Annotated in this window: 50 protein-coding genes (2 of these 50 running past the window's edge); 40 read left to right on the top strand and 10 right to left on the bottom strand. The window is 63.2% G+C overall.

Features of this window, described 5'->3' with window-relative positions; genetic code table 11:
• From V3C40_RS20070 to V3C40_RS20045, 6 genes are all read left to right on the top strand, one after another.
• Positions 1-591 carry the 3' portion of a ligase-associated DNA damage response exonuclease gene (locus V3C40_RS20070; protein WP_331778343.1) on the top strand. Its footprint begins 450 nt before the window's first position, so 591 of the gene's 1,041 nt are visible here — the last part of the coding sequence; the start codon falls outside the window, past its left edge; the stop codon is at positions 589-591.
• Positions 584-2,215 carry an ATP-dependent DNA ligase gene (locus V3C40_RS20065; protein ID WP_331778342.1) on the top strand — a complete coding sequence of 544 codons (1,632 nt, stop codon included), beginning with the start codon at positions 584-586 and terminating at the stop codon, positions 2,213-2,215. The genes V3C40_RS20070 and V3C40_RS20065 overlap by 8 nt, the downstream gene beginning before the upstream one ends.
• A 7-nt stretch (positions 2,216-2,222) precedes the next feature.
• Positions 2,223-4,688, top strand: a complete 2,466-nt coding sequence (locus tag V3C40_RS20060) for a ligase-associated DNA damage response DEXH box helicase (RefSeq protein WP_331778341.1) — start codon at positions 2,223-2,225, stop codon at positions 4,686-4,688.
• Positions 4,685-5,374: a ligase-associated DNA damage response endonuclease PdeM gene (gene pdeM, locus V3C40_RS20055; protein ID WP_331778340.1), complete on the top strand. Its 690-nt coding sequence runs from the start codon at positions 4,685-4,687 to the stop codon at positions 5,372-5,374. Before V3C40_RS20060 ends, pdeM begins: the two co-directional genes overlap by 4 nt.
• 205 nt (positions 5,375-5,579) lie before the next feature.
• The gene (locus V3C40_RS20050) at positions 5,580-5,942 is read left to right on the top strand and encodes a KGG domain-containing protein (protein WP_331778339.1); all 363 of its coding nucleotides are present in this window, start codon (positions 5,580-5,582) and stop codon (positions 5,940-5,942) included.
• A gap of 233 nt (positions 5,943-6,175) precedes the next feature.
• Positions 6,176-6,439: a hypothetical protein gene (locus tag V3C40_RS20045; RefSeq protein ID WP_175560434.1), complete on the top strand. Its 264-nt coding sequence runs from the start codon at positions 6,176-6,178 to the stop codon at positions 6,437-6,439.
• A 15-nt stretch (positions 6,440-6,454) separates the two neighbouring features.
• On the opposite strand, the gene V3C40_RS20040 is transcribed toward V3C40_RS20045, so the two are convergent.
• Both V3C40_RS20040 and V3C40_RS20035 read right to left on the bottom strand, forming a co-directional pair.
• On the bottom strand, positions 6,455-7,048 hold the full coding sequence (locus tag V3C40_RS20040) for a DUF2239 family protein (protein ID WP_331778338.1): 594 nt from the start codon (positions 7,046-7,048) through the stop codon (positions 6,455-6,457).
• An 83-nt stretch (positions 7,049-7,131) separates the two neighbouring features.
• Positions 7,132-7,629, bottom strand: a complete 498-nt coding sequence (locus tag V3C40_RS20035) for a pyridoxamine 5'-phosphate oxidase family protein (RefSeq protein ID WP_331778337.1) — start codon at positions 7,627-7,629, stop codon at positions 7,132-7,134.
• 262 nt (positions 7,630-7,891) lie between these two features.
• On the opposite strand from V3C40_RS20035, the gene V3C40_RS20030 reads away from it, so the two are divergent.
• The 5 genes from V3C40_RS20030 to V3C40_RS20010 are packed head-to-tail and all read left to right on the top strand — an operon-like array spanning position 7,892 to position 12,365.
• A complete protein-coding gene (locus tag V3C40_RS20030) occupies positions 7,892-8,545 on the top strand; it encodes a PepSY-associated TM helix domain-containing protein (RefSeq protein ID WP_331778336.1) in 654 nt (217 codons plus the stop codon).
• Positions 8,546-8,571: 26 nt separating this feature from the next.
• On the top strand, positions 8,572-9,087 hold the full coding sequence (locus tag V3C40_RS20025; RefSeq protein WP_070303571.1) for a DUF2271 domain-containing protein: 516 nt from the start codon (positions 8,572-8,574) through the stop codon (positions 9,085-9,087).
• A 10-nt stretch (positions 9,088-9,097) separates the two neighbouring features.
• Complete coding sequence (locus V3C40_RS20020) at positions 9,098-9,922, top strand: DUF4198 domain-containing protein (protein WP_331778335.1); 825 nt, start codon at positions 9,098-9,100, stop codon at positions 9,920-9,922.
• Positions 9,923-9,948: 26 nt separating this feature from the next.
• Entirely contained in the window at positions 9,949-10,989 is a 1,041-nt protein-coding gene (locus V3C40_RS20015; protein WP_331778334.1) for an FAD:protein FMN transferase, read from the top strand.
• A gap of 11 nt (positions 10,990-11,000) precedes the next feature.
• Positions 11,001-12,365 (top strand): sulfite reductase subunit alpha, encoded by a 1,365-nt coding sequence (locus V3C40_RS20010; protein ID WP_331778333.1) that lies wholly within the window; start codon positions 11,001-11,003, stop codon positions 12,363-12,365.
• A gap of 15 nt (positions 12,366-12,380) precedes the next feature.
• Here V3C40_RS20010 and V3C40_RS20005 read toward each other — a convergent pair whose 3' ends face one another.
• The 6 genes from V3C40_RS20005 to V3C40_RS19980 all read right to left on the bottom strand — a co-directional run bounded on the left by V3C40_RS20005 (position 12,381) and on the right by V3C40_RS19980 (position 16,921).
• Complete coding sequence (locus tag V3C40_RS20005) at positions 12,381-13,610, bottom strand: DUF2325 domain-containing protein (protein ID WP_128142319.1); 1,230 nt, start codon at positions 13,608-13,610, stop codon at positions 12,381-12,383.
• 38 nt (positions 13,611-13,648) lie between these two features.
• Positions 13,649-13,975, bottom strand: coding sequence for a hypothetical protein (locus V3C40_RS20000; RefSeq protein WP_034750562.1), 327 nt, complete (start codon positions 13,973-13,975; stop codon positions 13,649-13,651).
• Between the two features lie 85 nt (positions 13,976-14,060).
• Positions 14,061-14,258, bottom strand: a complete 198-nt coding sequence (hemP, locus tag V3C40_RS19995) for a hemin uptake protein HemP (protein WP_034750559.1) — start codon at positions 14,256-14,258, stop codon at positions 14,061-14,063.
• Positions 14,259-14,509: 251 nt separating this feature from the next.
• The gene (locus tag V3C40_RS19990; RefSeq protein WP_034750901.1) at positions 14,510-15,316 is read right to left on the bottom strand and encodes a Crp/Fnr family transcriptional regulator; all 807 of its coding nucleotides are present in this window, start codon (positions 15,314-15,316) and stop codon (positions 14,510-14,512) included.
• Positions 15,317-15,653: 337 nt separating this feature from the next.
• Positions 15,654-16,298, bottom strand: a complete 645-nt coding sequence (locus V3C40_RS19985) for a response regulator (RefSeq protein WP_034750556.1) — start codon at positions 16,296-16,298, stop codon at positions 15,654-15,656.
• A 155-nt stretch (positions 16,299-16,453) separates the two neighbouring features.
• Positions 16,454-16,921, bottom strand: coding sequence for a universal stress protein (locus tag V3C40_RS19980; RefSeq protein ID WP_034750554.1), 468 nt, complete (start codon positions 16,919-16,921; stop codon positions 16,454-16,456).
• Between the two features lie 467 nt (positions 16,922-17,388).
• Here V3C40_RS19980 and V3C40_RS19975 point away from each other — a divergent pair, with 467 nt between their 5' ends.
• From V3C40_RS19975 to V3C40_RS19890, 18 genes are all read left to right on the top strand, one after another.
• Positions 17,389-18,246, top strand: a complete 858-nt coding sequence (locus tag V3C40_RS19975; protein WP_034750552.1) for a protein phosphatase CheZ — start codon at positions 17,389-17,391, stop codon at positions 18,244-18,246.
• Positions 18,246-20,135, top strand: a complete 1,890-nt coding sequence (locus V3C40_RS19970; protein ID WP_331778332.1) for a chemotaxis protein CheA — start codon at positions 18,246-18,248, stop codon at positions 20,133-20,135. Before V3C40_RS19975 ends, V3C40_RS19970 begins: the two co-directional genes overlap by 1 nt.
• Before the next feature lie 277 nt (positions 20,136-20,412).
• The gene (leuC, locus tag V3C40_RS19965) at positions 20,413-21,816 is read left to right on the top strand and encodes a 3-isopropylmalate dehydratase large subunit (RefSeq protein ID WP_331778331.1); all 1,404 of its coding nucleotides are present in this window, start codon (positions 20,413-20,415) and stop codon (positions 21,814-21,816) included.
• A 122-nt stretch (positions 21,817-21,938) separates the two neighbouring features.
• Positions 21,939-22,061 carry a lipoprotein gene (locus V3C40_RS19960; protein WP_331778330.1) on the top strand — a complete coding sequence of 41 codons (123 nt, stop codon included), beginning with the start codon at positions 21,939-21,941 and terminating at the stop codon, positions 22,059-22,061.
• A 51-nt stretch (positions 22,062-22,112) separates the two neighbouring features.
• Positions 22,113-22,760 carry a 3-isopropylmalate dehydratase small subunit gene (leuD, locus tag V3C40_RS19955; RefSeq protein WP_058049067.1) on the top strand — a complete coding sequence of 216 codons (648 nt, stop codon included), beginning with the start codon at positions 22,113-22,115 and terminating at the stop codon, positions 22,758-22,760.
• Positions 22,761-22,771: 11 nt separating this feature from the next.
• The gene (gene leuB / locus V3C40_RS19950; RefSeq protein WP_034750539.1) at positions 22,772-23,842 is read left to right on the top strand and encodes a 3-isopropylmalate dehydrogenase; all 1,071 of its coding nucleotides are present in this window, start codon (positions 22,772-22,774) and stop codon (positions 23,840-23,842) included.
• Between the two features lie 45 nt (positions 23,843-23,887).
• Positions 23,888-25,015, top strand: coding sequence for an aspartate-semialdehyde dehydrogenase (gene asd / locus V3C40_RS19945; protein WP_072452459.1), 1,128 nt, complete (start codon positions 23,888-23,890; stop codon positions 25,013-25,015).
• A 244-nt stretch (positions 25,016-25,259) separates the two neighbouring features.
• Positions 25,260-27,722, top strand: a complete 2,463-nt coding sequence (locus V3C40_RS19940; RefSeq protein WP_331778329.1) for a FimV/HubP family polar landmark protein — start codon at positions 25,260-25,262, stop codon at positions 27,720-27,722.
• Positions 27,723-27,796: 74 nt separating this feature from the next.
• On the top strand, positions 27,797-28,600 hold the full coding sequence (gene truA, locus V3C40_RS19935) for a tRNA pseudouridine(38-40) synthase TruA (RefSeq protein WP_034750899.1): 804 nt from the start codon (positions 27,797-27,799) through the stop codon (positions 28,598-28,600).
• A gap of 35 nt (positions 28,601-28,635) precedes the next feature.
• Complete coding sequence (locus V3C40_RS19930; RefSeq protein ID WP_331778328.1) at positions 28,636-29,319, top strand: phosphoribosylanthranilate isomerase; 684 nt, start codon at positions 28,636-28,638, stop codon at positions 29,317-29,319.
• Positions 29,312-30,562 (top strand): tryptophan synthase subunit beta, encoded by a 1,251-nt coding sequence (gene trpB, locus V3C40_RS19925; RefSeq protein ID WP_034750528.1) that lies wholly within the window; start codon positions 29,312-29,314, stop codon positions 30,560-30,562. Before V3C40_RS19930 ends, trpB begins: the two co-directional genes overlap by 8 nt.
• Positions 30,563-30,647: 85 nt before the next feature.
• Complete coding sequence (gene trpA, locus V3C40_RS19920; protein ID WP_034750524.1) at positions 30,648-31,445, top strand: tryptophan synthase subunit alpha; 798 nt, start codon at positions 30,648-30,650, stop codon at positions 31,443-31,445.
• A gap of 198 nt (positions 31,446-31,643) precedes the next feature.
• Positions 31,644-32,516 carry an acetyl-CoA carboxylase, carboxyltransferase subunit beta gene (gene accD / locus V3C40_RS19915; RefSeq protein ID WP_010400390.1) on the top strand — a complete coding sequence of 291 codons (873 nt, stop codon included), beginning with the start codon at positions 31,644-31,646 and terminating at the stop codon, positions 32,514-32,516.
• A 101-nt stretch (positions 32,517-32,617) separates the two neighbouring features.
• A complete protein-coding gene (gene folC / locus V3C40_RS19910) occupies positions 32,618-33,916 on the top strand; it encodes a bifunctional tetrahydrofolate synthase/dihydrofolate synthase (protein ID WP_034750518.1) in 1,299 nt (432 codons plus the stop codon).
• Positions 33,917-33,940: 24 nt separating this feature from the next.
• A complete protein-coding gene (locus V3C40_RS19905) occupies positions 33,941-34,930 on the top strand; it encodes an SPOR domain-containing protein (RefSeq protein ID WP_331778327.1) in 990 nt (329 codons plus the stop codon).
• 20 nt (positions 34,931-34,950) lie between these two features.
• Positions 34,951-35,439: a CvpA family protein gene (locus tag V3C40_RS19900; RefSeq protein ID WP_034750511.1), complete on the top strand. Its 489-nt coding sequence runs from the start codon at positions 34,951-34,953 to the stop codon at positions 35,437-35,439.
• Between the two features lie 38 nt (positions 35,440-35,477).
• Positions 35,478-37,001, top strand: a complete 1,524-nt coding sequence (gene purF / locus V3C40_RS19895) for an amidophosphoribosyltransferase (RefSeq protein ID WP_034750508.1) — start codon at positions 35,478-35,480, stop codon at positions 36,999-37,001.
• A gap of 106 nt (positions 37,002-37,107) precedes the next feature.
• A complete protein-coding gene (locus tag V3C40_RS19890; RefSeq protein ID WP_331778326.1) occupies positions 37,108-38,349 on the top strand; it encodes a cystathionine gamma-synthase family protein in 1,242 nt (413 codons plus the stop codon).
• A gap of 70 nt (positions 38,350-38,419) precedes the next feature.
• On the opposite strand, the gene lexA is transcribed toward V3C40_RS19890, so the two are convergent.
• Positions 38,420-39,055 carry a transcriptional repressor LexA gene (gene lexA / locus V3C40_RS19885; protein WP_034750502.1) on the bottom strand — a complete coding sequence of 212 codons (636 nt, stop codon included), beginning with the start codon at positions 39,053-39,055 and terminating at the stop codon, positions 38,420-38,422.
• Between the two features lie 275 nt (positions 39,056-39,330).
• Here lexA and rpsF point away from each other — a divergent pair, with 275 nt between their 5' ends.
• From rpsF to V3C40_RS19850, 7 genes are all read left to right on the top strand, one after another.
• Positions 39,331-39,720 carry a 30S ribosomal protein S6 gene (gene rpsF / locus V3C40_RS19880; RefSeq protein WP_034750499.1) on the top strand — a complete coding sequence of 130 codons (390 nt, stop codon included), beginning with the start codon at positions 39,331-39,333 and terminating at the stop codon, positions 39,718-39,720.
• A 20-nt stretch (positions 39,721-39,740) separates the two neighbouring features.
• Positions 39,741-40,049: a primosomal replication protein N gene (gene priB / locus V3C40_RS19875; RefSeq protein WP_071322552.1), complete on the top strand. Its 309-nt coding sequence runs from the start codon at positions 39,741-39,743 to the stop codon at positions 40,047-40,049.
• 15 nt (positions 40,050-40,064) lie between these two features.
• A complete protein-coding gene (gene rpsR / locus V3C40_RS19870) occupies positions 40,065-40,355 on the top strand; it encodes a 30S ribosomal protein S18 (protein ID WP_010400024.1) in 291 nt (96 codons plus the stop codon).
• Between the two features lie 27 nt (positions 40,356-40,382).
• Complete coding sequence (gene rplI, locus V3C40_RS19865; protein ID WP_034783456.1) at positions 40,383-40,838, top strand: 50S ribosomal protein L9; 456 nt, start codon at positions 40,383-40,385, stop codon at positions 40,836-40,838.
• Between the two features lie 135 nt (positions 40,839-40,973).
• Positions 40,974-42,359 (top strand): replicative DNA helicase, encoded by a 1,386-nt coding sequence (locus tag V3C40_RS19860; RefSeq protein WP_034750488.1) that lies wholly within the window; start codon positions 40,974-40,976, stop codon positions 42,357-42,359.
• Positions 42,360-42,451: 92 nt separating this feature from the next.
• The gene (locus tag V3C40_RS19855) at positions 42,452-43,078 is read left to right on the top strand and encodes a DUF47 domain-containing protein (protein WP_010400015.1); all 627 of its coding nucleotides are present in this window, start codon (positions 42,452-42,454) and stop codon (positions 43,076-43,078) included.
• Positions 43,079-43,117: 39 nt separating this feature from the next.
• Entirely contained in the window at positions 43,118-44,131 is a 1,014-nt protein-coding gene (locus tag V3C40_RS19850; protein ID WP_034750483.1) for an inorganic phosphate transporter, read from the top strand.
• A 46-nt stretch (positions 44,132-44,177) separates the two neighbouring features.
• Here the strand turns inward: V3C40_RS19850 and V3C40_RS19845 are convergent, their stop codons facing one another.
• Positions 44,178-45,074, bottom strand: coding sequence for an MBL fold metallo-hydrolase (locus tag V3C40_RS19845; protein ID WP_331778325.1), 897 nt, complete (start codon positions 45,072-45,074; stop codon positions 44,178-44,180).
• Positions 45,075-45,272: 198 nt separating this feature from the next.
• On the opposite strand from V3C40_RS19845, the gene V3C40_RS19840 reads away from it, so the two are divergent.
• From V3C40_RS19840 to V3C40_RS19825, 4 genes are all read left to right on the top strand, one after another.
• On the top strand, positions 45,273-46,895 hold the full coding sequence (locus V3C40_RS19840) for a GAF and HD-GYP domain-containing protein (RefSeq protein WP_331778324.1): 1,623 nt from the start codon (positions 45,273-45,275) through the stop codon (positions 46,893-46,895).
• Positions 46,892-49,147, top strand: a complete 2,256-nt coding sequence (locus V3C40_RS19835) for a CHASE2 domain-containing protein (RefSeq protein ID WP_331778323.1) — start codon at positions 46,892-46,894, stop codon at positions 49,145-49,147. Before V3C40_RS19840 ends, V3C40_RS19835 begins: the two co-directional genes overlap by 4 nt.
• Before the next feature lie 188 nt (positions 49,148-49,335).
• Positions 49,336-50,946, top strand: coding sequence for a ShlB/FhaC/HecB family hemolysin secretion/activation protein (locus V3C40_RS19830; RefSeq protein ID WP_331778322.1), 1,611 nt, complete (start codon positions 49,336-49,338; stop codon positions 50,944-50,946).
• A gap of 16 nt (positions 50,947-50,962) precedes the next feature.
• A protein-coding gene (locus V3C40_RS19825) for a YDG domain-containing protein (RefSeq protein ID WP_331778321.1) crosses the window boundary here: on the top strand, positions 50,963-57,671 show its 5' portion. It continues 1,139 nt past the right edge of the window; only the first 6,709 of its 7,848 coding nucleotides appear in the window; it begins with the start codon at positions 50,963-50,965; its stop codon lies beyond the right edge, outside the window.

The raw sequence follows: 57,671 nt of genomic DNA, 5'->3' as shown, positions 1-57,671 counted from the left end.
GACGACATCAACCAATGGTGGCGCAGGAATGCGGCTGAAGGGCGCACCAGCGTGCTGTTCTGCTATGCCTTCGGCAAGGCGCAGCGCATCCTGGCCGGGCTCGATCCTTCCATCGGCCCCATCCTCTGCCATGGCGCGGCGCAGGCCTTGACGCAGGTTTACCGCGAATCGGGCGTGGCCTTGCCCGCCACCGTGATGGTGAGCGACGTGACGGACAAGGCGGCCCTGAAGACGGCGATGGTGATCGCGCCGCCGTCGGCCGCCGGCTCGCCGTGGATGAAGCGTTTCGGAGACTACAGCGATGCGTTCGCCAGCGGCTGGATGCTGCTGCGCGGCGCGCGCCGGCGGCGCGGCGTGGACCGGGGTTTCGTCCTGTCCGACCATGCCGACTGGCCCGGCCTGATGCAAGCGATCACGGCCACGCAGGCCGAACGCATCATCGTCACGCACGGCTCGATTCCCGTGATGGTGCGCTGGCTGCAGCAGAACGGCTGGCAGGCGGGCGGCTTCGAGACGGAGTATGGCGACGACGAGGCCGATGAGGGTGCGCCCGGTGCGTCCACGGCAGCGGAGGACGTCGCTCATGCGTGATTTTGCCCGGCTGTACGCGGAACTCGACGAGACGACCTCCACCAGCCGCAAGCTGGCGGCGCTGCAAGCGTATTTTCGCGGCGCCTCGCCGGAAAACGCGGCCTGGGCCGTGTACTTCCTGGCCGGCGGCAAGCCGCGCCAGGCCGTGCCCACCAAGTTGCTGCGCGAGTATGCGACCGAGCGGGCGGGCCTCGATGCCTGGCTGTTCGACGAGGCCTATCACGCCGTGGGCGACCTGGCCGAAACCATCGCCCTGATCCTGCCCGCGCCCGCCAAACGCAGCGACGTCGGCCTGGCCGAGTGGGTCGAGCAGCGCATCGCACCGTTGCGCGGCGCGCCGCCCGAGACCATCCGCGCCGACTTGCTGGCCTACTGGGACGAACTGGAAACGCGCGAACGTTTTTTGTTGATCAAACTGATCGGCGGCGGCTTTCGCGTGGGCGTATCCAAACTGCTGGTGACGCGCGCGCTGGCGTCCATCGCCGCCGTCGACAGCAAGCTGATCGCCCAGCGCCTGATGGGCTGGACCGATGGCAAGGTCAGCCCCACGGGCGCGGGCTTTCTCAAGCTGATCGCCGCGCAGTCGGATGGCGAACATGCGCTGCGCGGCGGCCAGCCGTACCCGTTCTTCCTCGCCCATCCCTTGCAGGCGGAGCCGCAGAGTCTCGGCAACATCGGCGACTGGCTGGCCGAATGGAAATACGACGGCATGCGCGCCCAGCTGCTGCGCCGCGAGGGCGTGAACTGGCTGTGGTCGCGCGGCGAGGAATTGATCACGGAGCGCTTTCCCGAACTGGCGCAGTTGGCCTTGCCCGAGGGCACCGTGCTCGATGGCGAAATCCTCATCTGGCAGCCGGGCGACGTTCCGGGGCCGTTTGCCGATCTGCAACAACGCATGGGCCGCAAGAGCGTGTCACCCAAGCTGCTGGCCGAGCTGCCGGCCGTACTCGTGGCCTATGATGTGCTGGAACTCGATGGCGTGGACGTGCGCCAGCTGCCCCAGCTCGAGCGCCGCGCGCTGCTGGAAGCGGTAGTGGCCGGCGTGGCTTCTCCCGCGCTGCGTTTGTCGCCGCGCATAGTGGCGGCAAGCTGGGAGGCGCTGGCGGCCATCCGCGCTGAATCGCGGGCGCGCGGCGTGGAGGGCATGATGCTCAAAGCCAAGTCTGCCGCGTATGGTGTGGGTCGCACGAAAGATGTGGGCACCTGGTGGAAGTGGAAGATCGACCCGTATTCCATCGACGCCGTGCTGATCTACGCCCAGGCGGGTCACGGGCGGCGCGCGTCGCTGTACACGGATTACACGTTTGCCGTGTGGGATGACGTTGAGGAAGGCGAGCGCAAGCTGGTGCCGTTCGCCAAGGCGTATTCGGGCTTGACGGATGCGGAGATCGGCCAAGTCGACGCCGCCATCCGCAAGACGACGATAGAAAAATTCGGCCCCGTGCGCAGCGTCAAGCCGACGATGGTGTTCGAGATCGGCTTCGAAGGCATCGCCGCGTCCAGCCGCCACAAGGCGGGCATCGCCGTGCGCTTTCCCCGCATCTTGCGCCGGCGTGACGACAAGGCCATCGCCGATGCGGACACGCTGGCCACGCTGAAGGCCATGCTGGTCCAGGCCACATGAGCAAGCGATGAGCAAAAGCGCGCTGGCGCAGCGCATCGATGCATGGTTTGACGCGCGCAGCTGGGCGGTGTTCCCGTTCCAGCGCGCCGTCTGGCGCGCGGCCGCACAGGGGCAATCGGGTTTGCTGCATGCGAGCACGGGCTCCGGCAAGACCTACGCCGTCTGGTTCGGCGCCTTGCTGCGCGCCGAGCGGCTGGCGCGCAAGGGACGAAAGCAGGGCTTGCGCGTGCTGTGGATCACGCCCATGCGGGCGCTGGCGGCCGACACGGTGCGCGCGCTGCAAGCCTCGGGCGCGGAGCTTGCACCGGGCTGGCGCATCGAGGCGCGTACGGGCGACACGAGCGCGGCGCAGCGTGCACGGCAGGCGAAAGCCTGGCCCGAGGTGCTCGTCACGACGCCGGAAAGCCTGTCATTGATGCTGAGCCAGGCGGATGCCCGCGAACGTTTCAGCTTGCTGGAAACCGTGATCGTCGATGAGTGGCATGAATTGATGGGCAGCAAGCGTGGCGTGCAGGTGCAGCTGGCGCTGGCCCGCTTGCGCCGCTGGAATGACGCATTGATGACGTGGGGCCTGTCGGCCACCCTGGGTAATTTGCAGCAGGCGCAGGACGTCTTGCTGGGCGAGGAAAGCACCGGCGTGCTGGTCGAAGGCAAAGTCAAAAAGCGCATCCTCGTCGACAGCCTGATTCCCGTCAATCCCACGCGCTTTCCCTGGGGCGGACACCTGGGCATCCAGATGCTGCAGCCGTTGATCGCCGAGATCGAGGGCAGCGCCACCACCCTGGTGTTTACCAACACGCGTTCGCAAGCCGAGCTGTGGTACCAGCACCTGCTCGATGCGCGGCCCGACTGGGCGGGACTGATCGCCCTGCACCACGGTTCGCTGGACCGCGAAGTGCGCGAGTGGGTCGAGCAGCACCTGAAAACGGGCGAGCTGAAAGCCGTCGTCTGCACGTCCAGCCTGGACCTGGGCGTCGATTTCCTGCCCGTCGAGCGGGTGCTGCAGGTGGGCAGCGCGAAAGGCATCGCGCGCCTGGTGCAGCGGGCCGGGCGCAGCGGCCACGCGCCGGGCCGCATTTCGCGCGTCACCCTCGTGCCCACGAACAGCCTGGAATTGCTGGAAGCGGCCGCTGCCCGCACTGCCCTGGCGCAAGGCCACCTGGAAGCGCGGCCCGTGCCGGACAAGCCGCTCGACGTGCTGGTGCAGCACCTGGTGACGATCGCGCTGGGCGGCGGTTTCCAGTCTGCCGAGCTGTACGCGGAAGTGCGCGCGGCCTGGTCCTACCGCCACCTGACCCTGGACGAGTGGCAATGGGCGCTCGATTTCGTCGCGCGCGGCGGGCAGAGCCTGACCGTGTATCCGGAATACCGCAGAGTGCTGCCGGACGAGGAGGGCGTGTACCGCGTGCCGGACGTGGCGCTGGCGCGGCGCCACCGCATGAGCATCGGCACCATCGTCTCGGAGGCTGCGATCCAGGTCAAGTTCCTCGGTGGCGGGCGCATCGGCAGCATCGAGGAATCATTCATCGCGCGCCTGAAGCCGGGCGACCATTTTTTGTTTGGCGGGCGCATCCTGGAATTCGTGCGCGTGCACGAAATGACGGCCTACGTGCGGCGCGCCACGGGCAGCCGCGGCGCCGTGCCGCGCTGGCAGGGCGGCAAGATGCCGCTGTCGTCGGAACTCGCGCATGCCGTGCTCGACCAGTTGCAACTGGCGCAGGAAGGCAAGGCCAGCGGGCCGGAAATGCGCGCGCTGGCGCCGCTGCTGGCCATCCAGCAGGCATGGTCGAGCCTGCCCACGCGCGCGGCCCTGTTGGTGGAGACCTTGTCCAGCCGCGAAGGCCACCACCTGTTCGTGTATCCGTTTGCGGGACGCTCCGTGCACCTGGGCCTGGCGTCCCTGCTGGCCTACCGCATCGCGCGCGTGCAGCCGGCGACCTTGTCGATCGCCGTCAACGATTACGGCTTTGAATTGCTGGGCGCGGACGACATCGATTTTGCGCCGCTGTTGTCGGGGGCCAGCGGCGCCGACCTTGCCCTGTTCAGCACGGACAATCTGCTCGAGGACGTGCTGGCCAGCCTGAATGCGACGGAGCTGTCGCAGCGGCGCTTCCGCGAAATCGCCCGCATCGCCGGCCTCGTGTTTCAGGGCTATCCGGGCCAGCCAAAAAGCGCGCGCCAGTTGCAGGCCTCGTCCTCGCTGTTTTTTGAAGTATTTCGCAAGCACGATGCGGCCAATCTGCTGCTCACGCAGGCGCAGCGCGAAGTGCTGGAACAGGAACTGGAATTGACGCGCCTGCGCGCCACCTTGCGCGAGCTGCATGGACGGCGCATTTCCCTGCAAGCGCTGGAGCGGGCCTCGCCATTTGCCTTCGGCCTGATGGTCGAGCGCTTCCGCGAACAGCTGACGACGGAAAAGCTGTCGGACCGGGTGGCGCGCCTGGTCAGCGCGCTGGAAAAGGCGGCCGCATGAGCGGGCAGCAGCAAGCGCACTGCGTGGTGGAACTGGCCGGCGAGATAGTCTGGCTGTTGGCGCACAAGGCCATCTATTGGCCGGCGCGCAAGGTGCTGGTCATCGCCGACATCCATTTCGGCAAGGCGGCCGCGTTCCGTGCGCTGGGCGTGCCCGTGCCGCGCGGTACCACGACGCAAAACCTGCTGGCGCTCGACGCCTTGCTGGCCAGTTACGCTTGCGAGGAAATCGTCTTTCTCGGCGACTTTCTGCACGCGCGCGCCGCCCATGCGCCCGCCACCGTCGCGGCCATGCTGGCCTGGCGTGCGCGCCATCGGGACGTGCGCTTGACGGTAGTGCGCGGCAACCACGATGCGCATGCGGGCGATCCGGCCGCCACGCTGCGGATACGCATGGTCGACGAACCGCACCAAGTGGGCAAGCTGTCGTTTTGCCATCATCCGGATACGGTGGCGCCCGGCTACGTGCTGGCTGGCCACGTGCATCCCGTGTTCCACTTGCGCGCAGCAGGGACGGGACGACATGGGGGTGGCTTGCGCCTGCCGTGTTTCCTGCTGGGGCAGGAGCGTGCCATCTTGCCCTCGTTTGGCGCTTTCACGGGTGGCCATGCGGTGCGGCCAGGAGCTGGCGAGCGCGTCTACGTGACGGCGGACGCGGCGATTTTCGCCCTACCCGCTAACTGCTGAGTGTCTGGTACTTTTGGTGGAAAACTGAAAGTAACTACGCTACCGTAGGCGGGACTCATCCTACATGCGCTCTTGCCATCCTCCTATTTCTTGTGGCCCATGCGCGCACTAAGATGACGGTTCCCTTGCCATGCGAGGGGGAAGATTTGCATGGTTTGCATTGTTTTTTGCATTGTTTCTGATTCCATCGATCAAGGAGATCATCATGGCCACATCGAGCGACAATAAACAGCAAGGTAATAAAACCAGTAGCAGCAGTAGCAGCGGCGGCAACAAGCAAAGCGATACCAGCAAACGGGGTTTCGCTTCCATGGACCCCGCCCAGCAGCGTGAAATCGCCAGTGAAGGCGGACGTGCCGCGCATGAAAAGGGCACGGCCCATGAATTCACGTCCGAAGAGGCCCGCCGCGCAGGCAGCCAAAGCCACAAGAACGATGCCAACCGGCAAAGCGCCTCCAGCTCCAGCGGCTCGCGCGACAATGCCAGCATGAACCAGGATGGCGGCCGCGACAGTGGCAACAAGCAAAGCGGCGGCTCGGGCTCCAGCTCGGGGTCGCGCAACAAGTAGTGACTGGCAAGCAGTAGCACGTTGCAAGTAGCAATGGGCCTTGGCCGGCGGGAGGCAGGCACGCCGCTGGCCAGGGCCGCGCTTGTTTGGCTACCGCTGGCTAGCGAAAATTTTGATGCATTGCAGCAGGCATGGACTATGATGAAATAGCTGCGCCGGCCACGGCCCACGCGCAGTCAATGCAGTGAACGCAGTCAATCCGCACTCACGTACTCACGATCAGGGAGAAGATGATGGGCAACTCCACTACGCCGCAGCCCGGCAATAGCCAGGGCGGTGCGCCGTCCATGGCAGGCAGCAAGCAAAGTACGGCCGAGTCGGGCGAAAACTTTGTGCTGGTCGATAGCGAGCAAGGCCTCGATATCGGCGACGATCTGTTTTCCATTGGCGAAGTGCGGCGCGCCGACCGCTTGCCCCATCACCAGGCCGGTTCCGCCGGGCAGAGCCGGCAGAGCGCCGACGATGCGCCCGATACCACGGGCAGCACCGGCGTCTGATCTTTCCACCGTCGCTTAACCTTCGGACCATCCCCGCTGTGCCAGCTGCGAGACGTGTTCGCGCACGTCGGCTGGCCAGTCCTGCACGCATGCGAGGAACGCCGGCTGCTTGCCGGCGAACAGGGCGCGGCTCGCTTCCTCGAAGCCGGGCGCGTCGCCGGCCAGCGCATTCATGACTTTATAGGCCGCTTCGCGTGCCTGGCGCTGCTCATCGTGCGCCTTGTTGCCGCGCTGCGCGTGTTCCACCAGTTTGCGCAAGGCCACGGAAGCACCACCCGGCTGCGTTGCCAGCCATTCCCAGTGACGGGGCAGCAGGGTGATTTCGCGTGCCACCACGCCCAGCTTCGGCCGGCCTGCCGTGCGCGCGGGAATCTCTTCCTGCGGCGCCGGCGTGGCTGCCCGTGGCAGGCGCTGCAGCACATCGGCCAGGCTGCCATGCAGGTTCAGGTCGACCTGGCTGCCGCTGGCGTCGTCGAAGATCAGGATCTGCGCATCGGGTTCGCGCGTCACCAGTTCTTTCAACGATTGCGCGACCGCGTGCAAAGTGCCGGCGGCCACTTTGCGTTTGCCGGCGAAAGCGGTGAGCTCGGGTGTTACGAGGGTATGCATGTTTGCCTCCATGGGGAATGCAGGCAATTTTACCCGGGTTAAATTGAAAGTCAATAACACCCGGGTAAAATAGGGTGAATCTGCTACAGATCGACCCGGCCGTGTTCGCCCAGATCTTTCGGCGGCTCGCCCGTGATGGCGGCCTTGGCCATTTCATAGAACTGCATCATCTTGCTGGCGCTGCTATCCCAATATTCTGCCGATTGTATCGTCACCTTGATCAGCGACAGCTTCGGATCGTCGAGTCCGCCCGGGAACCAGGCTTTCACCAGCGGGCTCCACAATTCCTCCGCCTTGGCGCGGTCCTTCAGCAGCTGCGCGTGGCCGCAGACGGACACATACAGGCTGTCGCCCGTGTCGACAAAGCTGACGTTGACTTGCGGATTGTTCAGCAAATCGCGCGTGTAGGCGGCATCGTCCGAGACAAAAAACCAGATTTGCCCTTCGCTGTCGACCTGCTGCTGCGTCAGCGGCCGGCTGGTGAGCGTGCGCATGTCGTCGCTGGTGGTCAGCATGCCGAATTTGACGTCCTTGATCTTGGCCGCGATGCTGGCCAGTTGTTCGCTGGAATACTGTTGCATGGTTGCTCCCTTGATGGTTGTCCTGAACAACAGCATAGGCGGGCGCGGCACGCGGTTCTGTACGGCAGCTTACGTAGCAGACCAGCTTTGTTTCAAAGCTGTTACAAAACGCTGGCCCGGCGGGGCGCCCCATGTATTGACTTAATAAATGATAATCATTATCATTTGTTTGAAAATATGAGCATGCACTTTGATTGAAGGATGGGAATGAAGCACACTGACTTGTCGCGCCACCTGGCCCGCTCCTTGCCGGGAGCGATTGATGGGTAATGCGGGCGCCGCAGACAAGGCCAGGAACAACGCCAGCCGCGCCGTCTGGCTGAAGAATTTGCATCAATGGCACTGGATCAGCTCGGCGCTTTGCCTGCTGGGCATGTTTCTGTTCGCCATTACCGGCATCACCCTGAACCACGCCGGCCAGATCGAAGCGAAGCCGGCGATCACGCGCCAGAAGGCCGAGCTGCCGGCGCCCCTCGTCACGGAACTGGCCGCCTATGCCGCCAAGCACGATGGTGCCAACGCACCGATGCCGGCCGCCGCCGAAGCCTGGCTCAAGCAGCAATGGTCGCTCAATGCGGGCGGGCGTCCCGCCGAATGGGCGATCGACGAAGTGTATCTGCCGCTGCCCAAGGCGGGCGGCGACGCCTGGGTGCGCATCGGCCTCGAAGACGGGGCCGCCGAATATGAATTGACGGACCGGGGCTGGGTGTCCTGGCTCAATGATGTCCACAAGGGCCGCAACACGGGCGTAGCCTGGAGCTGGTTCATCGACATCTTTGCCGGTGCCTGCATCGTGTTTTGCCTGACGGGATTATTGATTTTGAAGTTCCACGCGGCCAACCGGCCATTTACCTGGCCGATGGTGGGCCTCGGTATTTTGATACCTTGCGCGATCGCCTTGCTGTTTATCCACTGATGTTTTTTCCTTTTTACAGGCACACCATGAAATTACGCTACTCCCTGGCGCTTGGCCTTCCCCTGATCGGTACGTCGGCGATGGCTGCCGACCTGTCCCTCAAGATTGAACTGCCGCAACTGAACGTGGCGGAATACCACCGTCCCTACGTGGCGGCGTGGCTGGAAACGGCGGACCAGAAGGTCGTTGGCAATCTGGCTGTGCTGTATGACGTGAAAAAGAAGGACAAGGCCGGCGAAAAATGGCTGAAGGACATGCGTCAATGGTGGCGCAAGAGCGGCCGCGACCTGGCCATGCCCGTTGACGGCGTCAGCGGCGCCACGCGCGCCCCCGGCGAACATACCTTGACGTTCCCCGGCGCCAAAGCCTTGCTCGACAAGCTGCCGGCCGGCGAATACCAGGTGGTCGTGGAAGCGGCGCGCGAAGCGGGCGGACGCGAACTGGTGCGCGTGCCGTTCCAGTGGCCGCTGAAATCGGCCCAGTCCGTGCCTGCCAAAGGCAAGGAAGAACTCGGCAATGTCGTCGTCCAACTCAAACCATAAGGCGCACATCATGTTCAAGCAATTCAACAAAACCCTGATCGCCGTGGCCCTGGCCGGCCTGGCCATGAACGCCCACGCCCACCGCGGCTGGATGGTGCCATCGAGCACGATGGTGGAAAGCAAGGACGCCTGGGTGACGGTGGACGCGGCCGTTTCCGACGGCCTGTTCGAGATCGACCACCAGCCGCTGCGCCTGGATGCGCTGCAAGTGACCGGTCCGGATGGTGCGAAAGTCACGCCGGCGAACACGGTCACGGGCCGTTTGCGCAGCGTCTTCGACGTGAAAATGGAAAAGCCGGGCACGTACAAGGCGGCCATCGTGTCGCAAAATGTGATGGGCAGCTACAAGCTCAATGGCGAGCAGAAGCGTTTCCGCGGCAATGAAGAGACGTTCAAGAAGGAAGTGCCGGCCGACGCGCAAGAGCTGAAAATCACGCGCACGGCAGCGCGCCTGGAAACTTTCTTCAGCAATGGCGAAACCAGCACGGAAGTGTTCAAGCCGACCGGCGTGGGCCTGGAATTCGTGCCCGTGACGCACCCGAACGACTTGCGTGCGGGCGAGAAAGCCACGTGGCGCTTCCTCGTCGATGGCAAGCCGGCGGCGAACCAGGCCTTCAGCCTGGTGCCAGGCGGCGTGCGCTACCGTGGCGTGCTCGGTGAAATCCGCCAGAGCACCGATGCCAAGGGCGAGATCACGTTTACGGTGCCAGCAGCCGGCATGTATTACCTGAGCAGCACCTGGCCAGCGGCCGCACCGGCCGTGGCCGGCCAGCCGCCGGTGATGCCCGAGCGCCGCATGACGTACGCGGCCACCGTGGAAGTGCTGCCGCAGTAAGCGGCGGCATCGTCACGAGAGCGCCGATGCGCCGGGTCCTGCTGCCGCAGCATATTTCCGATCAGGCCGCGCCGCCCGGCGCCGCGATCCGGGACTTGCGTGGCTTGTCCATGGGCACCAGCTGGTCGGTGCGCCTGCTCGAGTCCGCCATGCCGGGACGCGCGGGCAGCGCCGACTTGCAGCAGGGCTTGCAGCAGCAGCTGGACCTGGTCGTCGCGCAAATGAGCCACTGGAACGACGAGTCCGACCTGGGCCGCTTCAACCGGGCCGGGCCAGGCAGCTGGCACAGCCTGCCCGCCGCGTTTTGCGAGGTGCTGGGCTTTGCCATGCACGTGTCGCAAGCGTCGGGCGGCGCGTACGACCCGTGCGCGGGCGCCCTCGTCAATCTGTGGGGCTTCGGTCCCCGCCATCGCTACGATGAACCGGGCTTTTTGCCGCCGAAAGGCGATAGCGTGGCGCTGCTGCTGGCGCAAGGCCAGCGCCGCCGCCTGGAGCTGGACTTGCCGGCCCGCCGCGCGCGCCAGCCGGGCGGCTTGCAGCTCGATTTGTCCGCCATCGCCAAGGGCTATGGCGTGGACCGCCTGGCACGCTACCTGGACAGCCAGGGCATCCACCATTACCTGGTCGAAGTCGGTGGCGAGCTGCGCGGCGCCGGCAGCAAGCCCGACGGCCAGCCGTGGTGGGTCATGCTGGAACAGGTCGATGGCGCCGCCGATAGTGCCGATCATGCGCAGCATCCGGCGGAAATGCTGCTGGCGCTGCACGGCTTGTCCGTGGCGACGTCGGGCGACTACCGGCGTTTCTTCGAGGACGGCACGGTGCGTTTCTCGCACACGATCGATCCGCGCAGCGGCATGCCGATCGCCAATCAACTCGCTTCCGTCACCGTCGTGCACGAGCAATGCATGGCGGCCGACGCCTGGTCGACGGCCCTGACCGTGCTGGGTGTCGAGGCCGGCATGGCGCTGGCCGAAGAGCAGGGCCTGGCCGCGCGCTTCCTGCAGCGCGACGGTCACGGCTACCATGAAACGCTGAGCAGCCACATGCTGGCCATGCTCGACGAATGAACGATTAATCCATGATTTTTACGCACGATACGACGCGGCTGGCCTTGCTGGCCGCCCTGTCCCTCAGTTATGCGGGCGTGTGCCTGGCGCCTTGGCTGCGCGCGCGCGCCAAGCGCCGCACGTCCGACGCGGCCAAGGCGGCGCTGGCCAACAGCCGTCCCTGGCTGGTGGCGTATGCGAGCCAGACGGGCAATGCCGAGGAACTGGCCACGCAAACGGCGCAGAGCCTGCAGCTGGCCGGCATCCCCGTGCGCCTGTGTGCGCTGGCCGAAGTGACAGCCGCTGATCTGCAACAGGCGGAACGGGCCTTGTTCCTGGTCAGCACGTATGGCGAAGGCGACGCGCCCGACAATGCGGCCGCCTTCATGGGCCGATTGATGACGGGTGAGATTGCGCTGCCGCAATTGCACTATGCCGTGCTGGCCCTGGGCGACCGCAGCTATGGCCAGTTCTGCGGTTTCGGCCGCTCGCTCGATGCCTGGCTGGCGGCGCAGGGTGCGTCGCGTCTGTTCGAGCGCATCGAAGTCGACCGCAGCGCCAGCGCCGCCATCGAGCAATGGTTCCAACACCTGAGCCACCTGGCCGGCACCAGCGACGCGCCGGACTGGAGCGCGCCCGCGTTTGGCGACTGGCGGCTGACGCATCGGCGCCACCTCAACCCCGGCAGCGCGGGCGGCGCCATCTATCATGTGGAACTGGCGCCCGTGGCCGGCAGCTTGCCGGAGTGGCAGTCGGGCGACCTGGTGCAGGTGACGGCACCCGCCGACCCATCGCAGCCGCGCGAATATTCGATCGCCTCGATCCCGCGCGATGGCGGCGTGCACTTGCTGGTACGCCAGCATGCGCATCCCGATGGCAGCCTGGGCCTGGCCTCGGGCTGGCTCACGGCGCAGGCCAAGGTCGGCGACGTGGTGCAGCTGCGCTTGCGCCAGCACCGGCGTTTCCGCCTGGAAGACAATGCCCAGCGGCCATTGATTTTGATCGGCAACGGCAGTGGCATCGCCGGCTTGCGCGGACATTTGAAAAGCCGCGTGCTGGCAGGGCAGCGGCGCAACTGGCTGATCTTTGGCGAACGCAATGTGGCCCACGATTTTCATTATCGCGAAGAGATCGAAGGCTGGCACGCCAGCGGCGACTTGCCGCGCCTGGACCTGGCGTTTTCGCGCGACCAGGCGGAGCGGACCTATGTGCAGGACCGCCTGCGCGGCAATGCCGATGAAGTCAAGCTGTGGCTGGAGCAGGGCGCGGCCATCTATATTTGCGGCAGCCTGGCCGGCATGGCGGGCGGCGTCGACCAGGCGCTGCAAGAGATCCTGGGCCGGCCCGCGCTCGATGCGCTGGCAGCTGAAGGGCGCTACCGGCGCGACGTGTATTAATACGGAGGGGACTGCTTACGGCTGGATATCGGCCAGCGGCGCCGTGTCCATTTCGCCGCTCACTTCCTGCAAGCCGCGCGCCAGGCTGGAGATGCTGGGATTGTCGATGAAGACGCAACGCTTGCCTGTGCGCTTGCAATAATCCTTCACGCGCCAGTAGGCGCTGTGGCTGATGCAGCCCGTCTGGCAAATCACCAGGTCGGCCGCCGCCAGGCTCGAGTCGAGCAGGTTGGCATTGTCTTCCAGGCCGCCGTCGTGGTGGGCGAACTGGGCGCCCACCCGCTCGATCAGGGCGCGGTAGGTGGCGACATTGCCGCTGCGTCCGCCCACGCACAAGACGCTTTGGTCGACAAGGCGGATCGGCATCTTCAGCTTGCCGCCGGTCGGCACTTCCAGCTTCGGCGCTGGTGGTGGCGCGACGGCGGCCGGGCGTGGCTGGGCCTGTTTCAATTCCGCGATTTGCTGGCGCAATTCCTTTTCGCGCTCATCCATTTGCGCCAGGCGCTCGACCAGGCGCGTGCGCGATTCCAGCGCGGGGATGGCGGCCTGCAATTGCGCCAGTTCCGCGCGCAAGCCGTCGATCACGCTATCCTTGCCGATGGCCTCGGCACGCGTGCGCAGCAGCACGGCTTCCTGGCGTTCCAGCTCGCCCGTCTTTTCCATCAGTGCTGCCTGGCTGCGTTGTTGCAGCTTGGCCAGTTCCTGTGTCAGGCGCGCGTTTTCTTCCTGCAAGGCCGTAAATTTACCCATGTCGGCGCGCACGCAGGCGCCGGCCTGGTGCTGGATCATGTGCAAGTCGCGGCACATCTGCTCTTCCAGCTCGGCATCGCAGCGCGGGTGCGTCAGGCCGGCCCAGAAAGCGCCCGACACGTCGCCGTTGGCGACGGCCGTGCGCCACAGTTGCGCTACCTGCTCCGTCGTCTTGGCGCCGCGAAAGCGCAGGATCACGGGAGCGTAGCGGCGTTCGAGTTCCTTTTGCAGCGCTTCGGACAGGCGGTTGCGCGCGCCGCATTCCGTCACGGCGCCCACGTGCACTTCGTAGTCGTCGGCCAGCACGCGTCCGCCCGTCATCTTGCCTACCAGCTTGCGCAGGTAGCCCAATGGCAAACCCACGCCCACCAGCGGGCAATGGCAGGTGTGCGACAGTTCCCACAGCCGGCGGCGGCGCGAAGCGAGCGCGGCCGTTTCCGTGTCGGCGTGGGCGCAATTGCTGATGACGGGCAGGGACTGGTCTTTGTCACACATGGCGATATCCTGTTGGGCGGTGGAGATGTTGAAGAGAACTATTGCGGCAGGGGCGAAGCGGGGCGCCTGGCGCTCAGCATGCGTGCCAGGCGATCCAGCAAGGTGGTCTTCGGCGGCACGGGCTGGTGCAGCGCCACCAGGGCGGCCCATTGCTGTGACAGTTGCTGGCAAGTTGCTTGCAGCACGGGACTCAGGCCGGGCGAGCCGGCCAGCGCTTGCAGATGGCGTTCGATGACACCGGCCAGTTTCTCGCAGGGACTGCCCGCATGATAGTGCGACATCAGGTGCAGCACGGCCGATAGCAGCAATTCAGGCTGTTGGCTTTGCGGGGAAGAAAACATCGGGGAAGGTCGGTCGTGCGCCATCAAACACTCCTGTGCGGTGGTTTGGCTGGCTGCGCGCACGGGGCGCGACTGGCTGGCGAGCGTGGTGACTGGCTGCCGTGCTGCTTCAGGCAGTCAGGATCAGCTTGTTCAATTGGGTGACGCGCAGGCGATAGATCTTGCCGCTGTGCTCAATCTCCACTTCGCGGCCCTGCTGCAGCAGCGCTTCGCTGGTGATGCGGCGCGCCGGCTGGGCCATGCTGACGGGAGGACGGACGTGGGCAGTAGCGGCATCCTGGATCAAGGCTGGTTTTGAGCTTTGCATGTTGGGCTTTCTTTATCTCAGTTGAGAATGATTCGTATTTGCATTATTGTTGAATGTGGCCCGAAAAGCAAGGCTTATTTGTGCGGAACCGGCGCTTTTTTATGGCGGCGCGACGCCTTGGCCGACGAGGTCGTTCAAAGGCGGCCGCTGGCGCGGCGTGGAGGGGCGGTGGCGGCAAAAAAGACCCGGCAAGGCGGTGCGCGCCTTGGCCGGGTCAAGCCTGTGCCAAGCTGGAAGAAAGCGGGATGGCGTTAAATCGTGGCCAGCAATTGCGCCGAGGCAGTGGCGGCCGCAGTGGTATCGGCCTTGAGCTTGGCGGCGGCCAGCTGCTTGGCGCGCGAGCGCGAGGGCGGCAGGCGGCGCAGGGTTTTCAGGGCGTCCGGATCCTTGATGCCGATGGTGCGCTGGTCAACCGAGATCAGGCCGATTTCATTGAAGGCGGACAGGGTGCGGCTCACCGTTTCCAGGGTCAGGCCCAGGTAGCTGCCGATTTCATGGCGCGTCATGCGCAGGTTGAACAGCTTGCTCGAGTAACCCATCTGCGCGAAGCGGTCGGCCAGCGAAACGAGGAAGCGCGCTACGCGGGCCTCGGCGCTCAAGGCGCCCAGCATGCCGATCATCGCCTGTTCGCGCACCAGTTCGCGGCTCATCACGCCGTACATGACGTTTTCCAGTTCCAGGTGAACACGTCCCAGCGCCGTCAGCTTCTTGAACGGCAGCAGGATCAGGTCGCAGTCGGACAGGGCCACCGCTTCCGAGGAGTAATGGCGCGAGTGGATGCCGTCGACGCCCAGCATGTCGCCCTTCATGGGAAAGCTCAGAACCTGTTCATTGCCGAATTCATCGATGAGCACGGTTTTCAGGAAGCCCGAATTGACGATGTACAGGGTGTCGAACGGCTGGCCGATGGTGTGCACGCGCTGGCCCGTCTTGAATTGCACGTGCTGGAACAGCAGTTCGTCGGCGGCGATGGTGCAGGCGCTGGAGATATGCAGCAGGTCGCACACCTCCTTCAGGTTCGACCAGAGCCGCCCCTGGCGCTGGCGCCCTGCTTCCATCGGAGAGGAGGGGGCCAGCGATGGGGAGGCGGCGCGGGTTTCGGGCGTTTGCGTGGACAGCATGTTCATCTCCTGGTGACAGGTAGTTCAGAGTTGAATAACAGGGTGCGCAGGACGGCGGGCAGGGAAGGGGCGGCGCGCGTCCAGGCAGGTAAAGCTCAATTCGCTGACGACTTGCTGTGTGATGAAATAACTTCCCAGCAACTTGATTACTGGTTTCAGTATGCCAACAACCGTATCCAATTAATATCAGCAGTGGCTGAATATGGCAGTAGGAGCTGTGGTAGGTGAGGTAGGATTGTTCCTACTGTCGACGCGCGGGCGCGCGCCGCCGTGCTCAAGTCTTGAAGGGGGATAAGAGGCGGTGCGCCACGGCGTACTGGACCATTTCGGACAGCGAACTCATGCCCATCTTTTGCATGATGCGCGTCTTGTGCGTACTCACCGTCTTGACGCTCAGGTGCAGATTGTTGGCGATTTCCGTGATCGACTTGCCCGCCACCAGCAGGGAAAAGACTTCGAACTCGCGGTCCGACAACTGTTTGTGCAGCAAGCTTTCATTCGGCATCATGATGTTGAGCACGAGCTGCTCCGCCACCTCGGCGCTGATATACGGACGTCCCGACGCCACCTTGTGGATGGCGCCCACGAGCTGGGTGCCCGCGCTTTCTTTGGTCAGATAGCCTTGCGCGCCGGCGCGGATGGCGCGCACCGCATATTGTTCCTCCTCGTGCATGGTGAGGATCAGGATGGCCAGCTTCGGCGCTTCGCTGCGGATTTGCCGGATCAGGTCGACGCCGCTGCGGCCCGGCATCGACAGGTCGAGCAGCAGCAGGTCGAAGCCGCCCTGGCGTACGTGGTTGAGTACTTCAAAGCCGTCGATGGCTTCACCCACGATATCGATGTCCGGCGCGCCGTCAAGGATGCGCTTCAATCCTTCTCGCATGATGGTGTGGTCGTCGGCAATCACAATACGTATCATAGGCGGGCAATCTGGATGCGTGAAATCTGCTCTGTCCGTCACCGGACAATCAAATGTTGAGAAACGAGAAACGTTGCCATTTTAACTGACGCGGCCGAAAATTTGCCTTTTTCTTAATGTGCCGGCAACGGCGGTCTGCGTGGTCATGTGACCCCTTATTCCGACGGTGGTTCCTTGATCAGCCTATGCACGAGTACCGGCAGTTTTGAGTGCGACAGCACCTTGTTGGTCACGCTGCCCAGCAGCAATTGTCCCCAGCCGCTGCGGCCATGCGAGCCCATGAAAATCAGGTCGCAATGCTGCAATTGCGCCACTTCCACGATTTTCAGGGCGGGGCTGTCGGAAAAGGCCGTCAAGCCCGTCGCTTCCAGACCCCGCTTGGCGGCCGCGTCGAGGATGGGCTGCCAGTGGTCGGCGCCCGCCTTGCGCATGGCGATGCGGTACTCCTCCTCGCTGGGGTAGCTTGGCGGAATGATCTCGATGTATACCGGGTACTGGTATTCGGGCGCCACGTACACGGCAAGGATGTCGGCGTGCATCTGTTCGGCAAAGGCAACGCCGGCACAGGCCGTCAAGTTGGAGACGGTGGAGCCGTCCGTGGCGATCAGAATTTTCTTATACATGGCAGATCCTTTGACGGTGACTGAGCGCACGCAACGCCTCTTATTGTAGACGCGGCGGCAGCATTGTATTCATGTAAAGACTTGATAATTATCAACACAACTGCACCTTCAGTATAGACAACATTGGCAGAAAGATCGTGTTTTAGCTGCAACGCTGTCCATACTGCGCTGTTGCGCGGGCGCCCGGAAGCAGGATTTGTTGTACTACGCGTGGTCTTGCACGCACGCCAATGGTAGTATTTCAAAATACAACAGCAGGAACACTTATTTCCTGGTGGAAAAGCTCTTGTGGACCAGCTTTGCACCAGGAAGCGCGTTTTGAGATTTACCAACAGGGCGGCGCCCTGCTACACTCGCACCATCGCAGCGGTATTGCCTCAAATCATCTTAATCGAGAAATTGTGGGTATCAGTCTGTAAAACGCACAGTTCAGGCGGAATTTTGACAAATTATGGAGAAGCAGGGATATGACCAACGCCGCTGATGATTTCGACGCATTATTCGATGAAGTATCTGCGCAAAGTGCGGCCGCGGCTCAGCCCGCACCTGCCGCCGCGCCCGCTCCCGCCGTGATTGCGGATGACGATTTCGACGCGCTGTTCGACTCCGTGTCGGCCAGCGCCGCCGTGCCGGCAGCCGCCGTGGCAGAAACGCCAGCCGCGCCGGAAGCGGCGCCCGTGGCCAGCGCCGATGCGCCTGGCGACGCGGCCGATCCCGTCGACCAGTCCGACAAGCCGATGTTCGAGCGCCTGGGCGGCATCGTGCGCCTGCTGCACGATTCGCTGCGCGAACTGGGCTACGACAAGGCGTTGACGGAAGCGTCGTCGCAGATCGTCGACGCCCAGGACCGCCTGGAATACGTCGCCACCCTGACCGAACAGGCAGCCAACAAGGTTCTGAACACGCTCGACGAAGGCATGCCGGCGCAAGATGTGCTGTCGAAGAAGGCCAAGGACATGGACAGCCGCTGGACAGCCCTGTTCGATGGCAAGCTGAGCCTGGAAGAATTCAAGGCCCTGGCCGGCGATTCGCGCCAGTTCGCGCAAGCCGTTTCCGAAGCAACGGAAGCGGAAAAAGCGCGCTTGCTGGAAATCATGATGGCGCAGGACTTCCAGGACATCACGGGCCAGCTGATCAAAAAAGTGGTCAACATCACCAAGACGGTGGAAAACGAACTGGCCCAGCTGCTGCGCGACAACGCGCCGGCCGAAGTGCGCGAGAAACTGGCGCAAAAGCCGGTGCCGCTGATGCAGGGCCCGTCCGTGCCGTCGGTGGCGCTGGACCAGGATAATGTAGACGACCTTCTTGCGGATTTGGGATTCTAATGGACGATATGCTCAAGGATTTCGTCGTTGAGGCGATGGATCTTGCGGTTAATGTTGAAGAGCACTTGTTGCGCCTCGAGCGCGATCCTGACAACAAGGAAACACTGAATGCCGTGTTTCGTTCCTTCCACACCATCAAGGGCGGCGCCGGCTTCATGGGCTTGCCCGCGCTGGTGGCGGCCTGCCATCTGACGGAAAACCTGTTCGATGCCTTGCGCACGGGCGCCGCGCCCGTGACCCCGATCGCCATCGAGGCGGCGCTGCAAGCTTCCGGTTTCGTCGCCGACCAGCTGACGGAGCTGGCCAATGGCGCCGCGCCGGAAAGCTTGCCGGCCATGCCGGAAGAGCTGGAACATATCCTGACGAACGCTATCGAAGGCAAGGGCATGGATGCGCCTGCGCCAGCCGCCGCCGTGGCGGAAGTGGCCGCGCCCGTTGCCGAGGTTGCCGAAGTTGTTGTGGCCGCGCCGACCGCTGCCGTTGCCACTGCCAGCGCCGATGGCCTGGACTGGGAAGCCATGTACAACGCCGTCGTGCCCGAAGGTAGCCGGGTCGCAGCCGCGCCCGTGTCCGCCGCCGCTGCGCCTGCCGCCGTGGCCGCCGCGCCTGCTGCACCTGCCGCTGCTGCCGCCAAACCGGCCGCCAAGGCCTGGGATGGCGCCGAACGGCGCGAAGAGCGTCCGGAAGTACGCCATGCCGCGCCTGTCAAGGAAGACAGCATCCGCGTCGACGCCGTCAAGCTCGACGCGCTGCTGGAAGTGGCCGGCGAATCCGTGCAGGCCGCCAACCAGGCTGCCGTGCTGCTCGAGCGCTTGCTGCAATTCAAATTCGAAGGCCAGGCCGCTACTCTGATGGCGACCCTGGCGGAAACCCTGGAACGCGCCTCGCGCTACTCGACGGAACTGCAGCGGGCCACCCTGGCCACGCGCATGCAGCCCGTCGGCCGCCTGTTCCAGAAATTCCCGCGCCTGGTGCGCGAACTGGCGAAAGACCTGGGCAAGGATGTCGAGCTGACCATCGAAGGCGCGGAGACGGAAGTCGACCGCGTCGTCGTGGACAGCCTGTACGATCCGCTCGTGCACATGCTGCGCAACTCGCTCGACCATGGCGTCGAATCGCCGGAAGCGCGCCTGGCTGCCGGCAAGCCCGCCAAGTCGTATATTTCACTGAAAGCATGGCAGGAAGCGAACAGCGTCATGATCGTGCTGCAGGATGACGGCAAGGGCATGGACCCGGTCTTCCTGCGCAGCAAGGCCCAGCAAAAGGGCTTGATCAGCGAAAACGCGCAACTGAGCAACGACGAATGCTTCCAGCTGGTGTTCCTGCCGGGCTTCTCGACCAAGGAAGTCGCCTCCAGCGTTTCCGGCCGCGGCGTGGGTATGGACGTGGTGAAAACGGCCGTGGAGAAAAACCGCGGCGCCATCCATATCGAATCGTCGCTGGGCAAGGGCACGAAGTTCGCCATCCGCCTGCCGATCGAATTGTCGATCGTGCCGACCATGCTCGTGTCGACCTCGGGCGCCGCGCTGGCGCTGCCGATGGCGGTGGTGCAGCGTGTCGTCGAATTGCCGGAAACCTTCATGGAAGTGGGCGGCGCGCCCGTGCTGAAAGACCAGGGCCGTCCATTGCCCGTGCGGTCGCTGGCCGGCTCGCTGGGCTACGAATCGTGCAGCGAGCGCGTCGGCATCGTTGTCGCCGCGCCACAGCCGTACATTCTGGCCGTGGAAGCCGTCGATGGTACGGCCGACCTCGTGATCAAGCCGATGACGGCCATCACCGTGGAAGGCATTACCGGTACTGCCCGCTCGGCCGAAGGCGAGCTGGTGCTAGTCGTGGGCCTATCTTTCCTGATGGATGGTTGCAGGGGAAGTGTGCGCATGGCTGCCTAGAAACACCGGCACTGACACCAAGCCCGCTGCAGACCTCTGCAGCGGGCTTTTTTTTCGGCTTTTTTCGATTTTTATTCGCCCCGCCGGCATTTTGGCGGATTTTCGTATCAGCAATTTTTTCGTCATATCCGCAAAGCATGCCAAATTTTGTATCGCCTATCCCACGCTGGAGCGGCTTTTGGTTCTGCATTGCACAATATATGGCATAATCATTGCCGATCCCTTCGATCAGTACGACAGATCACTTACTACAGGCTGTGGCAACGCTGCATAAATCATGATGAAGACGCTTTACGACAAACTCTGGGAATCCCACGTTGTTCGGGCCGAAGATGATGGCACGACAATTTTGTATATCGACCGGCACCTGCTGCACGAAGTCACCAGCCCGCAAGCCTTCGATGGCCTCAGCGTGGCGGGCCGCCAGCCATGGCGCATTTCCGCCAACCTGGCCGTGGCCGACCATAACGTGCCGACCACCAGCCGCATGGACGGCATTGCCGATCCGGTCTCGCGCCTGCAGGTGGAAACCCTGGACAAGAACGCCAAGCACTACGGCTTGACCTACTTCAACATGAACGACAAGCGCCAGGGTATCGTGCACGTGATCGGCCCCGAACAGGGCGCGACCCTGCCCGGCATGACGGTCGTCTGCGGCGATTCGCACACGTCCACGCATGGCGCCTTCGGCGCGCTGGCGCACGGCATCGGCACGTCCGAAGTGGAACACGTGCTGGCCACGCAGACCTTGCTGCAAAAGAAATCCAAATCCATGCTGGTGCAAGTCGACGGCGCGCTGCCGGCCGGCGTGACGGCGAAAGATATCGTGCTGGCCATCATCGGCAAGATCGGCACGGCCGGCGGCACGGGCTACTGTATCGAGTTCGGCGGCTCGGCCATCCGCGCGCTGTCGATGGAAGGCCGCATGACGGTGTGCAACATGGCCATCGAGGCGGGCGCGCGCGCCGGCATCATCGGCGTGGACGACACCACCATCAATTACGTCAAGGGCCGTCCGTTTTCGCCGGCCGGTCCGCACTGGGAACGCGCCGTTGCCTACTGGCGCACCCTGCATTCGGACCCGGGCGCCCGCTTCGACCTCGTCGTCACCCTCAATGCGGCCGAGATCGTGCCGCAAGTGACCTGGGGCACGTCGCCCGAAATGGTGGTCGGCGTCGATGGCCGCGTGCCTGACCCTGACCAGGAAAAAGACAGCGTCAAGCGCGATGCGATGGAAAAGGCGCTCGTCTACATGAACCTCAAGCCGAACACGGCCATCGAAGACATCCGCATCGACAAGGTCTTCATCGGTTCCTGCACCAATTCGCGCATCGAGGATTTGCGCGCGGCGGCCGCCGTGGTGCGCGGCAAGTACCGCGCCTCGAACGTCACCCTGGCGCTGGTCGTGCCCGGTTCCGGCCTTGTCAAGGACCTGGCCGAGCGCGAAGGACTGGACCGCATCTTCAAGGATGCCGGTTTCGAATGGCGCGAGCCGGGCTGCTCCATGTGCCTGGCCATGAATGCGGACCGTTTGGAGCCGGGCGAACGCTGCGCGTCCACGTCGAACCGCAACTTCGAAGGCCGGCAGGGGCAGGGCGGCCGTACCCACCTGGTGTCGCCCGCGATGGCGGCCGCGGCGGGTATCGCCGGCCACTTTGTCGACGTGCGGGGATTGCGATGAATTAAGGGATTTGCGTGGTAACGCAGCCAAATTCCGGGGTCAGACCCGCCGGGTCTGACCCCAGTTTTCAGCTGCTGGTTTACACTAGCGCCATTCATTTCCCTGAAACAAACGAGACCATCATGAAAAAACTCTTCGTCCTCCTCATCGCCACCGTCATCCTGTCTGGCTGCAACACCGTCTCCGGCATCGGCCGCGATGTGCAGAAAGTCGGCCAGGTTGTCACTGGCGCCGGCGGAAAATAAACCGTGACGTGCGGGCGCATTGCGCCGCGCGTCTTACCGAGTAGAAACAGCATGGATAAATTTACGATTTACGAAGGCCTGGTCGCCCCGCTGGACCGCGCCAACGTCGACACCGACGCGATTATTCCGAAGCAATTCCTGAAATCGATCCACCGCAGCGGTTTCGGCCCCAACCTGTTCGACGAATGGCGCTACCTCGACCATGGCGAGCCGGGCCAGGACAACAGCCGCCGCCCGCTGAACCCCGAGTTCGTGCTCAACGAGCCACGCTACCAGGGCGCTTCGATCTTGCTGACACGCAAGAACTTCGGCTGCGGCTCCTCGCGCGAACACGCGCCGTGGGCCCTGGATCAATATGGTTTCCGCGCCATCATCGCGCCCTCGTTTGCCGACATCTTCTTCAACAACTGCTACAAGAACGGCTTGCTGCCCATCGTGCTGTCGGAAAGCCAGGTCGAGCACCTGTTCAATGAAGTCAAGGCTTTCCCCGGCTACAAGCTGGTGGTGGACCTGGAGCAGCAATGCGTGCGCACCAGCAATGGTTCCGTGTCGTATCCGTTCGAGATCGACGCCTTCCGCAAATATTGCCTGATGAATGGCCTCGACGATATCGGCCTGACCCTGCGCCACGCCGACGATATCCGCGCCTTCGAAGAGCGGCATCTGCATAATCAACCCTGGCTCGCCAACGTCATCTAATCGATAAAAATATGAAAATTGCAATCTTACCCGGCGACGGCATCGGTCCTGAAATCGTCGCGCAAGCCGTCAAGGTTTTGCATGTGCTGGGCGAATCGTTCGAACTGGAAACGGCGCCCGTGGGCGGCGCCGGCTATGCGGCCCATGGCCATCCTTTGCCGGAAGCCACCCTGGCGCTGGCAAAAGCGGCCGATGCCGTGCTGTTCGGCGCCGTGGGCGACTACAAATATGACAATCTGGAGCGCCAGTTCCGCCCCGAGCAGGCGATTCTGGGCTTGCGCAAGAACCTGGGCCTGTTCGCCAACCTGCGTCCGGCCATTCTGTATCCGGAACTGGCGGGCGCCTCGACCCTGAAGCCGGAAGTGGTGTCCGGCCTGGACATTTTGATCATCCGCGAATTGACAGGCGACATCTATTTCGGCCAGCCCCGCGGCGTGCGCGAGTGCCCGGACGGTCCGTTCAAGGGCCAGCGCGAAGGCTTCGACACGATGCGCTATGCGGAAGGCGAAATCCGCCGCATCGCCCACGTGGCTTTCCAGGCTGCGCAAAAGCGCGACAAGCGCCTCACCAGCGTGGACAAGGCGAATGTGCTGGAAACCTTCCAGTTCTGGAAAGACATCGTCACCGACGTGCACAAGGAATACCCGGACGTGGCGCTCGACCACATGTATGTCGATAACGCGGCCATGCAACTGGTGCGGGCGCCGAAGAAATTCGACGTCATGGTGACCGGCAACATGTTCGGCGACATTCTGTCGGATGCGGCCGCCATGCTGACGGGTTCGATCGGCATGCTGCCGTCCGCCTCGCTGGATGCCAACAACAAGGGCTTGTACGAGCCATCGCACGGTTCGGCGCCTGATATCGCGGGCAAGGGCATCGCCAATCCGCTGGCGACGATCTTGTCGGCCGCCATGATGCTGCGCTATTCGCTGAACCGCGAAGAGCAGGCAAACCGTATCGAGGGTGCCGTCAAGCAGGTGCTGGCGCAGGGCTTGCGCACGGCCGACATCCATGAAGCGGGCACGACTTTGGTCGGTACCGAGGCCATGGGTGATGCAGTTGTAAAAGCACTGGGATAAAATAGTCTAATGACGGCAGTCGCCGTCTCATCTTGAGGAATGGTAATGAAATTAGTTGGCTTGGTAGGTTGGCGCGGTATGGTCGGTTCGGTCCTGATGCAACGCATGCAGGAAGAGGGCGATTTCGCCCATATCGAACCGGTGTTTTTCACCACTTCGAACACGGGCGGCTCGGCTCCGGCCATGGCGAAGAATGAAACCATCCTCAAGGATGCCAACAACATCGCCGAACTGTCCAAGTGCGACATTATTATTTCCTGCCAGGGCGGCGACTACACGAGCGCCGTCTTCCCGCAGCTGCGCGCCAGCGGCTGGAATGGGTACTGGATCGATGCGGCCTCGACCTTGCGCATGGAAAAAGACGCCGTCATCGTGCTCGACCCCGTCAACCTGCACGTCATCAAGGATGCGCTGGGCAAGGGCGTCAAGAACTACATCGGCGGCAATTGCACCGTCTCGTGCATGATGATGGGCCTGGGCGGCCTGTTCCAGCACGATTTGATCGACTGGATGACGTCGATGACGTACCAGGCGGCATCGGGCGGCGGCGCGCAGCACATGCGCGAACTGCTGACGCAGTTCGGCACCATCAACGGTTCCGTCAAGGCGCTGCTGGACAACCCCGCATCCGCCATCCTGGAAATCGACCGCCAGGTGCTGGCCACCCAGCACGGCTATTCCCCGGATGAAATCAAGCAATTCGGCGCGCCGCTGGCCGGCAACCTGATCCCGTGGATCGACAAGGACCTGGGCAACGGCCAGTCGAAGGAAGAGTGGAAGGCGGGCGCGGAAACGAACAAGATCCTCGGCCGCGGCCTCGATTTCGGCACCAAGGAAATTCCAGTCGACGGCCTGTGCGTGCGCATCGGCGCCATGCGCTGCCATTCGCAAGCGCTGACCATCAAGCTGAAAAAAGACGTGCCGCTCGATGAAATCAACGACATCATCGCCAGCAACAATGAATGGGTGAAATTCGTGCCGAACACGCGCGAAGCGTCCGTGCGCGACCTGTCGCCGGCCGCCGTCACGGGCAGCCTGACGATACCCGTCGGCCGCGTGCGCAAGATGAGCATGGGCGGCGAATACCTGTCCGCGTTCACCGTGGGCGACCAGTTGCTGTGGGGTGCGGCCGAGCCGCTGCGCCGCATGCTGCGCATCCTCTTGGACGCGTAATCGCCATAAATTGCTGATCCAGATCAAGCCGGGGCTGTTTTCCCGGCTTTTTTTTCGTCCTGAGCCCGTCAAGGCTCAACCATGCGGAGCTTGCATAGCTCTGGGCATGATGATATGTTGATACCTCTGGAAAAGTAACAGTTTTCCCATGTCAACTAAGATGCCGCCAACTATGCCTGTACACACTCGTCCCCGGGTCGCCTCCCTTGCCATTAAAACACTCAGCAGCGCTGTCGCCTGTGCGGTGTTATTGTCACCGGCGGCATCCGCAGCCGAGCTGGGCAAGATTACGGTGCTGTCCGCCGCCGGCCAGCCGCTGCGCGCCGAGGTCGAATTATCGGCCATCAAGCCAGGCGAGGCGTCGAGCTTGCTGGCCAAGCTGGCGCCGCCGGACGCCTACCGCCAGGCCAACGTGGAATTCAATCCCGCGTTGAACGCGCTGACGTTTGCCGTGGAAAACCGCAATGGCAAGCCTTTCATCCGCATCAGCTCGGCGCAGCCGGTGGCCGAGCCCATGGTGGACTTGCTGCTGGAACTGAGCAGCAAGAGCGGACGCCAGGTGCGCGAATATGCGTTCGTGCTTGACACGCCGGAAGCGCGCCAGACGCGCGGCGCGCAAGTGACGGCACCGGCCGAACCGGGCAAAGGCAAGGCGGCCGCTGAAGCTGCCCCAGCCACGGCGAAAAAACCGGCCGGCGAATACAAGGTCAAGACGGGCGATACCCTGAGCCGCATCGCCAGCGAACTGAAGCCATCGGGCGTGTCGCTCGACATGATGCTCGTGGCCCTCTACCGTGCCAATCCCGACGCCTTCAAGGGCGAGAACATGAACCGTATGCAGGCCGGGCGCATCCTGGCCGTGCCGGGCGCGGACACCGTGCGCGCCACCGGCGCTGCCGAAGCGAAGGGCATCGTGACGGCGCACGCCATCGATTTCGAAGCCTACCGCAACAAGCTGGCAGGCCAGGTGTCGCAAAGCAAGCCGGCCAAGGCGGCGGAAGCGACGCAAAGCACGGCCGGCAAGATCGGCGCGACCAAGGTACAGGAAAAGCCGACGGCCGTGAGCGAGTCGCAAGACAAGCTGAAACTGTCGAAGGCGGAGCCGGCGGCCAAGTCGGCCGGCAAGAGCGCGGTGGCCAGCGAGGAAGACAAGATCGCCAAGGCCAAGCAGGTCGATGAAGCGGCTGCCCGCGTCAAAGAGCTGGAAAAGAACGTCAGCGACCTGGAAAAGTTGATGGCGGTCAAGAGCAAGGCCATGGCCGACAAGAGCGCCCCGGCGCCCGCCAAACCGGCCGAGGTCGCCGCCAGCGCACCGGTTGTTGCCAGCGTGCCAGCCGAAGCCCAGCCTCCCGTGCCCAAAGCGAAGCCGGTGCCGCTGGTGAAAAAACCTTCGCCGCTGGAACCGACCATCACCGACAAGATCAATGACCACCTGGGCGCCATCGGCATCGGCATCGCCGCGCTGCTGGCCGCCGTGGCCGCGCTGGTGATCGCGCGCCGCCGCAAGGAGACGCCGCCGCCCGCCCAGGAAGATATCGCGCCCGTGTTCGAACCGGAAGCGCCCGTGACGCCGCCGTCCGGCCTGGCGCCGGAAGACCAGCAGTCCGAAGCGAGCAACCACCTGTTCGGTACGGGCGCCGCCGCTGCCGGCGTGGCCGCCGCGGCTGGCGCCAGCATGCTCGATGCGAATGAAACGGACCCCGTCGCCGAAGCGGACGTGTATATCGCCTACGGCCGCGATGGCCAGGCGGAAGATATCCTCAAGGAAGCCTTGCGTATCCATCCGGAACGCCATGCCGCCCGCTTGAAGCTGCTGGAAATTTATTCGGCCCGCAACGACGTGCGCGCGTTTGAAGACCAGGCCAGCGAGCTGTACAGCCTGACCCGGGGCCAAGGCGAAGAGTGGCCGCAGGCGGCCGCGCTGGGCCTGGCGCTCGACCCCACCAATCCCCTGTATGGCGATACGGAAGACGACGCCGTCGTCAGCCTGAGCAAGGCTGCCGGCGACGACGTGCATGGCCAGAGCATGGATTTGCCCGACGAGCCGCCAGCACCGCTGGCCGACCTGGCGCCGGCCGAGCCGGTGTCTTCCGTGGCGGCCCGCGATACGCGCGATCCCCTCGATTTCGACCTCGACAGCCTCGATTTCGAGCCTGTTTCTACCACCGACCCGATCGTCATGCCGGGACCGGACAGCAAGCCGGTCTCCGCCGCGCAGGATGCACAGTATGACGCCAGCATGGATTTCGGCCTGGACCTGGAGCCGCCTGCCGGCCCCGTCAATGGCGTGGGTGCCGGCCTGACGCCGCTGCCTGATCCGCTGAAGGATATCGACCTGGCCCATTTCGACCTCGACGAGCCCGTGGCGCCGGCTGCCGCGCCGGTCGCGGTGGCCGAGCCTTCCCTCGACAGCCTGTTCGACGACGCGCAAACGCCTGCCTCCTTGCCGGAAGCCATACCGCCGGCACAGGAATTCGACCTGTCCGGCATCGACCTGGATCTCAACGATGGCAAGACGGCCAGCGTGGGCGTGGACGACCCGCTGTCGGCCATCCACATGGAAATGGATACCAAGCTGGACCTGGCGATCGCTTACCAAGAAATTGGCGACAAGGAAGGCGCGCGCGAGCTGATCGATGAGGTCATCAAGGGCGGCAGCGAAGAGCAGGTTGCGAAAGCCAATACCATGCGTGCGCTGTTGAGCTAGCAGTGGCCGGAAGGCGCGGCAGGCTGCCGCGCCGGTATAATGCTTCGATGCAAAATATTACGACAGCAATGCCATTGAAGCGTATCGTCCTCGGCCTGCAGTATGACGGCACGGCCTGGCACGGATACCAGAAACAGGAAGACGGGCAAACGGTGCAGGACCAGCTGGAGAACGCGCTGGAGCAGTTTGCCCGCGTGCGCCTGGCCACCACGTGCGCCGGCCGCACGGATACGGGCGTGCATGCGCTCGAGCAAGTCGTGCATTTCGATACGGAACTGAACCGCGACGTGCACTCGTGGGTGCGCGGCGTCAACGCCTTCCTGCCGAAATCCATCGCCGTGCGCTGGGCCAGGGAACTTGAAGGCGACCCGACGGTCAATGACTTCTTCCACGCCCGCTTCAGCGCCCGCGCGCGCACCTATCATTATGTGTTGTACAACAACGCCACCCGTTCGCCGCTGGTGGAAGGGCGTGCCGGCTTCTTTTTCCGCCCGCTCGACGTGGAACTGATGCGCCAGGCCGTGCAGCCGCTCTTGGGCTGGCACGATTTCACGGCCTTCCGCGCCGCGCAATGCCAGGCCAAGTCGCCCGTCAAGCTCATGCATGACATCCGCATCGAGCGGCGCGGCGATTGCGTCATTTTTACGATTACGGCCAATGCCTTCCTGCACCACATGGTGCGCAACCTGGTCGGCTCGCTCGTCTACATCGGCACGGGGCGCGAAAAGCCGGAATGGCTCGGGCATTTGCTGGAAAGCAAGGATCGCCATGCGGCCGCGCCCACCTTCATGCCGGACGGCCTGTACCTGGCGCAGATCGATTACGATCCGAAATGGGCATTGCCGCAAGACAGCAGCAGCGCCTTGCCCTGGTTCTGACGTTTTACTTCAAGCAATAACTTCAAGGAAAAGCCATGCCACGCACACGCATCAAGATCTGCGGCCTGACCAGAGTCGAAGACATCCACGCTGTCGTGGCGGCCGGCGCCGACGCCATCGGCTTCGTGTTTTATCCGCAGAGCCCCCGCTATGTGACGCCCGAACAGGCAGCTGCTCTGATCGCGACCATGCCGCCCTACGTGACGGCGGTGGGCCTGTTCGTCAACGCCAGCGTGGACGAGGTGCGGGCGACCAGGGCCGTTGCGCCCTTATCGATGCTGCAATTTCATGGCAACGAGACGCCCGAGCACAGCGCCGCGCTGGCCGCAGCCGTGAATACGCCGTTTACGCAAGTGTTCCGCGTCAAACCCGACACCAGCTTTGAAGATTTGCTAGAATACGAACAGCGCTATCGCGCCGCCAGTCCCTTGTTTGCCAGCCTCTTGCTGGACACCTATGTGGATGCCTATGGCGGTGCAGGAAAGGTATTTGATTGGTCCCTCATTCCAAAAGAACTCGCGCCTCGGGTCGTTTTAAGTGGTGGCTTGAGCGTACAAAACGCGACTGACGCAGTGGTGCGCGTGCGCCCTTACGCCGTCGACATCAGCAGTGGTGTCGAAGCGTCCAAGGGTATCAAGGACGCATCCCGAGTCCGCGCGTTTATCGCCGCGGTGCAGGATGCAGATGCCATCATTGCCAGAGGAAACAACCATGAATGACCACACCACAGCGCCCGGCGCAGCCGCCGCATTGTTCCACGCCACCGATTACCCGTTCCCCGACCTGCGCGGCCACTTCGGCCCCTACGGCGGCTCCTTTGTTGCCGAAACGCTCACGCATGCGCTGGCCGAGCTGAAAGACGCCTACGCCCGCTACAGCGCCGACCCGGAATTCCTCGAAGAATTCCGCTACGAGCTCAAGCACTTCGTCGGCCGTCCGTCGCCGATCTACCACGCCAAGCGCTGGTCCGAGCTGGCCGGCGGCGCGCAGATCTATTTCAAGCGCGAAGACTTGAACCACACGGGTGCGCACAAGATCAACAACGTGATCGGCCAGGCCTTGCTGGCCAAGCGCATGGGCAAGCCGCGCATCATCGCCGAGACGGGCGCCGGACAGCATGGCGTGGCCACGGCCACCATCTGCGCCCGCTTCGGCCTCGAATGCGTGGTCTACATGGGCAGCGAAGACGTCAAGCGCCAGGCGCAGAACGTGTACCGCATGAAATTGCTGGGCGCGACCGTCGTGCCCGTCGAGTCGGGCTCCAAGACTCTCAAGGATGCGCTGAACGAAGCCATGCGCGACTGGGTCACCAACATTGAAAACACCTTTTACATCATCGGCACCGTGGCTGGCCCGCATCCGTATCCGATGATGGTGCGCGACTTCCAGTCCGTGATCGGCGAGGAATGCCTGGTGCAGATGCCGGAAATGACGGGCCGCCAACCCGACTACGTGCTGGCCTGCATCGGCGGCGGCTCGAACGCCATGGGCATCTTTTACCCGTACATCGACCAGAAAGATGTAAAACTGATCGGCGTGGAAGCGGCCGGCGAAGGCCTCGATACGGGCAAGCACTCGGCCTCGCTGACGGCAGGCTTCCCGGGCGTTCTGCATGGCAACCGCACCTATCTGCTACAGGATGAAAACGGCCAGATCATCGAGACGCATTCCGTCTCGGCCGGTCTCGACTACCCGGGCGTGGGACCGGAACATGCGTGGCTGAAAGACTCGGGCCGCGCGCAATACGTGTCGATCACCGATGACGAAGCGCTGCAGGCTTTCCACGACTGCTGTCATATTGAAGGCATCATCCCGGCCCTGGAATCGTCGCACGCACTGGCCTACGCGGCCAAGCTGGCGGCCACCTTGCCGAAAGACCAGATCGTGCTGGCCAACCTGTCGGGCCGTGGCGACAAGGACATGCATACCGTGGCGGAGCGTATGGGATTGAATTTCAGTTAAATAACTGACAACCCCAGTATTGCGTAGGTCGGATTAGCGCGCAAGCGCGTAATCCGACACCCTCCACCGATAAAGAAAGCATCCCATGTCCCGTATCGCCACCACCTTCGCCAATTTAAAATCGAACAACAAGACCGGCCTGGTCACCTTCATCACCGCCGGCGACCCCGGCCCCGACGCCACCGTGCCGCTGATGCACGCGCTCGTCGAGGGCGGCGCCGATGTGCTGGAACTGGGCGTGCCGTTTTCCGACCCCATGGCCGAAGGCCCCGTCATCCAGCGCGCCTGCGAACGGGCCCTGAAATTCAATGTCGGCATCCACGACGTGTTCGGCTATGTGCGCCAGTTCCGCGAGACGAACCAGACGACGCCCGTGGTGCTGATGGGCTACGCGAATCCCATCGAGCGTATCGGCAGCGCAGCGTTCATTGCAGCGGCGCAAGCGGCCGGCGCCGACGGCGCCATCGTCGTCGATTATCCGCCGGAAGAGTGCGAGGAATTTGCCGGCGCCATGCGCGAAGCGGGCCTCGACCTGATTTTCCTGCTGGCACCGACTTCGACGGAAGAGCGCATCGCGCAAGTGGCCAAGGTCGGCGGCGGCTTCAGCTATTATGTGTCGCTCAAGGGCGTCACGGGCGCCGGCAACATTGATACGGAACAGGTGGCCGAGCGCCTCGCGGCCATCCGCCAGCATGTAAAATTACCTATCGGCGTGGGCTTCGGCATCCGCGATGGTGCCACGGCCAAGGCCGTTGCCAAGGTGGCCGATGCCGTCGTCATCGGCAGCCGCATCATCCAGGAAATTGAAAATGCCCCGGAGGGCGGCGCCGTCGACGCCGTGCGCAGCTTCACGGCAGGCATCCGCGCCGCACTGGACGCCTGAGCAAGCTTGCCGTTTACGCAAGATGCGTTGGCGGCAAAGTTCGACAGCCCGGCGATAAACGGCTACACTTCGGCCACTGATTTGCCTGTAATTGTGCAATAGATAAAATTTCTGGTGGTGCCCTATGGGGGTGTCGCCGTTTACCGTCTGCCGGGGGCGTCCACCGACGCTACCCCTACAAGGGCCCAAGGAGAAAATATGAGTTGGTTGGAAAAACTGCTGCCACCGCGCATCCAGCGTTCTGATGCTGCCGCGCGCAAGACCATGCCGGAAGGCCTGTGGGTCAAGTGCCCGTCGTGCGAAGCCGTGCTGTACCGTACGGACCTGGAATCGAATCTGCACGTATGCCCGAAATGCGACCACCACATGCGCATCCGCGCGCGTGAACGCCTCGACAGCCTGCTCGACGCGGGCGGCCGCTATGAAATCGGCCAGGAAATCCTGCCCGTCGATACCTTGAAATTCAAGGACAGCAAGAAATACCCTGACCGCTTGAAATCCGCCATGGAAGCGACGGGCGAGACGGATGCGATGGTCGTCATGGGCGGTGCCATCATGAGCCTGCCTGTGGTCGTGGCGTGCTTCGAATTCGAATTCATGGGCGGCTCGATGGGCTCCGTCGTGGGCGAGCGCTTCGTGCGCGGTGCGCAAATCGCGCTGGAACAGAAAGTGCCGTTCATTTGCATCACCGCCACCGGTGGCGCGCGCATGCAGGAAGGCTTGCTGTCCCTGATGCAGATGGCGAAAACCACGGCCATGCTGACCAAGCTGTCCGAAAAGAAATTGCCATTCATCAGCGTGCTGACCGACCCGACCATGGGCGGCGTGTCCGCCTCGTTCGCCTTCATGGGTGACGTCGTGATCGCCGAACCGAAAGCGCTGATCGGCTTTGCCGGCCCGCGCGTGATTGAAAACACCGTGCGCGAAAAACTGCCGGAAGGCTTCCAGCGCGCCGAGTTCCTCGTCACCAAGGGCGCCGTCGACATGATCGTCGACCGCCGCAAGATGCGCGAAGAAATCGCCCGTCTGCTGGCCTTGTTGCAAAACCAGGCTGTGGAAGTCCTGGCGTAACGCCAAAGTATCAGGCCGGGCGGTGTCCTGCGGACCCGCCCGGTTGCCACGCAACACCGTCTCCGCGCCTCGCGCACTGTCTCCTCATCAAGAAGCCTCCCATGCAAAACCTCCCCACCACCTTGCCGGACTGGCTCGCCATGCTGGAAACCCGCCATTCGGAAACCCAGATCAACATGGGCCTGGACCGTGTGCAAGCCGTCAAGGCGCGCATGCAGCTGGCGTTTACTTGCCCCGTGATCATGGTGGCGGGCACGAATGGCAAGGGGTCCACCTGTGCCATGCTGGAATCGGTACTGTTGCGCGCCGGCTACAAAGTGGGGCTGTACATCAAGCCGCATTTTCTCGATTTTAACGAGCGCGCCCGCGTGCTGGGCGAGATGGCCAGCGACGAACAGATCGTCGCCAGCTTCAATGCTGTTGAAGCCGTGCGCGGCGACACGCCGCTCACGTATTTCGAATTCACCACCCTGGCGATTTTGCACCTGCTGTCGCAGGCGAAGCTCGACGTGGCCATCCTGGAAGTGGGCCTGGGCGGGCGCCTCGACGCCGTCAACGTGATCGATGCCGACGTGGCCATCGTCACCAGCGTCGACATCGACCACACGGATTACCTGGGCGACACGCGCGAAGCGATCGGCTTTGAAAAGGCCGGTATCTTCCGTCCGGGCAAGGCGGCCATCTGCAGCGACCCCGTGCCGCCGCAATCGCTGATCGACCATGCCGAGGCCATCGGCGCCGACCTGTGGCTGATGGGCCGCGATTTCAATTATTCGGGCGACAAGCAGCAGTGGAACTACGGCGGGCGCGAGCAGCGCCGCAATTCGCTCGCGTATCCAAGCTTGCGCGGCGCCAACCAGATACTCAATGCGACGGCCGTGCTGGCCGCGCTGGAAGTGCTGAAGCTGAAGCTGCCAGTGGGTGCGCAGGAAGTGCGCACGGGCCTCGTGACGGTGGAACTGCCGGGCCGCTTCCAGGTCTTGCCTGGCCGCCCCAGCGTGATCCTCGACGTGGCGCACAACCCGCACGCGGCGTCGGCGCTGAACCAGAACCTCGGCAACATGGGTTTCCACCCGTACACCTATGCCGTGTTTGGTTCCATGCAGGACAAGGATATCGATGGCGTACTGGCCGCGATGAGCGAACACGTCGACCACTGGTGCCTGACGGGATTGCCTTCGCCGCGCGCGGCCACGGCTTCGGAGCTGGCCGCCAAGGTGCAGATCATGCTCGAAGATAAGCCCGACAGCAGCGAACATACTGTGTCTATTTTCGATGATCCGGCACAAGCTTTTGCAAATGCAATGAGCCGGGCCGGTGAGAATGATAGAATTGTGGTCTTTGGTTCTTTCCTCACCGTTGCCGGCGTGATGAAGGCCCGAAAATCCTCACTTCACTGAAACGCACTCGACTGAAAATCACGCATGGGCTTGTTCTCGAAACTGTTTAAAAACAAGCAAGAATCCTCTGGCGAAGACAGCGGCTTTTATGTCCCTGGCGAAGCACAGTCGCCGACCCGCAAGCGCGCAGCCAACACCGCCGGTGGCGGCGGATCGCGCCGTGGCGGCAAGGAAGCGCCGGACCCGGTCTTGCCTGAAAAAAAGCGCGCACGCCGCCGCCTGGTCGGGGCCATTGCCTTGGCCCTGGGCGTGGCTGTCGGCTTGCCGATGCTGCTCGATTCCGAACCGAAGGCGCCGTTCAACGATATTGCCATCGACATTCCGTCGAAGGAAAAGGCCGTCGCGCCTGCACCGGCGCCCGTGCCGGCCGTTCCGGCCCAGGCCGCATCGAATGGCCTGGACCAGTCCGAGGAAATCGTCGACGCGCCGTTGCCGCCTGCGGCCAAGCCGACCCCTGCACCGACACCGGCACCCGTGCTGGCCGCCGCCCAGCCTGCACCGGTCAAGCCGACCTATGTGGAACCGAAACCGGAACCCAAGCCTGAACCGAAGCCGGTCAAGGTGGAGCCGAAACCTGAACCGAAACACGAAACCAAGCCCGAGCCGAAACACGAGTCCAAGCCCGAACCCAAGCCTGAACCCAAGCATGAAGTAAAACCGGAAGCCAAGCCCGAGCCGAAGCCTGCCAAGCCGGCGCAATCGGCTGACGATGCCGCGCGCGCGCTGGCTATCCTGGAAGGCAAGCCGCAAGAAAAAGCACAGGACAAGGCGCACGACGCCGGCAGCGGCAAGTTCGTGGTGCAGGTGGCGGCCCTGGCGACGCAGGACAAGGTCGACGAATTGCAAGACAAGCTGCGCGATGCGGGCATCAAGTCGTACACGCAGAAAGTCTCGAGCCCGGCGGGCGAGCGCATCCGCGTGCGCGTGGGGCCGTTCGGCAGCCGCGAAGACGCTGAAAAGACCCGCGCCAAGCTGCAAAAGCTGGGCCTGGGCGGCAGTCTGGTGCCGGCGTGATGTTGCAAGGCTGAACGCGCGTGACGATCTTCGATTACCTGGTGCTGTTCGTGCTGGTGACGTCCGTGCTGATCAGCATGATGCGTGGCCTGGTCAAGGAAATACTGTCATTGGTCAGCTGGATCGTGGCGTTCGTCATTGCCAATGCGTATGGCGCTACCTTGGCGAAATTCCTGCCGGAAGCCGTGCCTGGCGAAGCCATCCGTTTGTTGCTGGCTTTCGTCGTGCTGTTCATCGGCGTGCGCATTTTGATGGGATTGCTGTCCATGACGGTCGACGCGCTCGTCAAGGTGACGGGCTTGAGCCTGGCTGACCGCACCCTGGGCACCCTGTTCGGCGTGGCGCGGGGTCTTGTGATCGTGCTGACCGCCGTCATCTTGTGTGGCATGACGTCCATACCGCAGCAGCCATTCTGGAAAAACGCGCAGTTCAGCCCGCTCGCGGAGCAGGGCGCGCGCGCCATCAAGCCTTATCTGCCTGCCGCTTACGCGCAGCATGTGAAATTTTGAATTTTTTTAAAATCAGTAGCACAGTTTAGGAGCACACCATGTGTGGCATCGTCGGCGTCGTTTCCCATCAACCTGTCAATCAATTGCTCTATGATGCATTGTTGCTCTTGCAACATCGCGGTCAGGACGCGGCAGGGATTGCGACCAATCACAGCAGTATGTTTTCCATGCACAAAGCCAACGGCCTCGTGCGTGACGTCTTCCGTACGCGCAACATGCGTTCGCTGCAAGGCACAACGGGCATCGGCCATTGCCGCTACCCGACGGCCGGTTCGTCGAGCGAAGAGGAAGCACAACCGTTCTATGTGAATGCGCCGTTCGGCATTACCCTGGCGCACAATGGCAACCTGACCAACTGGGAACAGTTGAAGCTGGAAATGTTCAAGAACGACCGCCGCCACATCAATACCGATTCCGATTCGGAAGTGCTGCTCAACGTACTGGCGCATGAAATCCAGGAAGCGACGACGGGCCTGAACCTGGACCCGGAAGCCATCTTCAAGGCCGTTACCGTGCTGAACCGCCGCGTCAAGGGCGGTTACGCCGCCGTTGCGCAAATCGCCGGCGTGGGCTTGCTGGCCTTCCGCGATCCGCACGGCATCCGTCCACTGTGCCTGGGCATCAATGAAACGGAGCAGGGTCCCGAATACCTGATCGCTTCCGAATCCGTGGCCCTGGAAGGCATGGGCTTCCGCTTCGTGCGCGACATCGGTCCCGGCGAAGCCGTCTTCATCGATGCCGACAAGAAATTGCACAGCGCCCAGTGCGCCGACAATGCCAGCCTGAACCCGTGCGTGTTCGAATTCGTCTACCTGGCCCGTCCCGACTCCGTCATCGACGGCGCCTCCGTGTACGCCACGCGCCTGAAAATGGGCGAATACCTGGCCGAGAAGATCCGCGCCGAATTGCCAGGCGTGCATATCGACGTGGTCATGCCGATTCCCGATTCCTCGCGTCCGGCCGCCATCCAGCTGGCCATGGCGCTGAACATCGAGTACCGCGAAGGCTTCATCAAGAACCGCTACATCGGCCGTACCTTCATCATGCCGGGCCAGGCGGCGCGCAAGAAATCCGTGCGCCAGAAGCTCAACGCGATCCCGTCCGAATTCAAGGATAAAGTGGTGCTGCTGGTCGACGATTCCATCGTGCGCGGCACCACCAGCCGTGAAATCGTGCAGATGGCGCGCGAAGCGGGCGCGACTAAGGTCATCTTCGCTTCGGCCGCGCCACCGGTCATCTACCCGAACGTGTACGGCATCGACATGCCGACGCGCGACGAGCTGATCGCCTACGGCCGCACGACGGAAGAAGTGTGCCGTGAAATCACGGCCGACTACCTGGTCTACCAGGATATCGGCGCGCTGAAGCAGGCGATCGCCGACGTTAACCCGGCCCTGACGAACTTTGAGGCATCGTGCTTCGATGGCGTGTACGTGACGGGCGACGTGTCGCAGGAATACCTGGACCGCCTGGAATATGCGCGCCACCATCCGAAGGCGGCAGCGCCCGAAGATACGCCGCGTTCCCAGCTGAACCTGAACCTGGCGACAACGGAAGCATAAGTACCTGCCCGGCCGATGCCGGGCTTTTTTTCGGGGTTGGATCTTCAGGTCTGACCCCGGCATTTGCCTTGGGTTACGCGGCAAATCGAACTCCGGAACTTCCACCATGACCAACAAAAAAACCTACGGCTTCACCACCACCATCCTGCACAACGACCGCCGCAAGGGCATCGAGCACGGCTCGCTGCACAAGCCCGTGCACACTTCCGTTGCCTTCGGTTACGCCGATGCGCGCCAGCTCGCGTCCGTGTTCCAGGGCAAGGAGCCGGGCTTCCGTTATGGCCGCCAAGGCAACCCGACCGTCTCCGCGCTGGAAGACAAGGTCAACAAGATGGAAGACGGCGTGGCGACTTTGTGCTTCGCCACCGGCATGGGCGCCATCGGCGCCGTGGTGCAATCGTTGCTGCGCGCGGGCGACCATGTCGTGTCGTCGGCCTTTTTGTTTGGCAACACCAACAGCCTGTGGCAAACAGTGACGGGGCAGGGCATGGCCGTGTCGTTCGTCGACGCTACCGATGTCGCCAACGTGGCTGCCGCCATCACGCCGGCCACGCGCATCGTGTTTGTGGAAACCATCGCCAATCCGCGCACGCAAATCGCCGACCTGAAGAAAATCGGCGACCTGTGCCGCGAGAAGGGCATTTTGTATATCGTCGACAATACGATGACGACGCCATATCTGTTCCGCCCGAAAGCTGTGGGCGCGGGCCTGGTGGTCAATGCCTTGACGAAATCCATCGGCGGCCACGGCAATGCCCTGGGCGGCAGCTTGACGGACACGGGCGTGTTCGACTGGACGCAGTATCCGAACATTTTCGAGAACTACAAGAAGGCGGCGCCCGCGCAGTGGGGCATCGCGCAAATCCGTGCCAAGGCTTTGCGCGACTTCGGCGCCTCGCTGGGGCCGGAAGCTGCGCATCATATCGCCGTCGGCGCGGAAACCATGGCCTTGCGCATGGATCGCACCTGCTCGAACGCTTTGGCGCTGGCCACCATGCTGCAGGCGGATCCAAGAGTGGCGGCCGTGCATTATCCTGGCCTGGCGTCGCACCCGCAGCATGCGCTGGCCACCGACTTGTTCCGCAGCTATGGCTCGTTGTTCAGCTTTGAGCTGAAAGATGGCATCGACTGCTTCGATTTCCTCAATCGTCTCAATCTTGCCATTCCCGCCAGCAACCTCGGCGACACGCGCACCCTGGTCATTCCCGTCGCCCACACGATTTTCTACGAGATGGGTGCCGAGCGCCGCGCCAGCATGGGCATCGCCGAATCGCTGATCCGCGTGTCCGTCGGTATCGAGGATGAAGCAGACTTATTGGAAGATTTCAGCAGCGCACTGGACGCATAAGCAGCCGCGCACCATGTAAAAAGGGCCGCGATAGTCATGCTGTCGCGGCCCTTTTTTTACGTGCGGCAGTTTAATGCCAGCTGCGCATCAGTCCGACGGCGAGGCCTTCCAACGCAAACTCGTCTTCGGGCGACACGGTGATCACCTTGAAGTCCGGATTTTCCGGCAGCAGTTCGATGACGGAGCCCGTCTTCTTGTAGCGCTTGACGGTGACTTCGTCGCCGATGCGGGCGACGACGATCTGGCCATTCTTGGCGCTGTCGACCTTTTTCACGGCCAGCAAGTCGCCATCCATGATGCCGGCGTCGCGCATGGACCAGCCGCGCACCTTCAGCAGGAAGTCGGGTTTGGCCGAGAACAGGGCCGGGTCGACGTTGTAGCTCGCTTCCAGGTTTTCCTGGGCCAGGATGGGCGAGCCTGCCGCCACCCGGCCGATCAGGGGCAGCGACATCAGCAGGGCTGCCGGCACTTTCGACGGCGGCGCTTCGGCGGCCGCACCGATCAGGCGGATGCCGCGCGAGGTGCCGGGCGAAATCTCGATCGCGCCCTTGCGGGCCAGGGCCTGCAAATGCTCTTCGGCCGCATTGGCCGATTTGAAACCCAGTTCATTGGCGATTTCGGCACGGGTGGGAGGAAAGCCCGTGTTTTCAATCGCGTCCTTGATCAGGTTCAGGATTTGTTCTTGTCGTGCTGTCAGCTTGATCATGAGCGGTGGGTGCATACTAAAATGCTGTCTATATGAACAGTCTGTATTTTTGTACAGTATCGCCCACTATGCAAGGGGATTTCCGTGTTTTGGGCGAATTTCGCAAGAAATACTTGTCCGCGGCCGGAAAGCACGGCGGCGCACGGGCTTTTCAGGCGCTTGTGGAAGGAATGATTGAAACGTTTGCAAAAGACGGTTATAATCTTCGGCTGACCTTCCCACACCCGTCTTGACGCCGGGGTGGGCGATTATCAATCCGACCTGAAGGAGTTTGCATGCGTCATTATGAAATAGTCTTTATCGTCCATCCGGACCAAAGCGAGCAAGTGCCCGCGATGATCGAACGCTACAAAGCCAGCGTAACCACCCGCGGCGGTTCGGTTCACCGCGTGGAAGATTGGGGCCGCCGTCAAATGGCTTACTCGATCCAAAAGCTGCCTAAAGCACACTACATCTGCCTGAACATCGAATGCGACAACGAGACCCTGGTCGAGTTGGAAACAGCATTCAAATTCAATGATGCCGTGTTGCGTCACCTGACCGTTAAAATGAAGAAAGCTGAAACAGCTCCTTCGCCGATGATGAAATCGGTACAACGCGAAGACGCGGCCAAAAGCCACCGCACCGAAGCACCAGCAGCCGCTCCAGCCGCAGCAGCAGCTTAATTCTTGACCAGGATCGTGCGCTGAACCAGCTACAAGTAACCGCCATCATTGCCGAGCGCGAAATATTGCGCTATACCCCGGCAGGGCTGCCGATTGTGAATGCAGTATTGCAACACAGTTCGCAGCAGATGGAAGCAGGGATTGCCCGTTTGACCGAGTTTGATGTTGCCGCCCTAGCCGCTGGCGAAATCTCAGGCAGGTTCAGTCAGGCAAGCTTGGGCGGGGTGTATCAGTTCACGGGTTTCCTGGCCAGGAAGAGCCGCAACAGCAAGAGTTTGGTGTTTCACATCATTGATTTTAGTGCAGTCACCCCGACTAGCGCATTTTAGATACAGGAGCCTGACATGGCATTCGGTAAAAAGTTCGACAAAAATAAGCTCAAGCTTAAAGAAAAACGCAAACAGCAAAACCCGTTGTTCAAACGCAAGAAGTTCTGCCGCTTCACCGCAGCTCACGTTGAGCAAGTCGACTACAAAGACGTCGACACGCTGAAAGACTTCGTCCAAGAAAACGGCAAGATCATGCCAGCACGCCTGACCGGTACCAAAGCGCACTACCAGCGCCAAGTTGACACCGCAATCAAGCGCGCTCGCTTCCTCGCGCTGCTGCCATACACCGATCTGCACCACGCTTAATCGGTCAGATATTCCTGGAGAAGAACTATGCAAATCATTCTGTTAGAAAAAGTTGTTAACGTCGGTAACCTCGGCGAAGTCGTCAAAGTCAAAGACGGTTACGCACGTAACTTCCTGATCCCGCAACGCCTGGCACGTCGTGCTACGGCAACCGCTGTGGCTGAATTCGAAGTCAAGCGCGCCGAACTGGAAAAAGCTGCTGCCGCCAAACTGGCCGCATCGCAAGCCCAGGGTGAAAAACTGAGCGGCCTGACCGTTCAAGTTGCTCAAAAAGCTGGTGTTGATGGCCGTCTGTTCGGTTCCGTCACCAACTTCGACATCGCTGAAGCGCTGACCAAGCAAGGTTTTGCTGTTGAAAAAGCACAAATCCGCATGCCTACCGGCCCGCTGAAGATCGTTGGCGAGCACAACGTTTCGGTTGCTCTGCACACCGACGTGGTCGTGGAAGTTGTTATCGCTGTCGTTCCAGACGCGAACGCGTAATTGTCTGCGGGCCTGGCCCGCAAGCATTGCCGCACTATGAAAAGCCGGGTTCGCCCGGCTTTTTTGTGGCCTTTTTTTCGCTCAATTTCAGCCCTTTATTTTTGCCATCACGCCGAAGCGGGTATAATTCGCGCCATGAACGCCCCCTCTGATCCGCAACTGGATTCCCTCCGTATTCCGCCGCATTCGATCGAAGCAGAACAATCCGTCATCGGTGGTCTGCTGCGCGACAATGCCGCGTATGACCGCATCGCCGACTTCATGCATGCGGAGGATTTCTATCGCTATGACCATCGCATCATCTTCGAGCAAATCGTCAAGATGGTTAACGCTTCCAAGCCAGCCGATGTCATTACTGTTTTTGAAACCCTGACCCAGCTCGGCAAGGCCGATGACGTGGGCGGACTCGCTTACCTGAACGCCATGGCGCAAAACACGCCATCGGCCGCGAACATCCGGCGTTACGCCGAGATCGTGCGCGACCGCGGCGTGCTGCGCAAGCTCATCACCGTCGCCGACGATATCTCCGGTACGGCCTTCAGCCCGCAAGGCAAGGAAGTCAAGCAGATGCTTGACGAGGCCGAATCGAAGATTTTCGCCATCGCCGAAGAAGGCGCGCGCGGCGCCCAGGGCTGGACCGCCATCCAGCCCCTGCTGACGCAGGTGGTCGAACGCATCGACGAACTGTACAGCCGCGACAACCAGAGTGAAATCACGGGCGTGCCCACCGGTTTCATCGACCTCGACCGCATGACCTCCGGTCTGCAGCCGGGCGACCTGGTAATCGTGGCGGGCCGTCCTTCGATGGGCAAGACGGCGTTTTCCGTCAACATCGGCGAAAACGTGGCCATCGACAGCGGCTTGCCCGTGGCCGTGTTCTCGATGGAGATGGGCGGCGCCCAGCTGGCCATGCGTATGCTCGGCTCCGTCGGACAGCTCGATCAGCACCGTTTGCGTACTGGCCGCCTGAACGACGAAGACTGGCCGCGCCTGACGAATGCGATCCAGAAGATGAACGACGCGCAGCTGTACATCGATGAAACGCCAGCGCTCAATTCCATCGAATTGCGCGCCCGCTCGCGCCGTTTGTCGCGTCAATGCGGCAAGCTGGGCCTGATCATCGTCGATTACTTGCAACTGATGTCGGCCAATACGCCGGGCGACAACCGCGCCACGGAGATTTCCGAGATTTCGCGGGGCTTGAAAGGCCTGGCGAAAGAACTCGGTTGCCCCGTGATCGCGCTGTCCCAGCTGAACCGCTCGCTGGAACAACGCCCGAACAAACGTCCTGTCATGTCCGACTTGCGCGAATCGGGCGCTATTGAGCAGGATGCCGACGTGATCCTGTTCATTTACCGCGACGAGGTGTATAACCCCGACTCGCCAGACAAGGGAACGGCCGAGATCATCATCGGTAAACAACGTAACGGTCCAATCGGCAGCATCCGCCTCACCTTCATGGGGCAGTACACCAAATTTGGCAATTACAGTGGTGGCCTGGCGCTTTACCAAGGCGACTAAGACTCAGCAGCACTGGCACCCCATCGCTGCCCCCTCTTGCGGGGCGGCTTTCTGTAGTAAATAACACGACTCAATGCTTAACGGAGAATGACATGTTTGGACGCTTGATGCCCACTGAGGGCAAGTTTTTTGAATTGTTTAACCAGCACGCGGAACTGTGCGTCAAGGGCGCCAAAGAGATGCTCGGCCTGATGACCAATTTCGACGACCTGGAAAACCGCGTGCATGCGATCGAAAGCATCGAGAAACAGGCGGACAAAGTCACCTACGCCACCGTGGAAATGCTGCACAAGACCTTCATCACGCCGATCGACCGCGACGACATCCATCAGCTGATCACGCGCCAGGACGACATCCTCGACCTGCTGGAAGATGCGGCGCAAACCGTCTCGCTGTACGACCTGAAGGCCGTCACGCCGGAAGCCAAGCGCCTGGCCGAACTGGTGCTGGCCTGTACCGAAAAAGTGCGCGACGCCGTCGCCATGCTGCACAACATGGACAACTCGCGCAAGATCGTCGCCATCTGCGAAGAGATCGACCGCCTGGAGTCGGATGCCGACCACGTGATGCGCGCCGCCATGTCCAAACTGTTCCGCGACGAACCGGACGTGCGCAACCTGATCAAGCTGAAAGCGATCTACGAAATTCTGGAAACCGTGACCGACCGTTGCGAAGATGTGTCCAATATTATCGAAGGCATCATCGTCGAAAACGCGTAAGCGTTGGGCCTGTCCTGAACCAGAATCAGAAAAGAAACTATAATGACCATACAAATCAGCATCTACGTGCTAGGCCTGTTGATCGTCCTGGCGCTGCTGTTTGACTTCATGAACGGCTTCCACGATGCCGCCAACGCGATTGCCACGGTGGTCTCGACGGGCGTATTGAAACCGCAGACCGCGGTTGCCATGGCTGCCACGTTCAACTTCGTCGCCATCTTCGTGTTCCACCAGCTGACCGTGGCCGCCACGGTGGGCAAGGGCACCATCGATCCGGCAGTGATCGACCAGTACGTGATCTTCGGCGCGCTGATGGGCGCCATCTTCTGGAATTTGTTTACCTGGTACTACGGCATTCCATCGTCGTCCTCGCACGCGCTGATCGGCGGCCTGGTGGGCGCAGCTGTCGCCAAGTCCGGCACGGGTGCGCTGGTCGCGGCCGGCCTGTGGAAAACCGTCGCCTTCATCGTCATCGCACCGGTACTGGGCTTCGTGTTCGGCTCCATCATGATGCTGATCGTGTCATGGATATTCGTGCGTTCGACGCCGCGCAAGGTCGACAAGTGGTTCCGCCGTTTGCAACTGGTCTCGGCGGCCGCCTACAGCCTGGGCCACGGCGGCAACGATGCGCAAAAAACCATCGGCATCATCTGGATGCTGCTGATCGCCGCAGGCTACTCCAGTTCGGCCGACGCCATGCCGCCGATGTGGGTCATCATCTCGTGTTATACGGCCATCAGCTTTGGCACCCTGTTCGGTGGCTGGCGCATTGTCAAGACCATGGGCCAGAAGATCACCAAGCTCAAACCGGTCGGCGGCTTCTGCGCCGAAACCGGTGGCGCGATCACCCTGTTCGTCTCCACGGCGCTGGGCATTCCCGTGTCGACCACGCACACCATCACGGGCGCCATCGTCGGCGTCGGCTCGTCGCAGAAGATGTCGGCCGTGCGCTGGGGCGTGGCAGGCAATATCGTCTGGGCCTGGATCTTCACGATTCCTGCCTCCGCGTTTGTTGCAGCAGTCGCTTGGTGGATTGGCCACCACATCATGTAATGGATAGTCAACGCCAGTAAAAAGGGAGCCTTGCGGCTCCCTTTTTTTATGTGCAGGCCAGTTCCACCGTCAGCCCCTCGCTGGCGAGGAACACTTGCAAACCGGCCAGGCGGCTGCTGTAGCGGCCCATCACGTCGGCAAACACGGCTTCGAGCTGCTCGTCGCTGCGGGTCGGTTCGTGGTGGGTGCAGTACAGGCGCCGCGCGCCGCAGCGCAGGGCCAGGTCGAAGGCGGCGTCGAAGGTGCCGTGGCCCCAGCCCTGTTTGCCCGGGTATTCCTCGCGCGTGTACGAGCAATCCATGATCAGCGCGTCGACGCCGGCGATGAGCGCATCGATGCGGGCCTGGCGCTGCGCATTGCGCTCTGAGCACGCCGCATGCTCGGCGTGGCCGGGCGGATGCAGGTTGTAGAACGGTTCATGGTCGCCGCTGAAAAACAGCGAGGCGCCGCCGCAGTCGATGCGGTAGCCGAGGTTGACGACGGGATGGTTCATTTCCGCGCCACGCACGCGCGCGCCGCCCACCTCGACGGCTTCGCCCGGTGCCAGGGTGCGGTACTCGATGCAGGCCGCCATGGCCGCTTCGCTGACGGGGAAATAACTGCCTTGCAGCTGGACCGCCATCACGTGTTCGATGCCGCGCCCGCTGATGCCGTCAAAGGCGCCATGCAGGCGCATGCGGTTGCCGGCCACGAACAGGGGCGAGAACATGGGCAAGCCGTGGATGTGGTCCCAGTGGCTGTGCGTGATAAAGACGTGCGCGTCGACGGGCTGGCCCGGCGGCAGTTGCTGCGCCAGCGAAAAGATGCCGCTGCCCGCATCGAGAATGATCAGGCTATCGTTGTCGGTGCGCACTTCGATGCACGTGGTGTTGCCGCCGTAGCGCGCCGTGCGCGGGCCGGGGGAGGGGATGGAGCCGCGCACACCCCTGAACGTGAATTTCATTCAGTACCTTGTTACAGTGTAATTATTGTTGATTCTATTCTAATTAATGAGATTGGCGGCAACATTTATGCGTGTTGTGATACGGAAAGTAATTTCATTTTGTTGTGACTAAGTAATGTACAGTGCGCGGGACGGCCGTTACACTGGCGCTTGCCGACTTCCCCTTTTTTGCTTGCCCATTACCTGATTGCCACCAATATGCCTCAGTTGCACCCTGAGAAAATCGCCCACAGACTGGAGCAATTGACCGAACTCAGTGTCGCGCTCGGCCACGGCCTGGGCGGCGAGGGACACGACATTGGCGCGCTGTTGCAGCGCATCGTGCTGCTGGCAAAAAGCATGAGCGGCGCCGATGGCGCCACCCTGTACCGGCCCGCGCTCGAAGGCCGCCAGCTGGCGTTCGACATCAGCGTCAACGACAGCCTGGGCATCGCGCAGGGGGCGGACATGGGCTTGTCTGGCGTGCCCCTGTTCGATGGCGCGGACCAGCCGAACCTGGCATCGGTGGCCGCGTATGCGGCGAACATGCGCCGCAGCGTGAATATCGCCGACGTCTACCGCGACGAGGCCTTCAATTTTTCCGGCATGCGCGAGTTCGACCGCCACCACGGCTACCACACGCAATCGATCCTGACGGTGCCCATGAGCGACCATGAGGGCGACCTGATCGGCGTGCTGCAGCTGGTCAATGCCAAGGATGGCGAGACGGGGCAGGTGCGCGCCTTTTCGTCCACCGACCAGCGCTTCATCGAGGCCTTGGCCGCGCAGGCGGGCGTGGCGCTGACGAATCAATTGCTGATCTCGCAGCTGGAAGAGCTGCTCGAATCGCTCGTTACCTTGATCAATATCGGCATCGATGAAAAGTCGCCGTACACGGGCCGCCACTGCCAGTTCGTGCCCGAGCTGACGATGCTGCTGGCCGACGCCGCGCACGCCACGCAAACGGGGCCGCTGGCCGATTTCCGGCTCAGCGACAACGAGCGCAAGCAGCTGTGGCTGGCCGGCCTGCTGCACGATTGCGGCAAGATCACCACGCCCGTGCACGTGGTCGATAAGGCCACCAAGCTGGAAACCATTTTCGACCGCATCGCCCTGATCGATACGCGCTACGAAGTGCTGCTGCGCGACGCCGAGATCGAGGCCCTGCGCCAGCAGGCGGCGCAGCCGCAGCAAAAAGATGCCATCGCCCGCGCACTGGAGCAGGAGCAGGCGGCGCTGCGCGAGGAACGCGACTTTATCCGCACGGTCAATATCGGCGGCGAAAGCATGGCGCAGGCCGACCAGGAGCGCGTGCGGCAGATCGCCAGGCGCCGCTGGCGCGCAGCCGACGGCGAACTGCGCGATTTTCTCGACGCCGACGAGACGGAAAACCTGACCATTCGCGCCGGCACGCTGACGGCGGCCGAGCGGGCCATCGTCAACAACCATATCAGCGTGTCGATCCGCATGCTCGAAGCGCTGCCGTGGCCCAAGCACCTGCAAAAGGTGCCCGAATATGCGGGCGGCCACCACGAGCGCATGGATGGCAAGGGCTATCCACGGGGGCTGACGAAAGAGCAGATGTCGGTGCCTGCGAGGCTGATGGCCATCGCCGACATTTTCGAGGCGCTGACGGCGCGCGACCGGCCCTACAAGAAGGGCAAGTCGCTGTCCGAATCGCTGCGCATCCTCGGTAATTTCAGCCTGAACGGGCATATCGACCCTGAGCTGTTCGACGTTTTCATCCGCAGCAAGGTCTATCTGACCTTCGCTGAAAAGCACATGCATCCGAGCCAGATCGATGCCGTCGACGAGGCGGCCATTCCGGGCTATACCCCTTGAAGCTGTCGCAGGCCTGGCGCAAGCATGGGGCGCGGTCGCTGCTGGGCATACTGCTGACTCTGGCGGCGGCCGTGTTGTGCCTCGCCGGCAACGACACAGTCGCGCGGCTGGACGCCATGCTGGGCGACTGGCGCATGCGCGCGGAAACGCCGCAGATGGACCGCCGCATCGTCATCGTCGACATCGATGAGCAAAGCCTGGCCAAGGTGGGCCGTTTTCCTTGGAGCCGCGACATCCAGGCGCGCCTGGTGCGCCAGCTCGCCGGCCATTATGGCGTGGCCGCGCTGGGCTTCGATATTGCGTTTCCCGAAGCGGACACCAGTTCCGGCTACGCCGTGCTGCAAGGACTGGCGCAGGGCGAACTGGCGGGCGTGGCCGGCTTGCCGGCGCAGCTGGAAAAACTGCGTCCGGCCATGGATTACGACAGCCTGTTCGCCGAGGCCATGCGCGGCCAGCCCGTGGTGCTCGGCTACAGCGTCTCGGAGCAGCAAAGAAAGGGCGTGCTGCCCAAGCCCGCCTTCACGGTCGCCGACCTGAATGGCCGCACGGTGACGGCCTATGTGGCGCGCGGCTACGAAGCCAATATCGCGCCCCTGCAGGCGGTCGCGCAAGGCGCCGGCATCTTCACGGCGCTGACCGATGCCGATGGCGTCGTGCGTTCCTCGACCCTGTTGCAGCGCATCGGCGATGGCTATTATCCTTCGCTGTCGCTGGCTACCGTCGCCGTCTACCTGCAGGCGCGCGCCATCGCCCCCCGTTTCACGGGCACGGCCGATACCCTGTCGGCGCGCGAACTGGCCAGCGGCGGCCTTGAACACATCATGCTGTTCACGCCGCGCGGCGCGCTGGCGATCCCCGTGGGCGAAGCCTTGACGACGACGGTGCAGTATCGCGGCGCGGGCGGCCCCGATGGCGGCGCCTTCCGTTATGTGTCGGCGTCCGACGTGCTGGCCGGCACGGTGCCCCCCGCGCTGCTCAAGGGTGCCATCGTGCTGGTGGGCACGACGGCGCCCGGCTTGAACGATATCCGCGCCACGCCCGTGAATGCCGAGTATCCGGGGGTGGAGGTACACGCCAACCTGATCAAGTCCATGCTCGACGGGCGTTTCAAGGCGCGGCCCGATTATGCGCTGGCATTGGAACTGGTGCAGATACTGCTGTTTGGCCTGCTGCTGGCCGGCGCCCTGGCCGTGCTGCCGCCGGCCGGCGTGATGCTGGCGACGCTGGGCGCGCTGGCGGCCGCCATCGGCATCAATCTGTACCTGTACGCCGCGCACGACCTGGTGCTGGGCGGCGCCGTGCTGCTGTTGCTGATCGTTGCGCTGTTCATCGCCAACCTGGCGTGGGGTTACTTTTTCGAGGTGCGCAAGGGACGCGCGCTGGTGGCCCGTTTCGGCGAATACGTGGCGCCCGAGCTGGTGGCCGAGATGGCCGACGATCCGCGCCGCTACACGATGGAGGGCGAGAACCGCGAACTGACGGTGCTGTTTGCCGACGTGCGCGGTTTCACGGCCATTTCCGAGCAGCTGGCGCCGGCCGCCCTGCGCGAATACATCAACGAATACCTGACGGCCATGTCGGAAGATATCCGCGACAGCCATGGCGGCACCCTGGACAAATACATCGGCGATGCCGTGATGGCATTCTGGGGCGCGCCCGTCTCCTTTGGCGATCACGCCAGCCGGGCCGTGGCCAGCGCCCTGCTGATGCAGGGCAGCGCGGCGCGGCTGAACCAGCAGTTTTACGCGCGCGGCTGGCCGGCGCTGCGCATCGGCATCGGCATCAATACGGGGCCCATGCATGTGGGCGACATGGGTTCGCGCATCCGCCGCGCCTATACCGTGATGGGCGACAGCGTCAACCTGGCCGCGCGCCTGGAAGGGGCCAGCAAGCTGTATGGCGTGGGCATCGTCGTGGGCGAGGTTACGCGCGCCGCCGCCCCGGACTTTCTATACCGCGAGCTCGACCGCGTCAGAGTGGTCGGCAAGCAGGAAGCGGTGGCCATTTTCGAGCCGCGCTGCCCGCTGGCCGGCGCCCCTGCCGCCGAACTGGCGCAGCTCGAGCGCTGGCACGCGGTGCTGGCCAGTCTGCGCGCGCGCGGCTGGGCGGCGGCCGGCGCGCAGCTGGCCCGCTTGCAGGCGGACTTTCCCGGCGATGGCTTGTACCGGCTGTATGCGGCGCGCCTGGAGCAATACCAGAACGCGCCGCCGCCCGCCGGCTGGGATGGCGTGACGGAATTGCACAGCAAATAGCCGGCCAATGCGGCATTTTTCATCATTCTCGGCGCACTGTTTGTTGCGTTGCGATAAAAATCAGGGAGAAATGTTAGAAATTTCTGACTGGAAACTAAAAGCCGTCTAAAATTTGTCTTCAATCCATTGTCGGACATGCAGGCGCCTGCGGGCCGCGCGCTTGTCCGGTTACACAAGAAATCCTTCACATGACATATCGTTTGGTGCACCTGCTTGCGGGTTCCGCGCTGCTGTTCGCCGTCGGCGCCGCCGGCGCTGCTGTTTCCATGGATGACGCTACCCCTGCCGCGCAGGAAGACGGCGTGCCGCGCTTCGAAATCCGCCGCTTCGACGTCCAGGGCAATACCCTGCTCACGTCCGCGCAGGTGCAAGCCTTGCTGGCGCCCTTTACGGGCGTGCAGCGCGATTTTTCCGACATCGCCCGCGCCGTCGAGGCGCTGGAAGCGGCCTACCGTGAGCGCGGTTACAGCGCCGTGCAGGTGCAATTGCCCGAGCAGGAACTGGAACGGGACGTGGTGCGCCTGAGCGTGCTGCAAACGCCGCTGGGCAAGGTCGCCATCAGCGGCAACATCTACGCCGATGAGGCCAACGTGCGGCGCGCCTTGCCGTCTCTGCGTGAAGGCGAGACGCCGAACCTGCCGGCCCTGTCGCAAAGCCTGAAGCTGGCCAATGAAAACCCGGCGCGCAAGATCGAAGTGCGGCTGCAGGCCGACGAGCCGGCGGGCGCCATCGACGCCATCGTCACGGTGGCCGATGAAAAGCCGTGGAAAGCCATGCTCAACGTGGACAATACGGGCAATGCGCAAACGGGCAAGACACACGTGGGCGTCGTGCTCCAGCATGCCAACCTGTTCGGGCTCGACCATGTGGCCAGCCTGCAGTACACGAGCAGCCTGGAAAAGCCCGACAAGGTGGGCGTGTATGGCGCCGGCTACCATTTGCCGCTGTATGCGCTGGGCGACTCGATGGACTTTTTCGCCAGCTATTCGAACGTCGATTCGGGCAGCGTCTCGGCCGGCATCTTCGACCTGGCCGTCAGCGGCCAGGGCAGCATGGCCGGCATCCGCTACAACCAGAACTTTGCCCGCAGCGGCGACTTCGAACCGAAGCTCGTGTACGGCATCGATTACAAGGCTTACCGCAACAGCGTGCAGCTGTTCGGCATGGAACTGGGCGCCGACGTCACCGTGCATCCGCTCAGCATCAGCTACATCGGCAACTGGACCTTGCCCACGGGCGAGACGAGCGTGGCGGTCACCTTCGCGCACAATATCCCTGGCGGCAAGCATGGTGCGCAAGCCGATTTCGACCGGGTGCGCGCGCATGCGAAGGCCGCCTACAACACCTTGCGCCTGAGTGCCAGCACGGGGCGCGTGCTGGCCGGCGACTGGCAGTGGCGCGCGCTCGTCAATGCGCAAGTCACGCCGGACGCGCTGGTGCCGGGCGAGCAGTTCGGCGCCGGCGGCGCCGCGTCCGTGCGCGGCTTTGCCGAGCGCGAGGTATCGAATGATTCGGGCGTCAACCTGAACCTGGAGTGGTACACGCCGAACTGGTGCGGCCAGGCGCTCGGCTACCAATGCCGCGCGCTGGCGTTCTATGACACGGCCTGGCTGCGCCGCAACCATGGCTTGCCCGGCGAAAGCGCGTCGCAAGGCATCAGCAGCGGCGGCCTCGGCCTGCGTTTGCTGCTGAGCCGCTACGCCAATCTGCAACTCGATTACGCCCATGTCGTCAATGGCGGCGACACGGGACAGCGGGGCGCCAACCGCCTGCATTTCCGCCTCGCCTTGGCCTACTAGTATCAGGATGAACACCATGCACAACCACGTCCCGCCCGCCTCCGCTTTCATCCTGACGCCGCCCTTTGCGCCGCCTTTGCGCCGCACGGCGCTGGCGCTGCTGCTGGCCGGCTGCTTCGGCGCCGCGCAGGCCAACCCCGCCTTGCCGCAGGTGGTCAACGGACAGGCCACGTTCAACCAGCAGGGCAATATCTTCTCGATCACGAACACGCCCAACACCATCATCAACTGGCAGAGCTTTTCCATCCATGCGGGCGAAATCACGCGCTTCATCCAGCAAAACGGCAATAGCGCCGTACTCAACCGCATCACGGGACAAGACCCCAGCAAGATCCTGGGCAGCCTGGAATCGAACGGCAAGGTCTTCCTGATCAACCCGAACGGCATCGTCTTCGGCCAGGGCGCGAAAGTGGACGTGAACGGGCTGGTCGCGTCCAGCCTGGGCATGACGAACGAGGATTTCCTGGCCGGCAAGCGTCAGTTCACGGCCGGCGGCGTGGCCGGCGGCGTCGGCAATGCGGGCACCATCAATGCGGGCAAGGGCGGGCAAGTGCTCTTGATCGCGCCGAACGTGGAAAACACGGGCATCATCACGGCGCCAAATGGCGAAGTGATCCTGGCGGCCGGGCACAGCGTGCAGCTGGCCGACCCCGGCAATCCGCAGCTGCGCGTGCTGGTCTCGGCACCAGGCGACCAGGCGCTGAACCTGGGGCAGATCATCGCCCAGGGCGGCGGCATCGGCATGGCCGGCGCGCTGGTCAGCCAGCGCGGCGTGCTCAACGCCAACAGCGCCGTCGTCGGCGAGAACGGCAGGATCGTGCTCAAGGCCAGCGGCAAGGCGCTGCTCGAGGCGGGCAGCGTCACCAGCGCCACGGGCGCGGCGGGTAAAGGTGGCGACATCCAGGTGCTGGGCGAGCAGGTGGGTTTGCTGGGCAATGCGAAGGTCGATGCCAGCGGCACTGCGGGCGGCGGCACGGTCTTGCTGGGCGGCGACTACCAGGGCAAGAACGCGGCCGTGCAAAATGCGCGGCAAGTACTCGTCGGCAAGGACGCCAGTGTCCATGCCGATGCGATTGACAGCGGCAACGGCGGCAAGGTCATCGCCTGGGGCAATGAATCGGCCCAGGTGCACGGCAGCATTTCCGCACGCGGCGGCGCACAAGGCGGCGACGGCGGCTTCGTCGAAACGTCCGGCCATTACCTGGCCGTCGACGGCATCCGCGTCAATACAGACGCGGCGCGCGGCAAGCGCGGCAACTGGCTGCTCGATCCGTACGACATCACCGTGGTCGCCGGCGCGGGCGGCCAGCTGACTGACGTCGACCAGTTCGCCGACTCTCCGTCCACCGGCAACACCAGCATTGGCGCCGACCTCATTTCCGACGCCAGCAGCAATGTCACCTTGCAGGCCCTGCACCGCATCAATTTCAACAGCGCCATCCACATCACGCAGCAAGGCGTGGGCTTGACGGCGCAGGCGGGCGAAATCATCAATGTCAATGCGCCCATCACCACCAGTGGCGGGCATATCACGCTGTCGGCCAACGATGCGGCCGCAGGCATGGCTTATGGCGTCGGCTCGAACGTCAACCTGAATGCGGCGCTTGACAGCGGCAATGGCAACGTACGGCTGTCTGGCGCCGGCGTCACTTTCGGCGTCGGCTCGGTCAATGTCGGCAATGGCAACCTGGTCTTGCGCGCGAATGTTGCCGGTGGTGCTATCGATTTGACGGGCAGCGGCGATCAGCTGCTGGGCAGTGGTGTCACCGGCCAGACGGTGCTGTTGGAGGCGGACAACATCAGCATCAACGGCGCCATCAATGTTGGCGGCGCCACGGGCAATGCCGGGGTGACCATGCAGGCGTTCACGGCGGGACGGGAGATCGTGCTGGGCGACAAGCCCGGTAACGGCCTGCGCCTGACAAATGCCGAACTGAACCGCATCGCCGCCGGCAGCGTGCATATCGGCAGCGCCACTGGCGGTGACCTGACGGTGGAGCAGGCGGTCGATCTGGCGACGGTCGCGCCGGGCGGCGGCGTAAAAAACCTGGTGCTCGAAAGCGGCGGCAATGTGCTCGTATCGAACACGCTGGCGTTGCGCCAGGATGGCAGCGGCATTGCCGCCACGGCCGGTGGCCTGCTGTCGGTCGCCAGCGGCGGCGGCCTGTCCGCCGGCGCGGTCAATCTGGTTGCCGACAATATGAGCCTGGGCGGCGGCGCGCAATCGGTAGCGGCCACGGCGGGCGGCACCGTCAGCCTGAGCCGCCGGTCCAGCGTGGGCACCATCACCCTGGGTACGGGGGCGGCGGACAATGCCAGCAGTCTGGGCCTGAGCGAGGCGGAATTGAAAACCATCAGCGCCGGCACGGTGCAGGTGGGCAGCGACAGTTTTGCCGGAGTCGTGAATCTCATCGGCGGGCTGGACCTGGCGTCGCAAGGCGAATTGAACCAGCTTGTGCTGCGCACGGGCGGCAATATCAATCTGAACGCCCCCCTCAGCGTGGCCAGGGGCTTGACCCTTGCTTCCGGCGGCAACATCAGTGCGAGCGGCGCCGTCAGCGTAGGGGGCGACTTCCTGCTCGATGGCGGACGCTGGGTGCAGAACAGCGCCAGCCTGCCCATGTTTTCCGCGCGCGGCTTCGGCATTGCGCAGGGCAGCTTCCTGCGCGCGTCCGGCGGTGACGGCGGCGCGTCCTCGCCCTACCTGATCGCCGATATCTACGGCTTGCAAGGCATCGCCAGCCTGGGGCTGGGCAACAACTATCGCCTGGCCGGCAATATCGACGCCAGCGGCACCGCGAACTGGAACGACGGCCAGGGCTTTGTGCCGATCGCCGGCGGCGGCAGCGGTTTTTCCGGCGTGTTCGATGGCGGCGGATTTACTCTCAGCAATTTGAAAATCGACCGCAGCCTGGCGTCCGGTTCGGCGGCAGGCCTGTTTGGCACCGTGCAGGGCGGCACCTTGCGCAACCTGACTCTGAGCGGCGGCAGCGTCACCGGCACGGCCAACGTGGGCGCGCTGGCGGGCAATGTCGTCAGCGGCACCGTCGATGGCGTGAACAGCAGCATGGCCGTCAGCGGCCAGCGCAATGTCGGCGGTCTGGTGGGCAGCAACGGCGGCGCCATCACCATGTCCAGCAGCAGCGGCGCCGTCACCGGCGTCAATGCCGACAACGGTGGCGCCATCGGCGGCCTGGCGGGATTGAATGCGTCCGTCGCTACCATCGCGACTTCGTACGCCACCGGCGTGGTGACGGGCGCGCGCGAGATGATTGGCGGCCTGGTCGGCAACAACCAGGGTGCGCTGAGCCAGTCGTATGCCACCGGCAATGTCACTGGCGCGCGCAGCATCGGCGGCCTGGTGGGCCTGAACGGCGGCACTATCGACGATGCGTACGCCAGCGGCGCCGTGGGCCGGGCCGGCAGTGCCGACCCCATCCTGGTCAGGGAAAACATGGGCGGGCTCGTTGGTGAAAGCACGGGCAGCGTCAGCCATGTCTTCAGCAGCGGCGCCGTGACGGGCGATGGCTATGCGGCCGTGGGTGCGGTGGCCGGCCGCGTCTCCGCCGGTTCCCCGTTCAGCTATGGTTTTTTCAATTATGAAACGTCGCTGGTGCAGATCGATGGCGGCGGCTCCAGCGGCCGCAGCACGGCGCAAATGCAGCAGCAGGGCAGCTTCAACGACTACAATTTCAGCAGCGTGTGGCGCATCTACGAAGGCTATACGACGCCGATGCTGAAGGCTTTCCTGAAGCCGCTGCAAGTGAATCTCTCGGGCAATGCCACGGGCAAGGTCTACGATGGCCAGCTGGCCGCCTTCCTTGGTTCGATCGGCTATGTGGGATTGCTCGACGGCGACACGGGCGTGAATGGCAACCTTGGCTACGGCAACGCGCGCAACGTGGGCAGCTACGCAGCGACGGGCCTGTGGTCGACCAAATACGACATCACCTTGGGCGGCACGACGACCTTTGCCATCACGCCGCGCGCGCTGACGGTGAGCATCGGCGGCAATGGCAAGGTCTATGACGGCACCCTGGGCTACGACGGCGCCAGTTACGTGCTGGGCAATCTGGTGACGGGCGACAATATCAGCGTCAGCGGTAGCGCCGCTTTCCTCGACAAGAATGTGGGCGGCAGCAAGGCCGTGCACGCCAGCGGCCTGACCCTGAGCGGCAATGAGCTGGGCAACTACAGCCTGGCCGCGACGACGGCGGACGGCACGGCGGCCATCACGGCGCGCGTCCTGAACTATGGCGTCTCGGGCGCGCAAAACCGCGTCTACGACGGCGGCTTGCAGGCAGCCCTGAATGGCTATTTCGAAGGCCTCGTGACGGGCGACCAGGTCGGCATGGCCGGCTTGCAGGGCAGTTTCCGCGACAAGAATGCGGGTACTGGCAAAGTGGTCGATTACCAGGTGGCGACGGGCCACCTGACGGGTGCCGATGCGGGCAACTATGTGCTCAATGGAAATGCTGGCAGCACGACGGCCGACATCACGGCACGCACCCTGAACGTGAGTTTTAACGGCATCAACAAGACGTATGACGGCACGACTGGTGCGCAAGTGAGCTTCGGCGACGACCGTGTGCAGGGCGATACTCTGGCGGTGGCGGGCAATGCGGTGTTTGGCAACAAGAATGCAGGTACCGGCAAAACCGTCACGGTGACGAACGTGGGCGTGAGCGGTACTGACGCGGGCAACTATGTGTTGAACACCAATGCGGGCAGCACAACGGCCGACATCGCGGCGCGCACCCTGAACGTGAGCTTTAATGGCGTCAACAAGACCTACGACGGCACGACAGCGGCACAGGTCGGCTTTGGCGACGACCGCGTGCAGGGCGATGCCCTGACGCTGGCGGGCAATGCGGCCTTTGGCAACAAGAACGCGGGTACCGGCAAAGCCGTCACGGTGACGAACGTGGGCGTGAGCGGCACTGACGCGGGCAACTATGTGTTGAACGCCAATGCGGGCAGCACCACGGCCGACATCACGGCGCGCACCTTGAACGTAAGTTTTAACGGTATCAATAAGACCTACGACGGCACGACCGGTGCGCAAGTGAACTTCGGCGACGACCGCGTGCAGGGCGATGTCCTGACGCTGGCGGGCAATGCGGCCTTCGGCAACAAGAACGCGGGTACCGGCAAGGCTGTCAATGTAAGCAATGTGGGCGTGAGCGGTGGCGATGCGGGCAACTATGTGCTCAATGGAAATGCTGGCAGCACCACGGCCGACATCACGGCACGCACCCTGAACGTGAGCTTTAACGGCATTAACAAGACCTACGACGGCACGACCGGTGCGCAAGTGAACTTTGGCGACGACCGCGTGCAGGGCGATGTCCTGACGCTGGCGGGCAATGCGGCCTTTGGCAACAAGAACGCGGGTACCGGCAAAGCCGTCACGGTGACGAACGTGGGCGTGAGCGGCACTGACGCGGGCAACTATGTGTTGAACGCCAATGCGGGCAGCACCACGGCCGACATCGCGGCGCGCACCTTGAACGTAAGTTTTAACGGCATCAACAAGACCTATGACGGCACGACGGGTGCGCAAGTGAACTTTGGCGATGACCGCGTGCAGGGAGACGCCTTGAGCGTGAGCGGCAGCGCCGCGTTTGGCAACAAGAATGCGGGCACCGGCAAAACTGTCATGGTGGCGAACGTGGGCGTGAGCGGGACTGACGCGGGCAACTATGTGTTGAACACCAATGCTGGCAGCACCACGGCCGACATCACGGCGCGCACCTTGAACGTAAGTTTTAACGGTATCAACAAGACCTACGACGGCACGACGGGCGCGCAAGTGAACTTTGGCGATGACCGCGTGCAGGGCGATGTCCTGACGCTGGCGGGCAATGCCGCGTTTGGCAACAAGAATGCAGGTACCGGCAAAGCCGTCACGGTGACGAACGTGGGCGTGAGCGGCACTGACGCGGGCAACTATGTGTTGAACACCAATGCTGGCAGCACCACGGCCGATATCGGCGCGCGTGCGCTGAACCTGTCCGGCGTGGCGGGCAACAAGGTTTACGATGGCATGACGGGTGCGCAGCTGAGTCTGGGCGATGACCGTGTCGCCGGCGACAGTTTAATAGCCTCGGCCGTAGCCACCTTTGCGGACAAGAACGTGGGCACGGCCAAGGCTGTGCAGCTCAGCGGCGTGGCATTGACGGGCGCCGATGCGGGCAATTACTTTATCGTCTTGCCGACGGGCTTGCTGGCCAGCATCACGCCCGCCAGCCTGACTCTGGCAGGCTTGAACGCCGCCGGCAAGGTATATGACGGCACGACGTCCGCCACTGTCAGCGCGTCGGCGAACGGCGTGCTGGGCCAGGACCTGGTCAGCGTCGTAGGCGGCAGTGGCAGCTTTGCCGACAAGAACGCGGGCGCAGGCAAGTTGGTGGCGGCCAGCGGTTTCCGCCTGGCGGGCGCCGATGCGGGCAACTACACCCTGGAAACGACGGGCGGCACGGCGCAGGCATCGATTGCGCAAAAACAATTGTCCACCTGGGTCGGCAGCGGCAACGGCTTGTGGAGCGATGCGGCCAACTGGGATGGCGGCGTCGTACCGGAAGGCGCGAACGTGCTGGCTGTCGATTTTACAAACAGCAAGGGCATCGTCACCTACAGCGCGGCGGCTGGCAACACCATCCTGAAAAACCTGAACTCGGCGACGGGCTTGCTGTTGACGGGCGGTAGCCTGACCCTCGGCGAGA

It is taken from the genome of Janthinobacterium sp. LS2A (assembly GCF_036543145.1).
GTDB lineage: Bacteria > Pseudomonadota > Gammaproteobacteria > Burkholderiales > Burkholderiaceae_D > Janthinobacterium > Janthinobacterium aestuarii.
Note: the sequence above shows the minus strand (reverse complement) of the source record. Positions and strands in the feature narration are given on the sequence as shown.

Bases quoted from the DNA above. Each gene is read 5' to 3' on its own strand.
- V3C40_RS19855 (WP_010400015.1), top strand. From the start codon at position 42,452: ATGTTTGGACGCTTGATGCCCACTGAGGGCAAGTTTTTTGAATTGTTT.
- V3C40_RS19980 (WP_034750554.1), bottom strand. From the start codon at position 16,921: ATGTATAAGAAAATTCTGATCGCCACGGACGGCTCCACCGTCTCCAAC.
- V3C40_RS19970 (WP_331778332.1), top strand. From the start codon at position 18,246: ATGGACGATATGCTCAAGGATTTCGTCGTTGAGGCGATGGATCTTGCG.
- trpB (WP_034750528.1), top strand. From the start codon at position 29,312: ATGAATGACCACACCACAGCGCCCGGCGCAGCCGCCGCATTGTTCCAC.
- hemP (WP_034750559.1), bottom strand. From the start codon at position 14,258: ATGCAAAGCTCAAAACCAGCCTTGATCCAGGATGCCGCTACTGCCCAC.
- V3C40_RS19985 (WP_034750556.1), bottom strand. From the start codon at position 16,298: ATGATACGTATTGTGATTGCCGACGACCACACCATCATGCGAGAAGGA.
- V3C40_RS19845 (WP_331778325.1), bottom strand. From the start codon at position 45,074: ATGAAATTCACGTTCAGGGGTGTGCGCGGCTCCATCCCCTCCCCCGGC.
- leuD (WP_058049067.1), top strand. From the start codon at position 22,113: ATGGATAAATTTACGATTTACGAAGGCCTGGTCGCCCCGCTGGACCGC.
- V3C40_RS20000 (WP_034750562.1), bottom strand. From the start codon at position 13,975: ATGGCGCACGACCGACCTTCCCCGATGTTTTCTTCCCCGCAAAGCCAA.
- V3C40_RS20010 (WP_331778333.1), top strand. From the start codon at position 11,001: ATGATTTTTACGCACGATACGACGCGGCTGGCCTTGCTGGCCGCCCTG.
- V3C40_RS20030 (WP_331778336.1), top strand. From the start codon at position 7,892: ATGGGTAATGCGGGCGCCGCAGACAAGGCCAGGAACAACGCCAGCCGC.
- pdeM (WP_331778340.1), top strand. From the start codon at position 4,685: ATGAGCGGGCAGCAGCAAGCGCACTGCGTGGTGGAACTGGCCGGCGAG.
- V3C40_RS20060 (WP_331778341.1), top strand. From the start codon at position 2,223: ATGAGCAAAAGCGCGCTGGCGCAGCGCATCGATGCATGGTTTGACGCG.
- V3C40_RS20035 (WP_331778337.1), bottom strand. From the start codon at position 7,629: ATGCAACAGTATTCCAGCGAACAACTGGCCAGCATCGCGGCCAAGATC.
- V3C40_RS19990 (WP_034750901.1), bottom strand. From the start codon at position 15,316: ATGGAAGCAGGGCGCCAGCGCCAGGGGCGGCTCTGGTCGAACCTGAAG.
- V3C40_RS19890 (WP_331778326.1), top strand. From the start codon at position 37,108: ATGACCAACAAAAAAACCTACGGCTTCACCACCACCATCCTGCACAAC.
- V3C40_RS20015 (WP_331778334.1), top strand. From the start codon at position 9,949: ATGCGCCGGGTCCTGCTGCCGCAGCATATTTCCGATCAGGCCGCGCCG.
- V3C40_RS19840 (WP_331778324.1), top strand. From the start codon at position 45,273: ATGCCTCAGTTGCACCCTGAGAAAATCGCCCACAGACTGGAGCAATTG.
- accD (WP_010400390.1), top strand. From the start codon at position 31,644: ATGAGTTGGTTGGAAAAACTGCTGCCACCGCGCATCCAGCGTTCTGAT.
- V3C40_RS19905 (WP_331778327.1), top strand. From the start codon at position 33,941: ATGGGCTTGTTCTCGAAACTGTTTAAAAACAAGCAAGAATCCTCTGGC.
- V3C40_RS19860 (WP_034750488.1), top strand. From the start codon at position 40,974: ATGAACGCCCCCTCTGATCCGCAACTGGATTCCCTCCGTATTCCGCCG.
- purF (WP_034750508.1), top strand. From the start codon at position 35,478: ATGTGTGGCATCGTCGGCGTCGTTTCCCATCAACCTGTCAATCAATTG.
- V3C40_RS20040 (WP_331778338.1), bottom strand. From the start codon at position 7,048: ATGCATACCCTCGTAACACCCGAGCTCACCGCTTTCGCCGGCAAACGC.
- leuB (WP_034750539.1), top strand. From the start codon at position 22,772: ATGAAAATTGCAATCTTACCCGGCGACGGCATCGGTCCTGAAATCGTC.
- trpA (WP_034750524.1), top strand. From the start codon at position 30,648: ATGTCCCGTATCGCCACCACCTTCGCCAATTTAAAATCGAACAACAAG.
- asd (WP_072452459.1), top strand. From the start codon at position 23,888: ATGAAATTAGTTGGCTTGGTAGGTTGGCGCGGTATGGTCGGTTCGGTC.
- V3C40_RS20005 (WP_128142319.1), bottom strand. From the start codon at position 13,610: ATGTGTGACAAAGACCAGTCCCTGCCCGTCATCAGCAATTGCGCCCAC.
- V3C40_RS20045 (WP_175560434.1), top strand. From the start codon at position 6,176: ATGGGCAACTCCACTACGCCGCAGCCCGGCAATAGCCAGGGCGGTGCG.
- V3C40_RS20050 (WP_331778339.1), top strand. From the start codon at position 5,580: ATGGCCACATCGAGCGACAATAAACAGCAAGGTAATAAAACCAGTAGC.
- V3C40_RS19960 (WP_331778330.1), top strand. From the start codon at position 21,939: ATGAAAAAACTCTTCGTCCTCCTCATCGCCACCGTCATCCTGTCTGGC.
- folC (WP_034750518.1), top strand. From the start codon at position 32,618: ATGCAAAACCTCCCCACCACCTTGCCGGACTGGCTCGCCATGCTGGAA.
- rplI (WP_034783456.1), top strand. From the start codon at position 40,383: ATGCAAATCATTCTGTTAGAAAAAGTTGTTAACGTCGGTAACCTCGGC.
- V3C40_RS19830 (WP_331778322.1), top strand. From the start codon at position 49,336: ATGACATATCGTTTGGTGCACCTGCTTGCGGGTTCCGCGCTGCTGTTC.
- lexA (WP_034750502.1), bottom strand. From the start codon at position 39,055: ATGATCAAGCTGACAGCACGACAAGAACAAATCCTGAACCTGATCAAG.
- V3C40_RS20065 (WP_331778342.1), top strand. From the start codon at position 584: ATGCGTGATTTTGCCCGGCTGTACGCGGAACTCGACGAGACGACCTCC.
- V3C40_RS19930 (WP_331778328.1), top strand. From the start codon at position 28,636: ATGCCACGCACACGCATCAAGATCTGCGGCCTGACCAGAGTCGAAGAC.
- V3C40_RS20020 (WP_331778335.1), top strand. From the start codon at position 9,098: ATGTTCAAGCAATTCAACAAAACCCTGATCGCCGTGGCCCTGGCCGGC.
- rpsR (WP_010400024.1), top strand. From the start codon at position 40,065: ATGGCATTCGGTAAAAAGTTCGACAAAAATAAGCTCAAGCTTAAAGAA.
- V3C40_RS20025 (WP_070303571.1), top strand. From the start codon at position 8,572: ATGAAATTACGCTACTCCCTGGCGCTTGGCCTTCCCCTGATCGGTACG.
- V3C40_RS19975 (WP_034750552.1), top strand. From the start codon at position 17,389: ATGACCAACGCCGCTGATGATTTCGACGCATTATTCGATGAAGTATCT.
- leuC (WP_331778331.1), top strand. From the start codon at position 20,413: ATGATGAAGACGCTTTACGACAAACTCTGGGAATCCCACGTTGTTCGG.
- rpsF (WP_034750499.1), top strand. From the start codon at position 39,331: ATGCGTCATTATGAAATAGTCTTTATCGTCCATCCGGACCAAAGCGAG.